Below are 57671 nucleotides of genomic sequence, written 5' to 3' on the forward strand. Positions count from 1 at the left end.
CTGCATGAACTATTGCACTATTTGCTTTTGTAGTACCAGAAGCGACATCACTAGATCTTTCAATTACACATGTATTTAAATTATATTTAGATAGTTCTCTGGCTATGGAACAGCCAATAACACCAGCACCAACAATTGTCACATCATACATTAAGTTACCTCCTAAATGGACAAAAAAAGAGAGAACCTTGACTAATAGGTACAAAATACCTACGCATCAAGGCTCTCTCTTCTCTGCCTTTAATTATTTATTAATTTATTATATTTTAACATAATAAATATGATAATGCAAGAGTTTATTAAAACGATTTCATAAATTATATAAATATAAAATAACAAAATATTGTCGTCTGACTTAATTGGGGAACTATTTTATGGCGCGGTATAAATTTTTGGTTTATAATCTCTATATAGGTTATAGCTTGAACATCATATTTATTATTAGATAAATAATAAGATTAAAGTCATCTCAAAGATAATAGCAAAGTTAGATACGCTTTTAGACACTAATAACTTCTTGACCCATATAATATTTATGTAAGCTCTGAAAATTTTTAATATTAGCAGAACTTTATTTCAAGCCAAAGGAATTGAAGATTAATGCTTAAATAAGGAGATTATTATGAGAAAAATTGCAATAATATCAGATATACATGGAAACATGCCCGCATTAAAAGCTGTACTTGAGGATATCAAGAATAGAGACATAGAAACCATATTTTGTCTTGGAGATTTGGCTGGGAAAGGTCCTAGTTCCGCAGAAGTAGTAGATAAAATAAGGCAAAATTGTGAAGTTGTAATTAAAGGTAATTGGGATTATTATATGACAGAAATTGAGGGTAATAAAGCTTTAATGTGGCATCAGAAAAAATTAGGTGCTGAAAGGCTAACGTACATGAAGGGGTTACCTATATATATAGAATTTTATATAAGTGGAAATTTATTAAGACTATGTCACGCATCTCCAAACGATCTTTTTCATAGAATCTATCCTTCAACAGTAAAAAATGAACGAATGAAATTATTTGAAGCAACACCTACTCTTAATATAGAAGCTGATGTAATTGGATATGGGGATATACATAGTGCCCACATAGATAATTTCGATGGAAAAACCATTTTTAATGTTGGGAGTGTTGGTAATCCTCTTGACATAACTCAATCATCCTATGCGATAATTGAAGGGGACCTTAATAATAAAGAAAAGACATCGTTTACAATTTCTCTTGTTAGGGTGCCTTATGATATAGACTTAGCTATTAATGATGCTGAATTATCAGATATGCCAGAAAAAAACGAATTTATTAACGAATTAAAAACTGCAATATACAGAGGTCACAAATCCTAAAAAATTAAAACAGGGAAGACTATACTTGATTTAAACTGTGGCTTTGGTGAAAAAGGATGAAACCAAAAAAACTTTACATTATAATCTATCTAATTATATGGAGAGTGGTGAGCGCTGCGTAAAATGGTTTGTAGATGGAGTAATAAAATACCATAGACCATTTTCAGAGATAATAAATACACTTATTGAGAATGATTTTAAAATCGAGAAAATTCTTGAACCATTACCAGATGAAAAAACTTTGCTACTTATCCCAAAAATGAAGAGAGATATTCATAAACCAAATTTTTTATTAATTAAATCTACTAAAATAAAATTATAAAGAGATGACAGTATTGAGCGAAGAAAAAATAAAGAATGTTGAGTTTCTTATAATAAAAACTGGATGGAGCAAGTACCGGGGTGATAAAAAATATTATCAAGACTTTTTAATAAAAGGAAGAAAACAGGAAAAGAGAAGGGGACTAAAAATGATAAGAACAGCTACCAAAAAAGATTTACCATATATTTTAGAAATTTATAATGATGCTATATTACATACAACAGCCATCTATGATTATAATGCTCACACGATTGAAGATCGGATACAATGGTATGAAAACAAAATAAAAGATGGATATCCAATACTCGTGGCAGAAGAAAATAATACGGTTGTTGGCTTTGCCACATTTGGTTCATTTAGACCATGGCCGGCATTTAAATACTCTATTGAACATTCTATTTATGTTCATGAAAAATACAACAACAAAGGTACAGGAACACTATTACTTAAATCACTAATACAAATTTCTAATGAAAGTGGATTTGCAACAATGGTAGCAGGTATAGATGGTTCAAATGAAAAAAGTATTAGAATGCATGAAAAGTTAGGCTTCAAGTATTCAGGTACGATAAGTAAAGCTGGATTTAAATTTGGAAAGTGGCTTAATCTTGTTTTTTATCAACTAGAGCTTGGTGGTCCTAAAAACCCAATAGAAAATTAAGATTTACAATTAACTAATAAATATAATGTGAAGGGTGACTTTTATGTCGATAATTTTGAATAAACGATTAGAGGAAATGAATGGTGATGAGCTAGGAAAGAGTTTGGAAACGATATTAATTATAATAATAAAGTGAGGCTATAAAAATGAGCTACCCATTTGATTGTATAAGTGATTTAATTTTTGTAAAAACGCAAGTGCAGTCCGCAGACATAATTTTAGTACCAGGAAGTAGCGAACCACAATCAATGGAGATGGCTGCAAGATTATTTAAACAAAATCTCGCACCACTTATATTACCAAGTGGTTCATATAATCATAGAATACCTGAGTATAGCTCAGAATGGGAATTTTTAAAATTACTAGGGGTTAAATTGGGAATTCCAGAAAATAGAATACTGAAAGAATATCAAGCAAGAAATACATTTGAAAATGCCAAATTTTCATGGGGCGTAATAAAAGAAAATAATATAACCGTAAAGAAGGCTATATTGGTTTGTAAGGCGTATCATTCAAGGCGTGCACTATTAACATATCAATCCATATTTCCAAAAGGTGTAGAATTCTTTGTTGTGTCAATTCCAGGTAAAATTAACCTATGCAAAGATAATTGGTTTTTAGATGAAGCCAAAATAAAGATCGTAATGGGAGAGGTAATGAAAATAGGGGACTATTTTAAATTCCTCATAAATAATTTGCATGAGAAGTAAGCTTTATATATTAGTTAAGTATAAAGATATATAAAAGGTGGTTATGTCGGACTATATTCGACATAACCACCTTTTGTTTTATTAAATCGATCATTTACACCTCATGTCTGTTTGTTTAGAGTACATAACAAAACAACAACAGGCAAATTATTAAAAACTGTTTGTTTGAAATCATCAACAACTCAAGCAAACACTTGTTGAAACTAGTATACTTTAAACGGAAAATATGTTAATATATAGTAAATAACATTGTTTAGAAGGAGTTGCTTAAATGAATATTGCTTATACTCGAGTTATTTCAGATCAAGAAAGCGACGAAAAACAATTTGAAGAGCTTAAAAAGTGCAACATAGAAAAATGGTTTAATGATAAAATATGTCCAAAGGGTACTAGAGCTCAACTAAACGCAATGATGGATTTTGTAAGACGTGATGATAAAATTTATGTGTTTGATTTTAGTAGACTAGCACGATCAACAGATGAATTAATTAATATAGGTGACAACTTAGATAAAAAAGGAATCAATTTAATAAGTATTAAAGAGAATCTTGACACAAGCAATGCCACTGGAAAACTAATGTTTACAATGATTACTTCACTTAAAGAGTTTCAGAGATTAAATTTATTAGAAAGGCAAAGAAGTGGTATTGCAATTGCAAAAGCAAATGGGATGTATAAAGGACGTAAAAAAATAAGTTATCCTTTAAATTGGAAAGAAATATATACTAAGTATAAAAATAGAGAATTAACAGGCACTGATGCAATGGAGTTATTAAAACTTAAAAGGAATACTTTTTACAAATTAGTAGATGAATACAAGTTTAAAAAATAAATACTTTTTAAATTATCAAGAACTACTTTATTTAAACTTGATAAATAACCTAAAATAATTCGTGAAATAATTGGGAAATTATAAACTATAATCTTTTAATCTATATTTAATTGCACATAGTTGTTTATTATAGGGAGGGGTTAAAAATGGAACCGTTTACTCAAAGAGTTATTGAAATTATTAAAGAAATACCTGAAGGGAAAGTAATGACATATGGACAAATTGCATCGCAGGCTGGAAACCATAAGGGGGCAAGGCAGGTTGCTAGATTTCTCCATACATTAAGTACTAGATATGAACTTCCTTGGCACAGAGTTATTAATTCAAAAGGGGAGATCAGCATACAGGATTTTGAGTCCAGCAATTTACAAAAGCTATTACTTGAGAATGAAGGTGTAAAATTCACAAAAAGAAACACGATATCACTTAATGAATTTCAATATCATAAGCAAATTACATTCAAAGAGTTCGACTTAATCTAATAACTGATTAATTTTAAACAATCAAAAATACTCCATAAACTCTATGAAGTATTTTTCCTGTGAATATTATGTTATTTAAGATAATATTATATAGAAGTAGGATTTAATCTTTCTTACTCCTAAATATAAATATAATAATATTAACAGCTGATACTCCTACTAAAATATATATTACTCTAGCAAGTAATGGAACTGACCCAAATATTGCGCTAACAAGATTAAAATTAAGTAAACCTAAAAGGCCCCAATTAAGCGCACCAATCAATACACATATAAATGAAATTTTGTCTATCATATTAAGCTTATACATAATTACCTCCAAACTAATATAATTATTCTGTTGTATAAAATATATTAAAAATATAAAAAATTAGAACTATATAATGTCTTTTTTTAAATTTATATATAATTATTTTACGTATAAAATGTATTCCAAGAAGTTCAATAATATATGCGAACATTTCCGTGTATATTAATGATATTGTATGTTATAATATGAATGAAATTTGTTTTATAATATAATATGTACGTGTGGAGGCAAAATATGAGAAATACTTATAATACACCGTTAAATAGTAGATACGCTTCAAAAGAGATGAGTTATTTATTTTCAGATGATATGAAATTTAAAACTTGGAGGAAACTATGGGTTGCCTTAGCTGAAGGTGAAAAGTTATTAGGACTTAATATTACTCAAGACCAAATTGATGAACTTAAATTTTATGTAGATAATGTAAATTATGAAGTGGCTGAAAAAAAAGAAAAAGAGATACGTCACGATGTAATGAGTCATGTATATGCCTATGGGGTCCAATGTCCTAAAGCAAAGGGAATCATCCATTTGGGTGCTACTAGTTGCTATGTAGGTGATAATACAGATCTTATAATTATGAAAAAAGCATTATTATTAATAAAAAAGAAATTAGTTAATGTAATTAGTAAATCTTCAGATTTTGCATTAAAATATAAAGATGTTCCTACCTTAGGTTTTACTCATTTGCAACCAGCTCAATTAACTACTGTAGGTAAACGAGCTACTCTATGGATTCAGGAATTAATAATGGATCTTGAAAATTTGGACTTCGTAGTAGATAAGATGAAATTAAGAGGTGTTAAGGGAACAACAGGGACTCAGGCTAGTTTTATGAATTTATTTGAAAATGATGAGAAAAAAGTAAAAGACTTAGATAAATACGTAGCAAAAATGATGAATTTTGAAGATACATATCCTGTTACTGGTCAAACTTATTCTAGAAAAGTCGACTCTATAGTATTAAATACATTATCTGAAATAGCTCAAAGTGCATATAAATTCAGTAATGACCTAAGACTCCTTCAAAACATGAAGGAAGTAGAAGAGCCTTTTGAAAAAAATCAAATTGGCTCTTCTGCAATGGCATATAAAAGAAATCCTATGCGCTCTGAGAGAATTAGTGCCTTATCAAGATATATTATAGTAAACTCATTAAATCCTGCTATAACAGCTGCAACCCAGTGGTTTGAAAGAACTTTGGATGACTCAGCTAACAAGAGAATATCAGTAGCGGAAGCATTTTTAGCTCTTGATGGAGTATTAAATTTGTACATGAATATAGCTGGGAATATGGTTGTATATGAAAAAGTAATTACTACTCATGTAAATAATGAACTTCCATTTATGGCAACAGAAAATATCCTTATGGAAGCTGTTAAAAGGGGCGGGGACAGACAAGAACTTCATGAGAACATTAGAGTTCATTCAATGTCTGCAGCTAAACGCGTTAAAGAAGAAGGCTTAAACAATGATCTTATAGAAAGAATTATAAACGACAAGAGTTTTCTAATGTCAAAAGAAGAGATTTTAGCTATAATTGACCCAATTAAGTTTGTTGGAAGAGCACCAGGTCAAGTTGTAGAATTTATAGATGAATATGTGAAACCAATACTCGCAGCTAATAAAGATTCAATTGGTGTAGAAACTACCATAAACGTATAATATTTAAATAATATATATAACTTAAAAATCTCCTGCATTTTCACAAATGCGGGAGATTTAATATTCTAAAATATTATTATATTATAAAATTAAATTAATTATTTTTAAAATAAACGTGATTTTGCCCCCCTCTTGTAGTATAATAATGTCGTGAAATGTAAGTTTCACGACATTATTATGTATTTTGGAGGTGCCCATGAAATCTAATATAGAAAATATTTATAACAATGATGTTCCAAACTTTCTTAATGATTATTTTAATTACCTTGCTACAATTAAAGGTTCTTCTATTAATACTATTGTTGCTTACACTGCTGATTTATCATTACTATTAAAATTTATAAAAGTATATAAGGGCTTAGATCCCTCAGATAAATTACTTTCTCTTGAGAAAGTAATTATTAGCGACCTAACCTTAGATACATTAAAAACCCTTACATTACAAGATTTATATGCATTTGTCTCCTATCTTGGCAAGCAAAGAGCTAATGGAAACTATGCTAAGGCAAGGAAAATTGCAGCAATAAAGTCCCTATTCAAGTATTTAACTACTAAAGCTAAAGTATTAACTCAAGATCCAACTATTGATCTTGAGTCACCAAAACTTAGTAAAAGAAGTCCAGTCTTCTTAAATTTGCTTGAAAGCAAAGATTTACTACAAGCTACAATTTCTAGAGATAAGCATTCTATTCGCGATCATAGTATAATTACCTTATTCTTAAATTGTGGACTTAGATTGTCAGAGCTTTGCAGTATAAATATGTCTGCTATAAAAAATGATACTTTATCTATTGTTGGCAAAGGAAATAAAGAACGAACAATATATTTAAATAAGGCATCACTTATAGCAATACATAAGTATCTACCTGTTAGAAATGAGAAAATTGATAAAATCCATGATGAAGATAAGGATGCCCTCTTTATAAGTGGCAAATTTGGAAGAATTAATAAAAGAACTGTAGAAAGAATTGTTAAAAAGCATATAGGAAATGCAGGCCTTAATAAAAACAAATATACCCCTCATAAATTGAGGCATACCTCTGCAACCCTTATGGTGCGTCCGTACGGATTTTATAGAAATATTGCGTAATATATGCGTATATTACAAAGCAATTAACTGAGATGACCAGTTATCATCATCCAACTTATCTCAACAGGAAACTAATGAGGGAGTGTAGCATGTTGGAAAAGGCATAAGTCAACGAAATCACCAAGTTGCAACTGAATGTCAAGATGAATATATTGAGGAAGGATAAAAGTCATACTACTTAAACTCTAGAACAAGGGCAATAGTTGGGTGCGGTCCCCTACGGTGATTATTAGGAGACATCAAGGTTTAGAAATTGCACTACGTGAGGGCAATTTCAATAAAAGATACAAATTACGTTAAGTTGTATCTTAGTCATTTTTAACCTTGACCATACACAATATGTGTAAAAATTCGGAAGGAGTATCCTCCCCTCAATCACATGTTCTATAAATTGCTAAACGGAGATTGCCTAAGTCAGAATGCCAAAGTTTTGGCTATAGTACTTTGGTACTTGAATATTTGATATGGTAACGGAGTTCTCGTAGTAGTCGGAGGTAGGGAAAGCCTGCTACATGGCGAAGGAGAACAGGTTATTCACTCTGATAAAACAAAAGGAGATGGCAGAGCCATGAGAAATCCTCAAGTAATATTAGACATTCTAAAAGAGAAAACCGTTAAAGAAGACTTCAAATTCGATAGAATCTTTAGATTGTTATGTAATCCAGAGTTATATATGTTAGCTTATAATAAGTTGAAATCAGTTGAAGGAAATATGACCAAGGGTGTTGATAATAAAACTATAGATGGGTTTTGTATAGATGATATTGATGAAATCATTAAGAAATTGAAAGATGAATCATACCAGCCAAACCCTGTAAAAAGAAGATATATAGAGAAAAAAAATGGTAAACTAAGACCTTTAGGTATCCCTTCCTTCAGGGATAAACTTATACAAGAAGTTGTTAAAAATATTCTCGAGTCAATTTATGAACCAACATTCAATGATTCATCACATGGGTTTAGGCCCAACAGGAGTTGCCACACTGCCCTTGCTTACACAAAAAACTATTTTTCAGGAACAATTTGGTGGATTGAGGGAGATATAAAATCATTCTTTGATAATATTGACCATAGTATATTAATAAGAATCTTGGGAAAGAAAATAATTGATACCAAATTTCTAAGATTGATATACAAATTTCTGAGAGCAGGATATATGGAGGATTGGGTTTACCATAAAACTTTCAGTGGTACACCTCAAGGCGGAATAATTAGTCCTCTTCTTGCTAATATATACCTGAATGAATTTGATAGTTTTGTTGTTAGATTAAAACAGGAAGTGGATAGTGGAGAAAAAAGGGCAATAAATGGAGATTGGAACAAAGTAAATAAGAAAATATATAGAAGAAGAATTAAATTTAAGTCCCCTTCTCTCACAACAGAACAGAGAACTCAACTAAGTAGAGAAATTAAGGATTTAGAATTACAGAGGTCTTCTACTCCTAGTCGGGACCCTTTCGATAATTCATTTAGAAGAATAAAATTCGTCAGATATGCTGATGATTGGTTAATTGGAGTTATAGGTTCTAAATCAGATGCACAGGATATAAAAAATAAAGTTGCTAATTTCCTTCTTGAGGAACTTCATTTGGAACTATCCGCAGAAAAAACTCTTATTACACACAACGCAAATCCTGTACGGTTTTTAGGTTATGATTTATCCGTTCAAGAAGGGTTCAGAAAAGAGTGCAGGGATGGCAATATTAAAAAAGTCCATTCAGGTAATATCTCTTTCTTTTTACCATATGAATGTATGAGAGAATTTCTCATGAAAAATAAGTTTATTAAAATTGAAGAAAATAACAACTGGAAAGCAGTTCATAAAGCTACATTAGTTAATCTAGATGATTTAGAAATAATTTCATACTATAATGCTAGTGTTAGAGGATACTACAACTATTACAAATATGCAAACAATATTTACAAATTTGCAAGTGCTAGGTACCTAGCTAGATTAAGTTGGGGAAGAACAATGGCAAACAAATACAAAACTAGTGTTATTAAGATATTTAATAAGTATAGCAAAGATGGAGTTATAGGAGTTACTTATCAGACTAAAGATGGAACTAAATTCAGACCGTTTCATAATAATAGTATTGAAAAAGTACCCCTAACTAAGTTTATTGCACATACCGAAGATATTAACCCTAACCTACAGATGTATTTAGCTAGAACATCTACTCTTGCTAGACTCCTGGCTAAAGAATGTGAATATTGTGGTAAAAAAATCGGGAAATTTGAAGTACATCACATAAGAAAGCTTAAAGACTTAAAAGGTAAAGCTTTTTGGGAGCAACTAATGATATCTAGACATAGAAAACAATTAGTTTTATGTCATGAATGTCATGTGAAACTTCACAACGGTACACTTTAAAATGAGTTGAATTTCTGGCGAGCCGTATACATGGAAACATGTACGTACGGTTCTGGGGAGGGTTGAACAAAACCTACTATGGTAACATAGCAAGGCGTGGGCTTCCTATCCTACTATAAGTATGGTAATGTTGATATAAGAAGTTTACAAGATATTTTGGGTCATGAGAATATATCCACCACTCAAATATACACACATGTAGACAATGAAAAACTAAGAAATGCGGTTAAATCAAATCCTCTTTCTGATGACTAAAAGAAAGTATATATTCACTGTAATTTACAGTGAATATATACTTTCTTGATGATATTAACAATTTTTTTACTGCAATTACTTTTTACTTTTAAGTCTCATAAGCCCTGGAAATTCCTCTTGAAGGAGTTCTGAATTTTCTTCCTCATTTTCTAGGATCTCGCTTACCCCTTCTATGTCCTCTATAAGTTCCCAAACTTCATTGTTTTCTGGAATAAAACCATCCTTATCTACTTTTGACAGTTCTTCCGCTGCTAAGAATGACTCATAGTCTTCAATTTTAGGCAATTCATCAACTTCATTGTTATTTTCCTTGTCATTTTTATCTAAATCAATCTTAACTTCTTCATAAGTATTAACTTCTTCATAAGTATTATCTTCTTTTTCTTGTAACTCTATTGAATCTGCTTCATTTACTTCATTCTCAAAAACCTCATCAATTTTTATAGCTTTTACATCATAACCTTCTAGTTCTAAACATTTTCCACAATTATCACATTTCTTATTTGAATTTAATTCGCAGACTTCACATTCTCCACAATTATCACAAATTTTCTTAACATTAAATATACAATTTTTGGACATAATACACCCCACTACATTTATTTCAAATACATTCATAATAGACTATTATAACAAATAAGATTTAATTAATCAAACACATATAATTATCAAAGGTCACTTACATACATATACCATTTGTTTCCTTCTGAAATATCGTTAAAACAGAACATAAGTTTGATGTTTTCACTCTAGTATGGTATAATTTTAAGATGAATGAGAGGTGTTTCTATGTTAACTCAAAAACGAGATAAACGAAGTGAAATATATAACTTTATAAAAGACCAGGTTCAAACAAAGGGGTATCCACCCTCTGTAAGAGAAATTTGTGCCGCTGTTGGATTAAAATCTACATCAACTGTTCATGGCCATTTAGAAAAACTAGAGGAAAAAGGATATATTCGTAGAGACCCTACTAAACCTCGTGCAATCGAATTATTAAAGGATTCTGTTACAAGAAAAGAACTGATAGATATACCTATCATAGGAAAAATAACTGCTGGAATACCAATACTTGCGGTTGAAAATGTTGAAGATACCTTTACTATTCCTTTAAATTTCACTAAAACTAACAATGAACTATTTATGCTTAAAGTTTCTGGTAGTAGCATGATTGACGCTGGAATTTTAGATGGTGACCTTGCTATAATTGAAAAGGTTAATACTGCTAATAATGGCGATATTGTTGTAGCTCTTATTGATAATGAGGCTACTATTAAAAGATTTTTCAAGGAGAAAGGTCATATACGCCTTCAACCTGAAAATTCTACTATGTCCCCTATCATATTAGATGACTGTTCAATTTTAGGTATACTTGTGGGCATTTATAGAAAATATTAAATAGCCACTTGATAATATTTAATACGAAAAAGCCTTCAATGTTAATCATTGTAGGCTTTTCGATTTCTCATTAACTTATAAAAGTATATGTTTCATAAAATTTATTTACAACAATATTTACAATAAGTCTTAAATAACTCTGGAAAGTGCTATTAGTATCCCAATTTTAGCATGATCAAATGTTAATCCACCCTGTAAATATGCTATGTAAGGTTCTCTAATTGGAGCATCTGCAGATAATTCTATAGATGAACCTTGAATAAATGCTCCAGCAGCCATTATAACCTTATCTTCATATCCAGGCATATCCCATGGTTCACATTCAACAAATGAATCTATTGGAGAACCTGATTGTATCCCCTTGATAAAGTCAATTAGCATTTCCTTATTATTAAACTTAATAGCCTGTATTATATCACTTCTTTTATCGGTATAATTCGGAAGGACCTCAAATCCTGCAAGTTCCATAATCCTTGCGCAGAAAATAGCACCCTTTAGGGCTTCCATGGTTACATGTGGTGCTAGGAATAGTCCTTGAAATAAAGACCTCATTACTCCAAAAGTTGACCCACACTCCCCTCCTATACCTGGTATTGTTAGTCGATATGACGCTTGCACTACGTATTCCTCTTTACCAGCGATATATCCTCCAGTTGGTGCAATTCCGCCACCTATATTTTTTATTAGTGAACCCGCAACTAAGTCTGCACCAACATCTGTAGGTTCTGTAGTCTCAATAAATTCTCCATAACAATTATCTACAAAACAAATTACATTTGGATTTATAACTTTTGCAGCTTTTATAATCTCTTTTATCTCACAAATTAATAAAGCTTTTCTCCAACCATATCCAGTAGATCTTTGAATATGAACGAGCTTTATTGACTTATCGCTAATCATTGTTTTTTTCATTAGCTCTACATCCACTTTAGAATTTTTTAATTCTAATTGCTTATATTTTACACCGAAATCTTTTAATGAACCTATATCTTTCTTATTAGTTATACCTATTATGTTATGAAGTGTGTCATAAGGAGTTCCACATACGGAAAGCATAGTATCATTAGGTCTTAAATTGCCAAACAATGCTGCCCCAATGGCATGCGTACCATTTACAAAATGTGGTCTAACTAGTGCACTCTCACAATTAAAAATTCTTGCATAAACTTTATCTAATGAATCACGGCCTATGTCGCCATAACCATATCCAGATGAATTTGTAAAATGCGACTCACTTATTCTTTCATCTTGCAATGCCGTCAAAACCTTAAGTTGGTTAAACTCACGTACCTCATCAAGTATTTCAAACTCTCCTTGTACATCTTTTATTGCTATATCATATAGTCCCAAAGTTTTTGGACTTATCTTATACTTCTTTTGAAGGTATTCTTTTGTTATATCTAACATGTTTTTAGGTCTCCTTTGTATTATGTATTCTAATTACCTCATTAATAATAACATACATAATACCTATGTAGAATAGTTTTTTAAATCAATTGTAACTTTTTCAATAATCTCCCCAATGGTTTCCTTTAATTCGTCACCTGTTTTCCTATATTCAATTTCAAATTTTTCATCTTGATTTTTCATAAAATACATTAAAGCATAATATGTAGGTCTAAATTTATCCTTTAGTTTAAATTCATTTTCATTAAATAGTTTAAATAACGAGTTGTATTGTTTTTTAGCCATTAGAAATATAAAATATTCATTAATAGACTTATTATATTTATCTGTAGTACTTGCTACTTTTAAAAACAAATCGGCTTTTTTAAGTGATTCTTCTATTTCATCATTTGAAAGTAATGTTTTTGCTAATAAATAGCTAGTGTTAAAATCGCTATTTTCACTTTTATTAATTAGATCTTCTTTACTACACCAGCTTTCAGTAAAATCTACAAGCCATAACACCTGGTGTTTTTCTTTTTCTGCGCCGAATCTCATTAAATACCATATATTAAAGAAACGTTCTTTGATTTGGTACATATAATTTTTCTTATTTATAGGTATTTTATTTATAACTCCGTTTTTTTCTAATTGATTTAGCTGAGCAGATACTTCTTTGCTTTGCATTCTAATTTTATCTGATATTTCTTTTGTGGTTATTGCATCCAATCTAAGGGCTATGACATCAACAATTTCTTGTTGCACTGGAGATAAGCTATCCATTGTGTATTTATAAATAGGTGTTACTTTATCTAACAATATATCAAATTCTTTATATGCTAGTCCATTGTAGTCAGTAAAAATTTCAAAAATCAATGCCATGATTCTTGGCACACCCCCAGTTAATCTCCTAAAAGCTTCTATTTTCCCTCCGTTACTTATAAGTATCTCATTCGTGTCCTTTTTATTATAAATTTCATTTAATTTGTGAAAAAACAATTTATTTTCATCTGAGTTTAAGCCTTCCAATTTTATAATCTTAAAGAAGTCATAAAAAGGCTTATTGTAATCAAAAGTAAATTCAGCAATCTCTGCAGACGCCCCTATAATTCTTATTTCAGCAGAAGTTAATAGAATTTCCCTGAATTTTTGTTGCTCTGATACTTTGAATTTCTTTAGAATAGATTCTATATTATCTATTAAGAGTATTAACTTTTTATTATTTTGTTTAAGTTTTCGCTCAATGATTTTAAAGGATATTTCTTCATAATCTTCTTGCATTAAATATTTATCTATTTCAGCATAAAGCCCTATAAATTCATCGTTTTCAAGTTCAAGATGCTGAGCAGTTATTTCCCAAAGTGTAAATAGTCTACGTATGTTATATTTTTCATGAGGGAGTATAACAGGAATAAGATTTGCTTTTAACTGCTTATCTCCTTTTATTTCAAAATATAATCTTTTGAGCAAGGTTGTTTTCCCATACCCTCTTTTAGCATCTATCATATAATGCTGCTCTGGATATTTCATATCAGAATTTTTTATATCATTAAAAATCTTTTGAAATTCTTTTTTTCTTAATACAAATCTATCAACTAATTCTTGCTTCGTTAAATCATTAGGATTATAAAAACTTGAACAATTAGTTTGCATTTTTTTTACACCACCACATTCTTAATATTGGTGAAGTAAATGTATATGTTTTTTCCTCTTCGTCATTATTTAAATATCCATCATCTATTAGGGTATTTAATAGATCTTTATAGCTTTCGTAAATATTATATTTTACTGCGATATCATATATTTCATTATAAGTTATCATCTTACCATCTGTTATAGATATTGTGTTTAATACCTCTATAATGAACCTATATTCATTATTTTTGTATACATTAAGCCTCTCATGCCAACTACTAAATTTATTGTTTTCCTCTATCATACTCTTAATCGCTATATCAACTGATTTATCATTTATAACGCATACTTGCTTTTCATCATAAATATCCTGAATTTTATCCATCGCAAGTTGAATATAAAAAGGAATTAACCACTTAATTTCGTTAAGCATGTGACTAACAGTATCATTATCCATAGTAAAATTAAGCCCTTCAAGTAATTTATTTATAAGACTTATACCTTCTAATTCGCTTAGCGGAGTTACTTTCACTATATCCAGATCATTTATGAATTTTGAAGAATCCATTCTTCTTGCAATTCCCTCGAGACTTATTGAACCTGTATATATAAATTGAAATTTATTATTTATATCACTATTCTGTCTTAAAGCCCTATTACTTTGAAGAAGATGAACTGCATAAGTGGTGCCTTCCTTTCGTTGAATGTTTTCTATTGTTTGAGCAAATTCATCTATCATTATAATCAATTTGTGTCCTTCTAAATCAATAGATCTCATTATTTCTATAAATTTTTCATAATAATCTAGTTCAATATTTTTCGTAAACTTAATGGAGTCTATTCCTACTTCGTCTATGCTTTTAAAAATATTTTTAGCTAAATCTTTGATTGAATTTAATACTTTATCTCTTTTCTTTATTGAATTACAATTCAAAATAGCCTTTACAATTTCCTTATAATATTTGTTTTCGTCATATACAGACTCTGTAATTACATAAACTATGTAGTATTTATCCTTTGGATTATCTTCTATATATCTCATTAAAGATGTTTTCCCAACTCTTCTTGGTGCAGATATTATAATACTACTATCTGATTCTATTTTCCTCCATAATTTATTTATTAAAATAGGTCTATTAAAAAAATTTTCTCCTCGTGCAGCTTGCCCCGTTGTAATTTTCATAATTAGTACCTCCAAATGTTCCTTATATTTACAATATTACTTGACAAAAGTTATTTTGTCAAGCGTTTTAACAAAATAACTTTTGTCAGACAATAATACGAAACATATATTGGACCACCTCTACTCAAAATTAAAGATGATAACTTTCCATAAGATACCTGTCCATATGATTTATCTTTATCTAATAGAAAGCTTTTCTATTAGATTTTTGATATACACTAAATGGAATTGAGGAATTATTATTACTACCCACACCTAGCTCTATTTCAGGGCTATTTTTACAATGAAAATCTGTTCCTCCAAGGAACCAAATTATATCTATTAATTAAATAAATCAACTTTATATTCTATTGAATCTCCTCCAAAATAATATAATAATTATTTGTAAAAGCCAGCTAGGAGTATATATCTCCTGACTGGCTTTCTTAATATTATTCAATACCTCTTTAAAATCAAATAAATTCTACTAATAAGCAACAACTGGAGTACCTACCTCTATATTATTAAATATTATTTTTGCTACCTCATATGGTGAATTTACACATCCATGGGATCCACCTGTCTTATACAGCTCTCCCCCAAAATTAGTTCTCCAGCTTGCATCATGAATTCCTATCCCTTTGTTAAAAGGCATCCAGAAGTTCACAGGAGAAGCGTAGTTTTCACCTACAAGAGTTGCATTTGTTTCTTTATAATTTATCTTATAAATGCCACCTGGTGTTCTAGTCTTATCAGATCCATCATTACCTGTGACAACATCCCCTTGTGTTATTAATGTTCCGTTTTTATAAAACCATAAGTGTTGCCCTGTAAGATCTAATTCTACATAGGTATTTCCAATATCATCATTACCATGAGCAAATGCGGTTTGATAATATGCTGGTTCTTTTTGGATAGATTTCCCTTCCTTTATAAATGAAATTATATCTTGGGTTTCTTTAACCTTATTAATGGCCCAACCATAACTACCACCACTAATATTAATTGTCTTTCCTGATGATGCAACAAAATTTCTCGTCTTAGCAACTGTATTATATTCACTAGCAAGTACGTCGATATAGATTTCAACTTGTTTTTTATTAAATGTTACTTCACTATTTTCATCAACTGTAATCCACTTATTTATTGTAGACCCATCTAAAATTTCTTTATCTTCCCCAAAAGTGTAAGTAATCTTTGAAGATACATATTTGTTAAGCATGTCCCTTGTTTCAACTACCTTTTTAGATTTTGAAGTATATTCTGGCTTAACATAGTAATCAATTGACTCCAAATCTATTATTGTTTCACCCTTGCTCACTACATCTATCATCTTATCATATAAGATGTCTTTTTTACCCTTGTTTCCAATGACTTCATCGACAATAACATAACCCTTATCTGTATACTTATAGCTAGCATTTTTAGGTTCAATTATATTACTGCTATCAAAACAAGAGAGCTCGTCCACTCTTGTTTTTACTAACTCCTTATCAAAATTAATTCCTTCTATCATTTTAGAATCTTTTGTATTAAACACCGCTATAATCCATTTATAAGGATTCTGTTTATCTTTAAACGCCTTAAATTCTCCATCTGATGCATACTCTAACCCAATTTCATCACCAGTGATTTGCTCAGTTTTTCCACCTCGCTCTTTTATGTTCAACTGATATGCTTGAATCTCAGTTGCCATTTGTTTATTTACATCCTCTACACTGTTACCTGAAACACTAATGCTATTTATTTCAGAACCAAAATAAAAATGATTCATGAAATATATTGATATCCCAAAATATATAATAAGCAAAATACATATAGAAATTATAATACCTAAAACAATTTTCTTACGCTTTTTTATTGGCTTTGATGTTGACTCTGCTACCTCTGTTTCCATAATTGCAACCCCTTTTATCCAGTTCCCTTAATAATTCTCATTTGTTTCTATTCTGTTTATTTTAATAATTTAATTATGCTAATTCTTCTTATTAAATTTACTTTATTTGATACTAATGCTACCCCATTAAATAAATTATGTAATTTTAAAAACATCACGCCATACTTATTATAACATTTAGGCTGGAGATAATAAAGTACCTTTTCATCACAGACAGGCTTTGATATTATAAACCCTCCTTAACTAAATTTCACTTTACTACAATTTACAATTATAGATTGTTATTTGTATTACTCAATAAACTTATCAGAAATTAATTTCTTATTCATTATTTTTTACTCCTTCATCTGTAATATTTTACAACTTAGACAAGTTACTTGTTACCACATATTAGAATATTGCATATTCAGTCTACTATAGATTTTACGATCCTATAGAGGTTTTTTTCTTAATATCCTATCGTAAAACCACTTTAAACATACTTAAAGTTGAAGATATAAATGAAAATTGTTAGATATCATCTGTATCAATTCCATAATAACTTACATATGAATTATACCATTATATACAATAGCTTACTATCTGTTAAAATATATAAATGCCTAATAAAATAAGGCTTCCAAGTTGAATGGTAGCCTTTAAAAAGTACCTAATTTAAATTTTATGCCATCGTTTAATATGCTGCCAGTATATTTTAAAACTAAAGCAGTATCATTTATAGGTTGCTCAAAAACTATAGTCCCCATAATTTCTCTCTTAGAATCTAAACTAGAACAGGGCAATTGAGTATCACTACCTATAGATGTAATTGCTTCATCTGTAATTTGTCCTTTACTATTGTGTATTTTAAAATCAAAAGGACTATATGTTATTACACCAGTTCCAGTATTTTTAATTAAAACCGTTACCACAACAAAAACCATCCCTGATTTTGGTTTGTCGTAATCCCCACTATTTAGTTTTTTAACTTTCATAACTTTTATTGTTGTATTATCTAATTTAACAGCTTCATTAATTCCGTAAATAGGCTTTTCTACTGATGCTTTTACCACTTGTGATGATGTTGCAACACTAGTATTATTATTTGTAACTATTGTATTTGTGCTGTTTCCAGTACCACCATTGGTTCCGATTAATTCAAATATTAAAAGTCCTGTTATTACTTTATGTTGTATAAAATAGTTCCTTTGGTCATGACCACAACTAGGACATTTCTTGACACCCTTTCCTAATTCTCTTTTACACACCTTACACTTCGTTAATTTACTAGTTTCATTCCTCATGTCTACATTTCTCCCTTAAAATTCTATCCATTTAAATTATGACCTAATTATATGTTTTAAAACAGAGAGAGAGATCTTTATAACACATAATTTTTCAACCAACATGGATTAATCTTAGTGATATAACAAAAGACTGTACTATTTTAAGTACAGTCTTAATCTCCCAATATAAGAAAGTGTAAACTAATCATTATGTGATTATACTCTTATATAAGAGTAACCTAATTTATGTGATTTAACAAAATAACGTTACTATATGTTTCAATATCTCTGACAAGGTAACATTAAGAATTAATATCTACATTATTTGATTGATGCTTCATAAATGGTACCAATTGAATTGGATAACATCAAATTAAATTCTTTGTCTGTTTGTTGTGCTGTCAAACCTTGCGATAAAGCACGCGAAAAACTAGCAATTAGTCTGTGATTGTGCGCAAGTTTTTCATTTGCTTCACTTCGAGTGTAACCTCCTGATAAAGCCACAACTCGTACAACATGAGAATTATCCATTAAATCGTTATAAAAGTTATCTTCTGTTGGTATTGAAAGTTTAAGCATTATTTTTACATCTTTTCCAAGCATAGATAATTGATTTAAAATTTCAAATTTTAATAGTTTTTCTGATTTTTCCTTATCAACACTATGGATATCAATCTCTGGTTCAATAATTGGAACCAATCCAACTTCAGCTATTTTTTTACCGATATTGAACTGTTGCTCAACTATTTTTCGAATTCCTTTTGAATTGGCCTCTTTAATGACTGAACGCATTTTTGTCCCAAAAATATTTTTTTCAATCGCCCGTTTTAAGAGTTCTTTCAAATTAGGAATCAGTTTCATGAGTTGAACACCGTTTTCAAGTTCAGAGAGACCTTTATCAATTTTTAAAAAAGGTACTACGCCTTTGTTCTCCCAAAGAAAATCCGAGGTAAATTTATCCCCAATCTTACGATCCATAGTGTTTTCAAACAAAATGGCACCTAAAATATGCTCTGAATTAAATGTAGGGTTGATGATAATACGTGTTCTCATATCGTGTACCAAATTGAACATTTCTTCGTCATTTGAATAACAGTCTGCTGAAATTCCATATTGCAAAAGCGCAGTAGGTGTACTGCCCCCACTCTGGTCCAACGCAGCGATAAAACCTTTTCCAGCATGGATTTGATCCATTTGTTCCTGATTCATATAATTATCTCCTTCCATTTATATTAACTGAATAATATCTTTAATTTTATTATAGCACTTTTTACAATATTTGTGTGAAAAGCCCACTCGTTGATATGTGAAATATTCTGGTAAAGATATAATTCCTGTGTTTTTTCACTACAATTTTCTAATTCAATTGTACAGTTGTAATTTCATTACTTTTATTACCTAGGTTTAAAGACAAAACATTTTTCAGACAATTATTAATTAAGTATACTTTTCCACCTTCTGATTATAGATATTAGTCGCACTTCATATTCATAACTAACTTTAAGAATACTCTACTTTCATAATTCAATATTATACTAAGATTATCATTCTATATTTGCAAAACAATGTATTAATAGGCCTCACGAGATTAATAGAGCAGCAAATAACTACTCTTATATTTATTTTTTTATTGAAAAGAATACAAGTAACATAACTAAGGAAACTAATCCAAATGTTAAATAGTATCCAAATATATTAATAAATACCCCACCTGCCAGTGGAAGCAAGACTACCAGTATATTCAGACTTCCCCTAATCCCAAGGTAGATCGTTCGTTTTTCATTTGGTGCAATGTCAAGAAGATAGGGTTCAAATCCTATATTTCTACCACTTGTAATAAAGCCTAGGATTAGAAACACTATGATATACCATATGGGTCCAAGTGGGTTAATAAGTAAGGCTATAACAGGAAGCACAGCTCCCATAAAAACGCAAAGTTTTACTACTGACTTTGAACCATACTTTTTAGAAACATAAGCCCAAAGTAAATTTGAAGTTATGCTACCCACTACTTGTGCAATTACAAATACACCTAGATAATTCATGTAATTTGAAAAAGAATTTTTTATGAATACCATGTAGAATGGTAAAATCATTAAGCTAAAGCTAGTTGTATTTTCTATCAATATAAATTTTAAGAAAGCTTTATCACCCTTAAGTATGTCTACTATATTACCTACAAAATTATTTTTAATAACCAAATCCTCTTTTTGCATTTCTGAAGCAGGTTCCTTAAGCCTCCAAAATCCCATAGATGCAATTACCAAACCAATGGCCCCTATTATAAAACCAAGGGCATAATTTAATGGAAATGTTAAATTCCCTGGTTTGAAAACCCAAGCAACAAATAAGCCTCCAAGTAATGCAGCAATTCCACTAAAAAATTGTTTTGCCGCATAAAGCCCTCCTCGTTTATCTGAAGGAAGAACCTTACCAACAATATCTGAATAAGCAATTGACGCAAACCCTCCACTAATAGAAAAAAGAAAAATTAAAAAATATAAACTTACTAAGGCAACTAATGGATTACTCTTTGCAAAGATAAAAGTAACAACAGCCATGCCAATAAAACTAACACTTCTCACATATATACCTAATATTAGAAATTTTCTCTTTGAAGGAAATTTTTGAAGAAAACCACTGAAAATTATATTAAAAACTAAAGGTGCCCCGAGCATAATCGAGTACATACCACCAAAGGCAACAGTATTACTAGTTAAGTTAGAAATTAAGGCTGGAAGCACTGTGTTCATTTCTATCATCGACATGGTTAGTGCAAGAAAAAAACTATGCCATATAAAAGGGATATATATGTTTTTAAAATCTTTATTGCTAGCATAATTTTTAAAAAAGTTTACTAGTTGCATTAGTGTTGCCTCCTTATTTATAAAGCATTATAAATATCATTTTGATACGTCTCTCTAATTAAATATCCCAAATAAAATATATTAAAAATTATAAATTTATATATTGTATTTTATTAATATTAATGTTATTATATACCCACAGGGGGTATAAAACAACTAATGATTCTTTAAAATTTAAAAAAGATATACAAAATAAAATAAGATGAGTTATGGAAGTAACCTTTATTTTTTACATAAAAAAGAGTGAATTTATCATTCAGATGGCGAAGTTACAGTTATAATATCGCAAAGATATATAATTACAAATAAACATTAAAATATAAAATTAAAAGGAGAAAAACTATGAATAGTAATAATTTATTTACCATATTAGCTGTTGTTCTACTAGGATACATGCTTTATCCTAAAATTATGATTAAATTTAATAAGAATGTAAAAAATGTTTCTGGGGATGAAGCGACTTCGCTTATAAAAGCTACAAAAGACCTTGTTATTATCGATGTAAGAAGTAAGGGTGAGTATCAATTAGGGCATATAAATGGATCTAAGCTAATGCCTGCTGGTGAAATGCCTTCAAGAATCAATGAATTAGAAAAATTCCGTGGCAGACCAATTTTAGTTCACTGTGCATCGGGTGGAAGAAGTCCTAAAGCAGTTAATGTATTATTGAAAAATAAATTTGGTCCCATATATCATATGAATCATGGGTTGTCAGGCTTCAACGGAAATTTGAAAAAATAATAAAAGGAGCACTCACGTGCTCCTTTTATTATTTCAATATTAACTTCATAAAATTAAAACTACTTTTAATTTTATACTGCATCATTAATAGATTTATCCATCTTTTCTTCATATAAAATACCCTTTCATTTATACAAACTCTGAAAATCTGTGAATTTTTTCTTCTAATTCTAGAAAATTAATAAATCTAGTTTGATTCAATATTTCTTTACCTTCCAAAAATATCATAATAGTTGGAATAGTAAAGACACTAAAAATGCTTGCTACTGATGGTAAGTTTTGAACCTCAACATGCCCACTCACAACTTTAGAATGTTTTTTAAGCATTTCTTCAAGCCTAGGTAAAATATTCTCGCAGACATTGCAACCATCCGATGAAAAATATACCATTACAAACTTATTTTTTTTTATAAAATCTTTTATATCATCAATAGACTTTAATTTATTCATATTTTTTACTCCTCTTGAAATTTAATTTTTCAAAGCAAAACTATATAGTGAATTTACGACCATTTTTATATGTTTGCGCATATTAATCATATACCCCGCCATGTTATGTGAGGTATTAAAATGAATAATCAAAAAAGTGGTCAAGATACTAAAAAAGACCTCCTTAAGCGCTTAAATAAAAAATAAAGCAGCTTTGACTATGCAAAGCTACTTTAATCATTTTCTCTATATCATTGTATCTGCATTTTGTATCCAAGTTCTAAATTGATAATTTAGCGATTTTTAAAACACTCTCCAAGCTTTTAGCTGATGCTATAAAACCTGCTTTGTGACAAAATATAGCATCATTTATATCAACTATAGAATTTATTTCTTCGCTTGATTTGCCTCTAATTGATTCTAATATATCTCTTCTTGCTTCAAAAGTGCCTGCTGTTTTCTTTACAGTCTGAATCTTATACTCTTCGCTCGTATCGCCAGGTGAGATTACAAACAATATTTCACTATTTAAATCTATTTTAAGTAACTGATGAAGCCAAGGACAACCCTTTTTTAGAACTATTATTTCTCTTACAGTTCTACTATTAAAGGCTTCATCAACTATAATTCTTGCATTTATAGCAGATACTTGTCTACTTATCATCCTTTTCACAACCTGAGTAGCATATCCTACAGCTTCATCAAATGCATCATCTTTTGAGTCATTAGAATCCCATGTTGGGTTAAATAATTGAACAATATCACTTATTGTAGTTAGTTTAATTTCTGTTTTTATATCTATGCCATTATCTGTAGCATCAATTCCTTGAACTAGATTTTTATCTATATATTCAAAAATTGAGTTTACATCATCTTCATTAAACTCTGGATTATACTTTTGTATTATTCTCTCTCCAAACTCTCTCCAGACTAACCCAGAAGCAGCATATGGAATATCATTTTCTCTTACTTCTTTATCTAACTGGTGATGGTCAAATTCTCCTAGGCATATATCATAAACAAAGTCTAAGTTATTAAGTATTTCCTCATTCCTTGTTCTTGTAAGCTTTATATCTCCAAGGAGTAGCCTAAGCATTGATGTTGCAATAACATCATCCGCATGGAATTTACCGCTGTGAGTTCCTATAGTTTTTATATTCTTTTCATCAATCATTATTTACCTCTTTCATATTTATACTTTAACGACATTTCAGCTCCGCAGGAGATGATTCAGCTCTGCAGGAGATGATTAATCTTCTGAACTACTTAATGATATTGGTTTTATTGGAGTTATGGTAGAAATAGCATGTTTGTATACCATCATTTGTTTCCCATCACTGTCAAGTACCACCGTAAAACTATCAAATCCTGTTACAATACCTTTTAATTGGAACCCATTTACTAAATATAAAATAACGGGTATTTTATTTTTTCTTGCTCCATTTAAAAATATATCCTGTAGATTATTTATAGATTTATTCATTAATGAACCTCCACCATTCGTATTTATTTTCATTAAATTAATAGCAATTTATAATCTTAAAAATCCGATAACTTGCCTGCAATATATTGTACAATTTCATCATCGCAGCTAAAATCATCTTTGTTAATCCAATTTACCCTTTGGTCTTTTCTAAACCAAGTAAGCTGCCGTTTAGCATAATTTCTGCTACCTTGTTTAATCATCTCTACAGCTTCACTTAAAGATATTTCATCATTCAAATAATATAATATCTCTTTATAACCTATCCCTTTCATTGACTGCATATCTGAATTATAGCCCATTTTTTTTAATCCTATAACCTCATCGACTAAATTATTTTCCATCATTATATCTACTCGTTTATTTATTCTACCATATAATTCTTGTCTGTCCATATTTAATACAAAATAATGTACATTATAAGGTATATCTAGGATGTTTTGCTCTGCTGCCAATGAACTCATAGGTTTCCCGCTAACTTTGTACACTTCTAAAGCTCTAATAACTCTTTTTAAATCATTAGGATATAATTTGTTATATGATGCCTCATCAATATCTTTAAGCATATCATGAACATGTTCATTGCCTTTTTCGGCTGCAATCTTTGTAAGCTGGTCTCTATATAACTCATCTTTATTTGCAGATGCAAAACTATAGTTATATATTAATGAATTTATATAAAATCCAGTTCCACCAACTATCATTGGAAGTTTATTTTTACTGGTTATTTCATCAATAGCAATTTCTGCTCTTTCTTTAAAATCAGCAACACTAAACTCTTCACTAGGTTTCACTATATCTACTATATGATGAGGGATACCCTTCATCTCAAGTTCTGAAATTTTAGCGCTGCCAACGTCCATATATTTGTATATTTGCATTGAATCAGCTGATATTATTTCTCCATTTAGCTTACGTGCAAGTTTTATTGATATTTCTGTTTTGCCTACAGCTGTTGGTCCTGCTAAAACAAATAAATCTTTCATTTTTCCACCTTTTTCTATTGAATTCTTTTAAATTTCTTTTCTAGTTCGTTAAGTGTCATTTTTATTATTGTAGGTCTTCCATGGGGACACGTAAATGGCTCATCTAAATATCTTAAATCGTTAATCAATTTGCTCATTTCCATTTCTGTTAGCTGATTATTAGCTTTTACAGCTGCTTTGCATGCAAGAGATGCAATACGAGTATACTTAATTTCTACGGTTTCTCCGCTTCCCATATTTTTAAGATTATCTAAAATCTCGTTAAAGAGATTCTTAACATCTGGTTTTCCAAGTAGTATAGGAACTTCTTTTATACTTATTGTATTTTCTCCAAATTCAATAATATCAAACCCAGTATTCGTAAACACTTCATCATTTTCAACGTAACATGAATAATCATCTAAACTCAGTTCTATTACAGTTGGTACAATCAAAAATTGAGATACAACCGCAGAATTTTTAATTTCTTTCTTAAATTTCTCAAATAAAACTTTTTCATGGGCTGCGTGTTGATCAATTAAGTAAAGCTCATTATAAACTTCCCCTATTATATAAGTTTTATTAAATTGTCCAATAATCCTAAGTCCTGGAAATTTTGAAGGTTTAGATATTTCATCAGAGCTTTCGTTATAACTAGGTGGTATGCTTCCACCTGCCTGCGTTTTTCCACTGTTATTATAATTAGTAGCATCATCTTCTTTAACATTTAGAGGCTCCGCTAAGCTTTGCATCCCATTATCAGTTTGCGTGCCTTTGATACTTGTATCTCTTGGAGTTGTCTCATCACTCTGTCTATAAGGTGACTGCTCAAAGTTATGTCTTTCCTTGCTAATTGAATTATACTTAAAATCTATTGGGATTTGAACATTTTTTTCTAGTTCCTTTTTAGTTTTTTCATCTATAACTATCTTGTTGAAATCATAAACTTCTTTTTTTAATGAGTATTTATCATTTTCTTTGTCGCTATCATTTATATTTTCTACATTATTTCCTTCTGGTATATCAAAATTGCCTCTTAAACTATCAGCAATCGCTGAGTGCACTGCATCAAAAACAATCTTAAATACAGCTTTATCCTGCTCAAACTTAATTTCAGTTTTTTGTGGATGAACATTTATATCTATAAATTCAGGAAAAATGTCTAAAAATATTACAAAGAAAGGAAACTTATTAATGGTTAAAAATGATTTAAATGCATTTTCCACAGCAGCGGTAATTAGGCCGCTTTTAATGTACCTTTTATTGACAAAAATACTTTGCCTGTTACGGCTTCCACGACTTATTTCTGCTTTTCCGATATATCCGTGAACTGACATTATATCATTGAATTTTTCAAAACTTATAATATTGTCTACTACCTCTTTACCATATATGTATCTAATAGTATCCGCGAGGTTTGTTGAACTATATGTTGCAAAAACCTTTTTATTATTGTTTACTAATTTAAAAGATACTTCGTTGTTTGCAAGTGCCAGTCTACCTAAAATATCCGATATTAAAGCTGATTCTCTTTGAGGTGATTTTAAAAATTTTTGCCTTGCTGGTACATTAAAGAATAAATCCTTAACTTCTATTGTTGTACCAACATTACATCCTGTTTCTTTAACATAAAGCACGTCACCTGAAGACTGAGATATCTCCTTTCCAACTGATGAGTCCTTAGTCCTACTACCAAGCGTAGTTCGAGATACTGAAGCTATACTTGCCAGTGCCTCCCCTCTAAACCCTAAAGTATGTATTTTATATATATCTTCAACATTTTTTATTTTACTAGTTGCATGGGGCATAAATGCCTTTTCTATATCATCTATATGTATTCCGGATCCATCATCTATTATCTTTATATTTTTTTGACCGCCCTCAAAAATCTCTACACTAATGTTTTTAGCACCAGCGTCTATGCTATTTTCAACTAATTCCTTTACTACAGAAGAAGGCCTTTCCACAACCTCACCTGCAGCAATTTTATTGGAAGTTTCAACTTCCAATATATTAATTCTCATGATACCTCACATCCTCCGCTATCATAAATAGCCGATCTATATATTAAAAGCAACGTCATTATAGAGATCGTCGAACCTTTATAGCACTATAACAATTTAGCTCTATTAACAATTTCATATAGCTTATTAAACCCATCCATAGGTGTTAAGTTAAGAATATTTATATTTTTAATTTCCTTTAATATATTATCCTTTTCTATATCGGTAAAACTTATTTGAGTAACTTCATCCTTTTCATCTTTAAGTACATAATCAGTAGCTACTTCTTTTTGCACAATATTTTCATTAGTTTTTAATTTCTTTTTATCTATTAAATCAATTTCTGTGGCACTGTTATCATTCTCAAGGGATTCCAATATCTCATTTGCCCTGTTTATTACATCCTTTGGTATGCCTGCAAGTTTCGCAACCTCTATTCCATAGGATTCATCAGCTCCACCAGGTACAATTTTTCGAAGAAAAACAATTTCATTTTCAATTTTCTTTACAGCCACAGAATAATTTTTAACTCCATTAATCATACCTTCAAGTTTTGTTAATTCGTGATAATGGGTAGCAAATAAGGTTTTACATTTTAAATTAGAATTCTTACAAATATACTCAATAACTGACCAAGCAATACTTAATCCATCATAAGTACTTGTTCCACGACCAACCTCATCGAGTAAAACTAAACTTCTATTTGTAGCATTTTCTAATATATTTGATACTTCCCACATCTCTACCATAAAGGTACTTTTACCAGCAGCAAGATCGTCTGAAGCTCCAATTCTAGTAAATATTTTATCGCAAATAGATATGTCTGCATCCACGCATGGAACAAAACTTCCCATTTGAGCCATAATAGTTATTAATGCTACTTGCCTCATGTAGGTTGATTTACCTGCCATATTAGGCCCCGTTATTAATAACATTTGGTTGCTAGCGAGATCCATATAAGTATCATTGTCAATGAAAGCATTCGTAGGCATCATTTTCTCAACTACTGGGTGTCTTCCCCCTTTTATGTTCATAATACCTATTGTATTTATTTTAGGTTTAGTATAATCATTTTCTAAAGCAACTGTGCTTAATGAACTTAGACAATCAATTTCGGATATAAGTTTTGCAGTATTTTTCATTCTTTCTATATGCTTTTCTATGTTTTCTCTAATCCCTGTAAATATTTCATACTCAATACTTACTAATTTCTCCTGCGCCCCTAATATCTTCTCTTCCATTTCCTTAAGTTCAGGAGTAATGTATCTCTCAGCGTTTGACAACGTTTGTTTTCTTATATATCTGCCCTCAGGAATTAAAGGAATATTTAACTTGGTTACTTCAATATAATAACCAAAGACTCTGTTATACCCAACCTTTAATGATTTTATCCCAGTTATGCTTTTTTCTTCACTTTCTAAAGTGGCAATCCATTCCTTGCCATGTGTTTTAGCCAGCCTTAACTCATCTACTTCGGTATTAAAACCTTCCTTAATAATATTTCCTTCTTTAATTGAGATTGCTGGGTTTTCAATTATGGAGTTATCTAAGGTACTATATAGATCTTGTAAATCGTCTAGTTCCAAATATACAGCTTTCATTAATTCACTATTTAAATTAGCTAAAATAGATTTAACCTTTGGAATCTTTTCTATAGAGTTTTTAAGTGAAATAAGTTCCTTCGCATTAACATTTTTCGAAGAAATTTTCCCTACAAGTCTTTCAATATCATAAATATCCACTAGAACATCTCTTAAATCTTCATGTGAGCTTGCATTATCTTTGAGTTCGCAAACCGCCTCTAATCGCTCGTCTATTAGATTTTTATTTATCAGTGGTTGATCTAACCATTTCCGTAGTCTTCTAGCTCCCATGGCAGTATTAGTCCTATCTAGCACCCATAGCAATGATCCCTTCTTTGTTTTATCTCTCAAAGTTTCAGTGAGTTCCAAATTCCTTCTTGAATTTGTATCTAAACTTACATGATCTAAGATATCATAGTATTCTATAGTGTCTATGTGAGATAGCGAACTTTTTTGTGTATCTATAATATAATTAAGTAGTCCACATATGCTACGCGATAAGGTTTGCGTAAATGCAAACTCACTAAAATTATGAAACTGATTTTTAATTATATTATCATCGGGAGCTATAAAATAGTCTCTAGAATATGCTGAGTACAAAACATTAAATTTTTCTTTTATTGCCTTTAGAATACCTACTGGCATGTCCTCACATATAATAATTTCTTTTGGCGAGAACTTTGAAATTTCATCGAGTATTGTGATCAGGTTAAGTTTAGACTCAGTGCAACTAAACTCTCCTGTTGATACATCGCAAAAACACAATCCACAGAAATTACTTTTTACATCAATATAAATGCTCATAATATAATTGTTTTTAGATTCTTCTAAAAAAGATGAATCAGTATAAGTGCCCGGCGTTATTATCTTAATAATATCTCTTTTAACAATTCCTTTTGCAGTTGCAGGGTCTTCTACTTGTTCGCATATAGCAACCTTAAATCCCTTTTCAATTAGCTTGCGAACATATGTATTTGCAGCATGATAAGGGATTCCACACATAGGAGCTCTTTTTTCAAGTCCACAATCACGCCCTGTAAGAACCAGCTCTAATTCTTTTGCTGCAACCTGTGCATCAGTAAAAAACATCTCATAAAAGTCTCCTAACCTAAAAAATAATATACAATCCTTGCAGGTTTCTTTAATTTCAAAATATTGTATCATCATTGGAGTTAATGCCATTGTTATTCCACCTTGCTTTTCTTTGCGAATATATAATAAATACAAATTACTATATACCCATAAAAATTTATATTTATTTATATTTAGATCTAAATTTCTTCACCAATAAGTGAAAATGAGTGTGCATCGGTTATAAGAACTGATACAAGATCTCCAATAGCTTTATGGTTACCTTCAAAATTTACTAATTTTCCATTCCTAGTTCTTCCGGATAATCTACTTTTATCATTTTTACTATAACCTTCTATAAGAACTTCTACAATTTTACCTACGCATTCCTTGTTTCTTTGCGCACAGTTTCTATTAACAACTTCAACTAATCTGTTAAATCTTTCATGTTTTACATCCTCAGGTACTTGTTCAAGCATTTCATCTGCTGGTGTTCCTTTCCTTTTAGAGTAAAGATACGTAAATGCTAAATTAAATCTTACCTCTTCCATAAGGCTTAATGTCTGAGCAAAATCTTCTTCAGTTTCTCCTGGAAATCCAACAATAATATCTGTACTTAATCCTACATTAGGAATTGTATCTCTTATTTTTTTAACGAGCTGCAAATATTTCTCCCGATCATAATGCCTATTCATTGTGCCAAGAAGATTTGATGAACCTGATTGCACTGGTAAATGAATTTGCTCGCAAAGTTTATCACTGTGCGCAATTACCTCTATTACATCATCAGATAAATCCTTTGGATGAGATGTCATAAATCTAATTCTCTCTAAATTTTCAATAGTGTTAATTCTTCTAAGCAGCTCTGCAAAATTTATTTTAGGACTTAATCCCTTTCCATAAGAGTTAACATTTTGCCCAAGTAAGGTTATTTCTTTATATCCTTGCTTTACCATTGTTGTTATTTCATTTATAATATCTTCTGGATTACGGCTTCTCTCTCTACCTCTTACATAAGGTACTATACAATAAGTACAAAAATTGTTGCAGCCATACATAATTGTAACAAAACCTTTTATACTGCTTTGTCTATCTATTGGTATTCCTTCTATTATTTTTTCTTCTTTATCCCAAATTTCAATGATAGATGATTCACCGTTTTGTATTCTTTTTAAATACTCTGGGAATTTATGAGAATTATGCGTCCCAATGATAATATCTACAAATGGGAATTTAGTAATTATATGTTTTGCCATACCATCTTGTTGCATCATACATCCAACAACTGCAATTACAAGATTTGGATTTTCTTTCTTCATTGTCTTTAAAGCCCCTATATTCCCATCAGCCTTTTGCTCTGCATTTTCTCTAACACAACAGGTGTTAAAAATAATTATGTCAGCAATTGTCTTATCTGTAGTTCTTTTGTATCCTGAGGGTATTAACATACCAGACAATTTTTCGGAGTCTTCCTCATTCATTTGACAACCCCATGTTTCTATATAGTATTTAAGCATTTTATTCATTAGTGTATTCTCCTTTATAAAAAAAATATTACTACTATCATTATATATAATTTCATGACTTTTTTAAAGTCATTTTTAATAATTGAGGATATTTATTCAAATATTTATTCAATAAAGTAATTTACTTGGACTAAAGTCTTAAATTAGTTTATAATGTTAGTAATTGTTTTTCTAATGTAATTTAGAAAATAATATGAATATAAACATGTTTTTTTATTTATGAATTAACTTTAACATATATTTTTGCTTTATAAATTAAATTCGACTTTTAGGAAATACTACCTAAAAGAGGTGATTTAATATGTATGATGCAAAAAAAGATGAAAGCGCTCGTGATAAAAAAATACGATTTGATTGTATAGGTGACAGATGTTATTACTCTAAGTGTAACTATAGCAATATGGTTGACATGAAAGTATCCTGCGCGCCTGTTGAAATCATAATAAAAGAATTTAGTTAATTAAAACTTATGATGGGGGGAAATATTATGAAATTATCTAACCGAATTGAAGCAATGCAATTTTCACCAATTCGTAAACTAGTTCCTTTTGCTAAAGAGGCTAAAAAAAGGGGAGTTAGTGTATATCATCTTAACATAGGTCAACCTGATATACGTACTCCTAATACATTCATTCTAGGAATAAACCAATACAATGCCAAAGTACTTGAATACGGTAATTCTCAAGGAAAAGATAAATTACTTAAGAGTTTTTTAAAATATTACAAAGAATGGGGTATTAATTTTGTTAAAGCTGACATTATGATAACTAATGGAGGATCAGAAGCCATAATGTTTGCGCTTATGGCTATTTGTGATCTTGGTGATGAAATTATAATTCCTGAACCTTTTTACACAAATTATACTGGATTTGCTGATATGGCATCCGTTAAAATTGTTCCATTTATTACAAAAGCGGAAGAAGGTTTTCACTTACCTTCTAAAGATATAATTACAAGTAAAATTACAAGTAAAACTAGAGCAATAATGGTATCAAATCCTGGTAACCCTACAGGAGTTGTATATACTCAAGAGGAAATAAGAATGCTGGCCGATATTGCAAAAGAAAATAATATCTTCTTAATTGCTGATGAAGTATATAGAGAATTTGTTTATGATAACTTAAAATACACTTCGGCTTTGTATATGACGGATGCTCTACAAAACATAATATTAATTGATAGTATATCTAAACGTTATAGTGCCTGTGGTGCTAGGATTGGTCTAGTTGCATCAAAAAATAAGAGCCTCATGCATCAGATTCTTAAGTTAGGACAGACCAGGTTATGTGTACCTACTATAGAACAACTTGCCGCGGCTAATTTAATCAACACCCCGAAATCATATTTTGTAGAAGTAAAAAAAGAATACGAAGAAAGAAGAAATATTCTATATAAATACTTATCCGAAATACCAGGAGTTGTTTGTCAAAAACCAACCGGTGCATTTTATGTGGTAGCAAAGCTTCCAATAGAAAATGCTGACGAGTTTGCTAAATGGTTATTAACAGATTTTGAACATAATAATAAAACAATAATGGTTGCTCCTGCAGAAGGTTTTTATTCAACGCAGGGTTTAGGAATAAATGAGATCAGGTTATCATACTGCTTAAATAGAACTGCATTAAAAGATGCTATGGAGATTTTAGGTATAGCTATTGCAGAATACATTTCTATAAAAAATTAGATTGTTAAAAAAGCAAACAACACTCAAAAGGGGGGAGATGCATTATCATCTTCCCCCTTTTATATTATTCAACTTTAGTTTTTGCCAAGTATAAAATTCTTTTTTAACCCTAAATCCCAACGAAATATACAATTTTAGAGCGATAATATTATCACAATCCACTCTTAATGAGACTCTAGAAAAATCATTATCCATAGCTAAATTCAGCAAATACCTTAAAAACACTTTTCCATATCCATTTTTTCTGCACTTTTCTATTATGCCAAAATTCACAATACTTGCTACCTCATTTTCAATTATAATTTGCCCATATCCAATGGGTATGTTATCAGACTTAATAAATATCGCACCTTCATCGAAATAATATTCCTGTGCTTCGTCATAATAAATATCTTCTACATTAATTGGAATTCTATCATTGTTCTTAAATATTTCATTTTGTAATAAACATCGTGCTTTTTCATCCTTATCTTTTTTCACTACCGAAAAAGTAATCTTATCAGTAACAAAGGTATTAAGATATCCTATACATTCTTTTTCCAATTCAATAAAACCTTTTTTTCTCTCAAACCCCAACTTGTTTAAAATATCCATATTTACCTGATTATCTTCACATTCATAAGTTATTAAATTACCACTTACCACTGAATTAATTAAAGTTTTATATAAACAAATTAAATTATTATCCTCTATTACATTAATTGAATTAATGACACTTTGATATTTGTTATGTTTTTCAAACCATATATAACCTATAAAATTGTTTTTTTCTAATAATAAGTTTACATTTTTTCTTAAGAACAATCTTTGAATAATATTACTATTATCATATAACTCAAAGAAATTTTTATTTGATAGACTAAAATTAGTATTAAATTGATTAAGCTTTCTAAAATCATCAATATTTTTTAAACTCAAGTTTATTAACTTATGCATTTAGCTTTACTCCATTAATTTATTTTAATGACATTTCAAAAGGAAAGTTTCCCACTTCTATAAGTGTGAATTACATCCCCTAACAAATAGAAAACTTCAGGGGATGTATAAATCTCCTTCTGAAGTCGTTAATGCATCTTCTATGAAGATGTTGCAGCTCCGTAGGAGATGATTTAATCGAATTATACCACTTATAAAATTATAATACTTTTCTTATTATAAATCCATTACTAATATTTTTACAAGGAACTTATTTTTGTTTAAAATAATGATAGTGTTATTAAATTATATTAAATAACTTAGTTTAATATTCAATAATTTAAAAAATCGCAGTTATAAAATTAATAATGCTCTTGTATAAAATAGAATTCATTTATTTCATCACTGATAAATGATTTAAATTATAAAAACGTGTATACATAATCTTATGCTACACGTTTTTGCCTAACTCATTTTTAAAATCGCCTCATCAATAATCCAATCGGGGGTTGAGGCTCCCGCTGTAACTCCTATAACCTTAATATTTTTATCCTTTATAAATTCATCAGGAATTCCATGAACGTTCTCTACATATAAAGTATTTTCGCAATTTCTTTTACATATCTCATAAAGTTTTGTAGTATTAGAACTATTAAACCCACCAATAACAAGCATCGCATCTACTTTTTTTGAAAGCTGCTCTGCAGATTTTTGGCGTACTTCTGTTGCGCTACAAATAGTATTAAATGCAATTATCTCCTTACTTATTTTTATAACTTTAGCTAATACATTCTCAAAAGTAGTTTGTGTTTCAGTTGTCTGAGAAACTACACATACCTTATTTGATATTGGCCCAGATTCTACGTCTCCCCTAAGTATTGTTGCGCAGTTATTACACCATCCATTAATTCCAATTACTTCAGGATGAGTTTTATCACCTACAATAATTATATGATATCCTAAGTCATAATATTTTTTCACTTTTTTATGGATATTTGCAACGTAAGGGCATGTTGCATCTATTATATTAAGATTAGTTCTCTTTAGTATATTTAATGTTTCCTCAGATACTCCATGTGATCTTATTATTAATGTATCATTTCCTTCTAATCTATCAATATTTTCAAGCTCTATAGGATTTATTAAATTTTCTTTTAGAAAACTTACAACATCATTATTATGTATAAGTGGTCCTAGTGTATATATTCTATTATTATACTTTTTTTTCATGTTTATAGCTGTATCCACTGCTCGTTTTACACCAAAACAAAAACCAGCAGAATCTGCAAGTATTATTTCTCTCATTCTGCCATCTCCTTAAATCATTTTCTGCGGAGCTGAAATGTCGTTAAATCATCTTTTTATAATCGCTCAATTAATTGTTTTTATTCTTTGAATTCATTTGTAATTCTATCGCCTTAACTACTCCATTTATATCTAAAGCAGTAGAATCTATTTCTACAGCATCTATAGCTTTTCTAAGTGGATTAACTGCTCTGTGGGTATCAATATAATCTCTTTTAATAATATCATCTAAAATAGTATTATAATCAACTTTTAACCCCTTAACAATTAATTCTTCATATCTTCTATTTGCCCTTTTTTCACAGGACGCCGTTAAATAAAATTTAAAAGTTGCATCCACAAGCACTACAGTACCGATATCTCTTCCATCCATAATAACACTATATTTTTTAGCTATATTTTGTTGCAAATTAACAAGAATTTCGCGAATTTCGGGAACTGCAGCGTACTTAGAAACATTATTGCTTATAATCGGCATGTTTATCATATCCGTCAAATCTTCATTATTAACTATAATGTGGTTCTCTTCAAAATGCATCTCTAAAGATTCAACAAGTTTTGTTAAATCTCCTACATTATCTTCTGAAATATTTGCATTCATAGCTTTTAAAGCAACTGCTCTATACATTGCGCCTGTGTTAACATACATAAGATTGAATTTTTCACCTATTATTTTAGCTATGGTACTTTTCCCTGCACCTGCAGGCCCATCTATTGCAACAGATAATCCCATTATATTTCACTCCCCGTTTACTTAACTAATTATTTAACACTAATTTACTCTAACCCTACATTAGTACCAGCTAATGCTCCTGTAGATAATGCTATTTGAAGATTATAGCCACCGGTATATGCATCTACATCTATCATTTCACCTGCAAAATATAAATTATCAATTTTCTTTGATTTCATGGTAGACGCATCTATTTCTAAAGTATCAACCCCTCCACTGGTAATGATAGCTTCTTCTATTGGGCGAAGACCTTTAACATTAAGCTGTAGATTTTGAAGTAAATTTACTAAAGTTTTTCTTTCTTGCTTAGTAATAGAATTAACCTTCTTTTCTTCATCAATATTAGACAATTGAATTATCGTGTTAATTAGCTTACTAGGAAGTAGATCATTTAATGCGTTCTTAAAATCTTTGTTTGCATATTTTAAGAAATCACTTTGAATTCTTTTATCAAGCTGAACTTCACTTAATGCTGGCTTTAAATTTATTGAAATCTTTAATTTTTCTTCTTCTTTCACAAAACTACTTGCACTCAAAACGATAGGTCCTGAAATTCCATAATGAGTGAAAATCATCTCTCCAAATTCTTTATATATATTCTTATTCTTACTATTTATAATCCTTAATTCTACATTTTTTAGTGAAAGACCCTGTAAATCCTTAATCCATAACTCATCTACCTCTATTGGTACAAGTGATGGTCTAGGCTTAATTATATTATGTCCTAAAAAACGAGCATAATTTAAACCTTCACCAGATGAACCTGTTTTGGGATATGATAAACCACCAGTACATAATATGAAATAATCCCCATATACACTACTTCCATCACCAAGTTCTACTCCAATAATCTTCTTATTATCTCTGATTAGCTTTTTCACTTTTAAGTTTAATAATACCTCAACATTTTTATTTTGTAGTTCATTATTAAACGCTTTTATAATATCTGACGATTTATCTGATTCAGGAAACACTCTATCTCCTCTTTCAACCTTAAGGTTAACCCCTAGCTGCTTAAAAAAATTCATTGTATCCTCGTTTGTAAAAGAATATAAAGAACTATACAGGAAATTAGGATTACATGGTATATTCTCAAAAAAATCACCAATATCCTTGGCATTTGTAATGTTACATCTACCTTTACCTGTTATATAAAGCTTTCTTCCTAATTTATCATTTTTTTCAATAAGTACCACCTTATGTTTTGATGCAGCTGTAGCAGCCGCCATCATACCTGCTGGTCCGCCTCCAATAATAATTACCTTTGACATCCAATCACTCCTTTATTTTTCATCCTATTTTTTATATAATCCAAATTACAAAAAATCAAAAGAAAACCCCTGTAAAAGGATTATCATCAGACGTTCTCCAAGAACTTTCTATTGTAGATTAACTATCTTTCCTCTTTATCTCTAAAAGAATAAACTTGATATTCTTCCCATATACCTTCTAAAGCCGAAAATGTAGTTGATATTTTTTCTTTTTCTCTTAATCCAACAGCAATAATTAATGCATTTATTACACTAAGAGGCGCCACTAAAGAATCAACAAATGAGGCCATATTACTTTGTGCTATCAATGTATAGTCAGCTTTAGCTGCTATTGGAGATAGTAAGCTATCAGTTATTGCTACAACATTAGCATTTTTACTTTTAGCAAAAGCTAAAGCTTCAATTGTTCTTGTGGTATACCTAGGAAATCCTATTCCAATTACAACATCTTCGCCTGTAACATTAAGCATTTGTTCGAATATATCACTTACTCCATATGCAACAACCTTAACATTATCTAAAATAAGATTTAAATAAAATGCTAAAAATTCTGCCAGTGCTGCTGAACTTCTAAGCCCAATTATATATATTTTTTTAGCTTCAAACAATGAATTTACTATATCATCAAATGTTTTGTGATTAATCTTATCAAGTGTAGCTCTAATATTTTCCATATCAGCCTTCAATACACCTTTTAGTGCATTTTCTTGAGTAATAAAATCATTAGATAACTCAATCCTCTGTACAGTTGTTAATTTGTTTTTAATTAATTCTTGAAGCGATTTCTGTAGTTTTGGGTACCCACTAAACCCTAACTCATTTGCAAATCTTACTACTGTAGATTCACTTACTCCAACACTAATACCTAATTTAGCTGCTGTCATAAACGCGGCCTTATCATAGTGCTTTAAAATATATTCAGCTATTAATTTCTGCCCCTTGCTTAATCGTGGAAACTTGATTTGAATTTCCCGCATCAAATCCTGTTTGTTATTTTCCATACTAAACTCAATCCTTTCTATTAAAACTCAATCTAATGAAATAAAAATTTCAATAACTAATAAAATGAATTTTTTTATTTCATTTTATCATCTATTGAACATACATTCAATAATTTATTCATTGATATAATGTTTTTTCTGTTATTCTTTATATATAGATGAAAAATTCTGTCATGTTTCTCATTTTTTGAAATTTTAAATTATAAATTCTTCAAATAATTTATTTCATCTTCAGTTAAGTTTCTCCATGATCCTTTTTCCATATCTCCAATTTTTATGTTTCCAACGGAAATTCTCTTGAGAGCAATAACTGGATGATCTATTGCTTCACACATTTTTCTAATTTGACGATTCTTTCCTTCGTGTATAGTAATAGTAGCCCTGCAGTTAAATCCTACCCGCTTAGTTATTTCAAAACTTGCTTTCGCTGTAATGTACCCGTCAATATCTATCCCATTACAAAACTTGTCTATTTCTTCTTGATTTGGACATCCCTCGAGTATTGCTATGTAAACTTTGTTAATTCCTTGTCTTGGGTGAATCACCTTGTTGTAGATATCCCCATCGTTAGTCAATATAATTAGACCACTTGTATCATAATCTAAACGTCCTATTGGATATATTCTTTCCTCTACCTTAACTAAATCTAGAATAGTTTTTCTATCTTTTTCATCTTTAACAGTAGATACAATACCTTCAGGTTTATTTAGCGCAATATAAACTTTATTTTCTTCAATAGTAATAATTTTATTATCTACATGAACAATATCTGTTTCAGGATCAATTTTATGTCCTAGTTCTGTAATTTCTAAATTATTTACTTTTACTCTCCCAGATGTAATTATTTTCTCGCATTTTCTTCGCGAAGCAACACCACATCTTGCCATAAATTTTTGCAAACGTTCTTCCACTATACCACTTCCTAATATTATTTTAGTTACTATATAAATATAATTCTTCTATTATAAAATTATCGTAAACGAAATTACCATTAATAAATGCTTAATACGCATTTGTATTTATTTTCGCTAAGTAATTTTAATCAAATTTTACAATCTGTCGTTAAATAAAACATGATTCAAAATTAAAATTAAATATATATAAATAAGTCTTCATGTAGAATTATATAAGTATTTGGACAAAAAATCAATTATTCATTTTAATATCTTTAATTGATTAGTTTATAATATATTTCGAATATCATTTATATTAATGTTACTAATGTTATAATAAATAAAATGATTATTATAAAAGGAGGCCCTATTATGGATTTTATTAATTACCACATGCCAACTAAAATATTACTTGATGAAGAAGTAGTATTAAAAAACAGCACTTTATTTTCAACCTATGGAAATAAAGCTTTAATAGTAACAGGTAAAATTTCTTCAATTAAAAATGGCTCATTAAAAGATGTTATAGGTGCACTAAAAAATGAAGGAATTACATATGATGTTTATAATAATGTAGAAGAAAATCCCTCTTTAGAAACTGTAGATAATATAGCAAAGCTTGGAAGAACACAAAAATCAGATTTTATTATTGGTATTGGAGGAGGCTCTCCCATCGATGCGGCAAAAGCAGCTGGCATACTACTAATGAACCCCACTGCTTCAAGTTTTGATTTGTTTAATAGTCCAAATTTAAATTCTGTGCCGATTATTGCTGTACCAACAACTGCTGGCACTGGATCTGAAACAACTCCCTATTCAATACTTACTGATAATCAGCTTCAAACAAAACATGGTATATGTCAAAAAGTATTTCCAGAAATTGCTCTCCTGGATGTAAAATATCTAATGTTTTTACCTGAGAGAGTAACTGTTAATACTTCAATAGATGCATTAACTCATTTAGTCGAAGGTTATTTATCTTCAAAATCAAATATAGTAAGTGATGCCTTGGCTGAAAAAGGTTTGAAATTGTTTGGTGAATGTTTAAATATGATAAAAGAAAAAGATTTTACATGTGTTGTTAGGAAAAAATTAATGTTAGCTTCTACCATAGCTGGGATGGTAATAGCACAAACGGCTACGTCACTTCCACACGCAATGGGATATGCGCTTACATATTTTCATAATATGCCACATGGAAAAGCAAATGGAGTACTTTTAAAATCGTATTTAGAATTTTGTGATGATGAAAATAAAGTAAGAAAAATTTTATATTTATTAACTTTAGAAAATTTAGATGAACTTGGTGTGTTTTTAAATGATATGCTTGGATGCGTAGATAACGTAAGTTATGAAGATATATGTTCTTACTCAAGCAAGATCATAGCAAACAAGGACAAATTAAAAAATCATCCAGCACCTGTTAGTGTAGATGATATAATAACAATATATAAAAACTCACTTAACTTATAATTACTTTTAATTAATATAAAATTGTTCAATAAAATGATAAAAAAAAGGAAGTGAAATTTCACTTCCTTTTTTTTATTATATTGATTTAAATATCATCTAAATTAATATGACAATAGCCTGCTGGATTTTTTTGTAGATACTTTTGATGATAATCTTCAGCATCATAAAAACAAGAAACAGGTAATATCTCTGTTACTAATTTCTTATTATATTTTAATTGAACTTCATCCTTTGTTTTTAATATAACATCCAAATCTGACTCATCGAAATAATAAATAGCACTTCGATATTGGCTCCCTATATCTGGACCTTGTCTATTTGAAACAGTAGGATCTATTATTCGCCAAAACTTATTTAAAATTTTCTCGAGGGTTATGACGTTCTCATCATAATTTATCAAACATGATTCAGCATGCCCAGTAGTTCCAAGACAAACTTCATTGTAAGTAGGACTTTTTTTTGTACCATTAGCATATCCAACCTTTGTTTCAATAATACCATCTATTTTCGACATGTAAGCTTCTACACCCCAAAAGCATCCTCCAGCTACAATAATACTTTTCATTAAATCATCTCACCTTTTTGTTATTACTGATTTCTAAATTATACCACAGCAATAATCTTATGAACACTATACTATCTGTTGTTTATTATCTAGGAATTTAAAATCTTCTGCTACAACTTCTGTACTATATTTTTTTATTCCATCTTTATCTGTGTAACTACTGCTAGAGAGCCTACCCGTTATTCCAATTTGACTTCCTTTTTTCAAATGTTTACACATGCTTTCTGCCGCGCCATTCCAAGCCACGATATTTATAAAATCAGCTTCTGGTTGCAAATCCTTATGTGATACTCTATTAATTGCCAATGTAAATCTAGTATAGAATCCTTTACCCTCGTTAAAACTCCTAAGTTCTAAATCTCTTGTTATTCTACCAATTATTGAAACTGTATTCATATATTATCTCTCCTTTTTATTTAATTTTCTAAATTATTGACAATAACAATGGATTTTATACAAACTGATTTTGTTTACTATAATTATTTCGAGGGCATTAGTTAAAATTTTTTAGTTTACATTTTTATATAGGTTTACATAATTCTAATTATGTAATTTAATCTATTTGTTTTATTTCTGTATAATTAATATATATGTTTGATTGAAAAAATTTTACAAAAAAATAAACCATATAATCACATATAGTTTATTGAATCTAGTTTTTTTATATTAATAGTTAAAGTAATAGGATTCAAGCATGTATTTCGAATTATATCTTATACATAACTTTTTCAAATAGAGCTTAACCTTATCCTTGCGCGATATATCTAAAAGAAGTTTTTCAAAATGGTTCTTTTCATTTTGCGAAACTTTCTTTTTAACATATCCCCACACATGCTCGCATGTATTTATAAAAGCCCCATCATCCACATCAAGATTTATTATTTCATCTGTATATTCATAAAATTCTTGAATACTACAATTATCTTTTATAAGTTTACTACAAGCTTTATAATATTTATAATTTCTTTCCATTAACACGTATTTATATTTCGCCCACTGCTTCTCAATTATCGTACCTTTAACTTTTTTGTCCATGTTATTAACTATAAGATTACATTTTATAGCCGAGATATCCTTGTCTTTTACTTCAAGCATAATATCAAGTTTAAACTCTTTAACCTGATTGTAATATTCTAAAAACTTCTTAACTACTATGGTCCTTGAATGTGCCCCTATTTGCTTAACAGAATTTTGCTGACTATAGTGCACTTTTATATTACCATCTTTTTCTTTCCATGTTTTAGCTACCTTCTCCATTATTTCTTTTATAGATATATCTATTTCGTGATTACATAAATGATGTAAATTATCAAAAATTACTGGTATATTAATTTTCATACTTACAAAAAGTACATCCTGGATGTTAAATATTTTATCATCATTTTCTATTACAAGTCTACTCTTAACTGAATTTGACAATCTTTTAAAGTTATCAATAAATCTACTCATAGCTGCATTTTTATCTCCATATCCTCCGCCAATATGAAGTATAATTTTATTACTTGAGTCCACCCCTAGTGAATCAAGAAACAAGCAGTGATACTCTAAATCTTTAATAGCCCTTGTTACTATCTCTTCTTTTTGGGCATTTAGCACTGTATATTGACCTGGATGCATAGAAACTCTCATGCTACTTTTTTTTATATATTCACCTATTTCATTTAATTCATTTTTGAAGTATTCATTCCACTTAATATCATTAATACTATGACTTCCCAGTGGGACTATATCTGAACTTATTCTAAATAAATTTATGTTACTCTCTTTATTATTCTGCAATATTGTCTTTAAATCCATTAAATTTTCTGCAACTACTTCTAGAAGCAACTTCTGCGAAAACTTTTTAATTGTTAATCTTCTACTTGTTCTTGCATTTGTTGTTAGTGGAACACATGCATATCCTATTTTCATAATTTACCCCAGTTCATATTTTATTATTTGCTGATAATGTTCTTCAACTTATTTATAAACATTATTAATTAATATTTTACAACTAAGCACCATCTTTATTTCCATTACACTATATAACAGCTTATATTGCTGCTTAATGCTATCAAGAACTGCCAAAAGGTTCACTATTATGCCCTGGTTTTTGTTTATGGCTATGAGCATATTTCTCATTATATTTAATTACTAGTTTAACACCTAAAGCAAATCAATTAAATCCCCTGCATTGTTTTTTAATTTATCTACTGAGTGAATATACCTATTAGTAGTTGCCAAATTTTTGTGAGCTGCAAAATCCCTAACTTTCTCTACAGTAGCCCCCGCTAAAATTGCTAATGTGATTGCTGTATGCCTAGTAGAATGAACGCGTATATTTTTATCAATACCTGCATTTTTACACACTTTCTTTATCATGTAATTTAACGTGCTTGAATTTAACTTTTCTTTATTTTTCCCATTAGTTGAATGACCTGTAAATAAATATTCATCATAATTTGACACTTTATTTCGATTAGTTAACGTAATATATTCATTTATCATGGTAAGAACGCTCCATTGTAGTTTTACTATGTCCTCCTTACCACCTTTTCTCAAAACCTTCACTACATCATAACCAGTATGCGTAGTAATATCTTCAATCTTAATGTTTATAATTTCAGATTTTCTAAGAGCTGTAGTAAATGCAAGTACTAATATCGTTTTATTCCTATGTCCAAGTATTGTAGATGTATCAATACTTTCTAATAAAGTTTTACACTCTTCTTTTGTTAAAAACTCTGTTTCCTTATTATTTATTACTGGTTTTTCTTCTTTTAAATTTCCAAAAGGATTATATTTAATTATTTGAATACCTGTTGAATTATCTTGATATTTAAGTATCCATTTATAAAGTGCACTTAATGATGATATTTTTCTATTTATAGTAGCCGAGGACATATTTTTATCCATTAATTTCATTATAAAACTTTGTGTATGTAATATAGATACTTTTTTGATGTCTTCTATTGAAATATCAGAAGTAGATGCTACGCAAAAAAAATCCTTTATATCACGTTCATAACTTTTGGAAGTATAAATACTTTTCCTCGCTTTAATTTCAAGAAAATATGATATAAAGTGTTTGCTGCCTATTGTTACATCTTCATTCCAATTGAATTCTATGATATTGTTTAACATTTATATTCTCCTTTAATATTTTGTAAATTTCTATACATTTTAAAAAGCTGCAAACAGTTAGTTAGCAGCTTTTTAAAATATACAGACTATAATTATTCTTCTAAAGATTTTATTAATGTTACTATTTCTTCTAAAGCTAATTTTTCATCAAGACCATTTACTATAACGTTTACAGTTGTATTTGGACCAACGCCTAAAGATAAAATACCTATTAAACTTTTAATATTAGCTTTTTTACCCATATATTCTATACCTATATCTGATTTGAAAGAAGCTGCCTTTCTTACCAATAATGTAGCTGGTCTAGCATGTAATCCCCTAGAATTATTAACTAAAACTTCTTTTGTTACCAATTCACTTCACCCCAATATTTTAATAGTAGCATGAGTCACAATTACCCATGCTACTATAATATCATTAAAATGTATGTAAATCAATTTTAAATATTACTAACAAATATTGTTAGCAAACCTTGCTATCCTATCAAGTCCATTTTTTATATTTTCCATTGAAGTTGCATATGATAACCTAATAAAATTATCTGCTCCAAATGCTATACCAGGTACAACTGCAACTTTTTCTTCTTCAAGTAAAAAATCAGAAAAATCAATTGAATTCTTTATAACCCTTCCGTTGACTGATTTATTTAATACATCACTTATGTTTAGCATAACATAAAAAGCACCTTCAGGTCTTAAACATGATAAATTATGAATACTATTTATTTTTTCTACCATATAATCTCGTCTTAACTTAAATTGTACTATCATTTCGCTTATATCTTTTTGCTCTCCATTTAAGGCTTCAACTGATGCATATTGAGCAATTGAATTAGGATTAGATGTAGTATGACTTTGAATATTAGACATTAACGATATGATTTGTGCGCACCCTGCAGCATATCCTATTCTCCATCCTGTCATAGCATAAGCCTTAGAAACACCATTAATTACAATAGTTCTTACGTATGCATCTTCTGAAAGACTTGCTATACTAATATGAGTAGTGCTTCCATATAATAATTTTTCATAAATTTCATCTGATATTATAATTAAGTCATTTATCCTTGCAAAATCAGCAATTTTTATAAGTTCTTCCCTTGAATATACTGTTCCTGTTGGATTATTGGGACTATTTAATACTATTACTTTAGAACTAGAAGTTATTGCTCTATTAAGACCCTCAACTGTTAATTTAAATTGGTTATCCTCTCGCGATTCTACATATACAGGTTTTCCATCTGCGAGTTTTACTAATTCCGGATAACTAACCCAATATGGAGATCCAATCAAAACTTCGTCTCCTGGATTTAAAATAGCTTGAAAAACATTAGCTAAACATTGTTTTGCTCCATTTGAAACTATAATTTGAGATGGTACATAGGTTAAATTATTATCTTTCTCTAATTTTTTAATTATTGACTGTTTTAGTTCAATAATACCTGATGTAACAGTATATTTGGTCATTCCGCCATTAATTGCTTTTATTGCTGCTTCTGTAATATTTTTGGGTGTATTAAAATCAGGTTCACCAGCACCAAATCCTATTACATCTATACCTTCTGCTTTCATTTTTTTCACTTTTGCAGTTATATCTAAAGTTAATGATGCAGATATTTGCTTAGCTTTTTTAGATAATACCATTTTACTTACCCCCAATACCCATATTATAGGTATATTTTCAAATTAATTTAATAATTAATTTCATTTCAAAATAAAAAACAACATAATTCATACTTTACTAATATATCATTTTTTATTTATGATGTAAATGGAACAGAGTTAATTTTTCATACAAATGTAATTATATCATCTCCTGTTGAGCTGCAAGATCTTCATAGATGATGCCGCTCCGCAGGAGATGAATTGACGACTTCAGAAGGAAAGTTGTTGAACAAAAAAATCCCCCTTAGATTTAAAAAATTTAAAATCTTAGGGGGATATAACATTATATATGTTTATTTTGCATAATCAATAGCACGTGTTTCGCGAATTACATTAACTTTGATTTGACCTGGATATTCTAGTTCATTTTCAATTCTTTTCACTAGATTTCTTGCCATTTCAACTGCACCAGCATCATCAATTACATCTGGTTTAATCATAATTCGTACTTCTCTTCCAGCTTGAATCGCATATGATTTTTCTACACCTTCATAAGAGTTTGCAATTTCTTCTAATTTCTCTAACCTTTTAATATAAGCTTCTAACGTTTCTCTTCTTGCACCTGGTCTTGCAGCTGATATAGCATCTGCCGCTTGAACTAGTATTGCTTCAAGTGATTGTAACTCAACGTCACCATGATGCGCTGCAATAGCATTTACTACAATAGGTAATTCATGGTGTTTTTTAGCTATTTCTGAACCTATAAGTGCATGTGGTCCTTCAACCTCATGATCTACTGCTTTACCTATATCGTGAAGCAATCCACACCTTTTAGCCATGGTTGGATCAATTCCAAGTTCAGATGCCATAAGTCCAGCTAAGTATGATACTTCTATAGAATGTTTTAATACATTTTGACCATAACTAGTCCTATATTTAAGTCTTCCTAGTAACCTAATAATTTCAGAGTGAAGTCCATGAACTCCTGTTTCAAAAGTTGCTTGTTCTCCTTCTTCTCTTATATCACTCTCTACCTCTTTTTTAGCTTTTTCCACCATTTCTTCAATTCTTGCAGGATGAATTCTTCCATCCACTATTAGCTTTTCAAGTGCTATTCTAGCAACTTCACGTCTTATCGGATCAAATGCTGAAAGAATTACTGCTTCAGGTGTATCATCTATTATTAAATCAACGCCTGTTAGTGTTTCTAGAGTTCGAATATTTCTACCCTCTCTACCTATTATTCTTCCTTTCATCTCATCATTAGGAAGCGAAACCACATGAACTGTTGTTTCTGCAACATGATCAGCTGCACATCTTTGAATAGCATAAGTAATAATCTCTCTTGCTTTTTTATCTGCTTCTTCTTTTGCTTTATTTTCAATTTCTTTAATCATAATTGCAGCATCGTGCTTAATTTCTTTTTTAATTTCATCTAGCAGAACTTGTTTTGCTTCATCAGCCGTTAATCCTGATAATCTTTCCAGTTCGCCTCTTTGTTTTGCGTATAAATCTTGTACACTTGCTTCTAACATTTCAATTTGCTGTTGTTTTTTATTAAGATTTTCTTCTTTTCTCTCTAGCACATCACTTTTTTTATCTAAAGATTCTTCCCTTTGGATGTTTCTTCTTTCTAACCTTTGAACCTCATTACGTCTTTCTCTTGATTCTTTTTCTAAATCAGTTCTAAGTCTGTGAACTTCTTCTTTGGCTTCTAAAATAGCTTCTTTCTTTTTTGATTCAGCTTCTCTTACACTATCATCAAGAATTTTTTTAGCTTCTTTTTCGGCCATAGAAATATTGGCTTGAGATTTATTTTTTCTAGAATAAATTACAACAAAAATACATAAAGAAACAACAACCAAAATAGCACAACCTACCAAGATCATTGTAATACTATTATTACCCATTGATTATCAACACCTCCTATGCCTATTTTCAAATCTATTTAAGAGTAAATATGAAAAATAGAAAAGGTGCTATATTTATTAAATTCGTAATAATACAAATACCCTAAACCAGTATTTGTATTTATTTTATATTATATTTCTGTTAATGTCAAGATTATAACATCTAAATTAGTTATTTAACTTTTTCTAATATATAATTATTATTAACTAAAGAAAAAAAGCAAGTAAAAGCTTGCTTTTATGCTTCTTTTTTATTAAGTTCTTTTTTGGAAACTTCTTTTTTAGGAGCTTCAGGGTTTTTATATAATGGTAAATCATATTTTGTTCTAATTTTATTTTCTATTTCCAGCATAACCAAAGGATTTTCTTTAAAATATTGTTTCGAATTCTCTCTTCCCTGTCCAAGTCGTATATCCCCATATGAGAACCATGCTCCACTTTTTTGTACAATTTCTTCTGTAACTCCTATATCTAAAACATCTCCCGCTCTTGATATGCCGTGACCATACATAATATCAAATTCAGTTTTCTTAAATGGAGGAGATACTTTATTTTTAACTATTTTTATTCTCGTTCTATTACCCATAAATTCGTCACCTTGTTTAATTGTATCTATTTTTCTAATATCTATTCTAACAGATGCATAAAATTTAAGTGCTCTACCACCGGGGGTTACTTCTGGGCTACCAAACATTACTCCTACTTTTTCTCTTAATTGATTTATAAACACAAGCACACATTGAGATTTATTTATAGACCCAGCAAGTTTTCTTAAAGCTTGAGACATAAGTCTTGCTTGAAGCCCTATATGAGAGTCTCCCATTTCTCCTTCAATTTCAGCTTTAGGAACTAGTGCTGCTACTGAATCTACAACAATAACGTCAATTGCTCCAGAACGAACTAAAGCCTCTGTAATCTCTAGTGCTTGCTCACCAGTGTCTGGTTGAGATACTATTAGATTTTCTATATCTATTCCCAGCGCTTTAGCATATTCAGGGTCTAAAGCATTCTCTACATCTATAAACGCAGCAGAGCCTCCATTTTTTTGAGCTTCTGCAGCTATATGAAGAGCTAGTGTAGTTTTACCTGAAGATTCTGGTCCAAAAATTTCTATTATCCTTCCTCTAGGTACACCACCTATGCCAAGTCCTATATCAAGTCCTAAACACCCAGTAGAAATAGCCTCTATATTTAATTTACTGTTTTCTCCAAGTTTCATTACTGCGCCCTTACCGAATTGTTTTTCTATTTGACCCATAGCTACTTCTAGTGCTTTTAATTTTTCATTATTCATAAATTTCCCTTACGGGTTCACCATCCTTTATTTGACGAACGTTTGTTCTAAACTAAGTATACACTATTTATTTTATATGGTCAACATACAAAATAAATATTTCCATTATAACCTTCCTTGTAATTCATAATAAAGAAGGCCTCTTATTGTATTATTAACAAACTTTTAGAATTTAATCACTTATCAACTCTAATTGTCCCTTTGTTTTTAACAAAATAGTCAACACCTGATATTATTGTAATAATTACTGCAGCAATCATGAAAACATTAGTTAATGTACTTAAAATTGTAGTAAAGCTTGCATTTTGGTTCAATAGTTTTATTAATGCTGTAATTATAGCGACTATTTGAATTACTGTTTTTAATTGTCCCCACTTACTAGCTGCAATTATTTTACCTTCAGCTGCAGCTATCGTCCTAAGTCCTGTAACTGCGAATTCTCTAGCAATAATAATCATAGCTACCCAGCCAGGAATCATTTGAAGTTCCACTAATGAAACAAGCGCTGCAGTTACTAATAATTTATCTGCTAGTGGGTCCATAAATTTACCGAAATTAGTTATTTGATTTCGACTTCTAGCTATATACCCATCCAATTTATCCGTAAGAGCTGCCACTATAAAAATGATAGTAGCTAGTTCTTTTCCATAAGGTATATCTCTAACTGCCATAAACAGTAAAAATAAAGGTACTAAAAAAATTCGTATCATTGTAAGTTTATTCGCAAGATTCATTGCACACAACTCCTATTAAATCATATTCTAAGGCTTTAATAACCCTAACCTTTATAAATTGTCCCTTATTATAAACTTTATTAGATTCAAAGAAAATAGTTCCATCAATCTCTGGTGCCATTTCATAAGTTCTACCAGTGTAAGTTTTATCATTAACACCTTCTACCAAAACCTTATAAATTTCATCTATTTTAGTCTTATTTAATTCTTTAGATATACCTTGTTGCAATATCATTAATTCTTCTTCACGTTCTATTTTTATTTCTTCTGGAATTTGATTTTCCATAAGTGCAGCTACAGTACCGTCTTCCATTGAATACTTAAACACTCCCAATTTATCAAATTTCATTTCCTTAATAAATTCTTTTAGTTCTTGAAAATCTTCCTTAGTCTCACCTGGAAACCCAACTATTAAAGTAGTCCTGAGAATTAACCCCTTTATACTTTTACGCATCTTAAATATGTTTTCTGTTATAATCTTCTTTCTTCCTTTCCTTTTCATGGATTTAAGAATATCATCACTTATATGTTGAATTGGTATATCTACATATTTACAAACCTTGTCATTTAAAGCTATCTCTTTAATAATTTCATCCGTCATTTCTTCCGCATAACAGTACAGTATTCTAATCCACTGAACCCCACTAATTTTAGAAATTTTATTAATCAAAGTATGTAATTTTTTTTCACCATATAAATCAATTCCATATCTAGTAGTATCTTGAGCAACTAAAATAATTTCCTTGCAGCCATGTTCACTTAGCTCCTTGACTTCTTGTAATATATTTGCCATATTTCTACTTCTATATTTACCGCGAATTTTAGGTATAGCGCAATAAGTACAAGCATTATCACAGCCCTCAGAAATTCTAACATATGCAGTGTATGTTCCTGTAGTTAATACTCTTTGTCCTTCATTAATATTATCATCACTATAATTAAAATGTTGCACTTTAATTCTTTTTGAAAGTACCTCTTCTATACTACTTAGTAACTTGTTATAATCGTTAACTCCAAGCATTATATCAAGTTCAGGCATTAGTTCAAGTAGCTCTGCACCATACCTCTGAATAAGGCATCCTGTTGCAATAAGTACTTTGCATTCATATTTCTTTTTGTATTCTGACATTTCTAAAATAGTGTCTATTGATTCTTGTTTTGACGATTCTATGAACCCACAAGTATTAACTAAAATTATATTTGCCAGTTTAGGATCATTTGTTATATCATATTTCCCACTTAAACTGCTTATTACAATCTCACTATCAATTCTATTTTTATCACAGCCTAAATTTATAACTCCAACCTTTAATTTTTCCACCAGTCATCCTCCTTGTTAGTCGACCTAAGAAAATCATATTTACCAACTATTATTCTCATTACTTTAATCAAAACAAAAACAATAACTAATAATTATTATCTTCCTAAATTAGTACACATAAATTATTGTAAATGTGATTAACAAATTAAACAAGTATATTTACAATTTTTCTTTGGTATTTTATTTTATTACTCCTTTAACTCACTAACACTTAATAATATTTCTCTAGGTTTACTTCCATTTCTACCTGAAATAATTCTACGTTCCTCCATTTGTTCTATAATTCTTGCTGCTCTATTATAACCTATTTTAAGCTTACGTTGCAATAAAGAAGTGGAGGCTTGACCATTTTCTACTACTATTCTAATTGCTTCATTTAATAATTCATCAATATCATTATCATCATCCTTATTACTTGTACTACTTTCTATTTCATCTATAATCTCTTTTTCATAGCTTACCTCTGCAATTTGATCCTTTATAAAATTAACAACTCGCTCAACTTCTTCTTCTGATACAAAAGCTCCTTGTATCCTAATTGGTTTAGGCTCTCCCACTGGATAAAAAAGCATATCTCCTTTACCAAGTAATTTTTCTGCACCAGATGAGTCCAAAATTGTTCTTGAATCTATCTGACTTGAAACTGCAAAAGATATTCTTGAAGGTATATTGGCCTTTATAACGCCTGTAATAACATCAACTGATGGTCTCTGAGTCGCTATTACTAAATGCATCCCCGCCGCTCTTGCCATCTGTGCTAGTCTTCCAATGTATTCTTCTACATCATTTGCACAAACCGTCATTAGGTCAGCTAACTCATCAATTATAATAACAATCCAAGGTAATTTACTTTCAACAATCCCTTTACTTGCAAGTTCATTATATCCTTCAATACTTCTAACATTATTTTCTGCAAAACTTTTATATCTTCTTGTCATTTCATTTACAGCCCAATTTAAAGCACCTGCCGATTTTTTGGGGTCTGTCACAACTGGTATTAATAGATGAGGTATTCCATTATATATATTTAATTCAACAACTTTTGGATCAATTAGTAATAATTTAACATCCTCAGGTGAGTATTTATAAAGTAAACTTATTATCAATGAATTTATACAAACACTTTTACCTGAACCTGTTGCCCCTGCTACTAATAAATGCGGCATTTTTGTTAAATCCGATACAACGCAATTACCTCCTATGTCTTTACCGAGACTAAAAGATAAATTTTTGTTAGTTGCTGTAAACTCATTGGACACTATAACTTCTCTTAAGTATACAGCGCTTAGTTCTTTGTTTGGAACCTCTATACCCACTGCTGCCTTACCTGGTATTGGTGCTTCAATCCTTACTCCAGATGAAGCTAGATTGAGTGCAATATCATCTGCTAAATGAACAATTTTACTCACCTTAACACCAGCATTTGGTTGAAGCTCAAATCTAGTCACTGATGGTCCTTTTGTAACTTGAATAACCTTAGCTTCAACCCCGAAACTACTTAACGTCTCTTGTAACTTGTTTGCACTATTAAGCAATTCTTTTTTATCATTTTTATTCATAACAGATGTAGTATTTTCATTTAATAAATCTATGGTTGGATATTCATATTTATAATTTTGATTTGTGCTTGAATTATTTAATTGAATTTCTTTCTCTAACTCTTGTTTAATAGAATTATCAACGTGACCTTCTTTTGATCTTCGCGTATTACTTGTTTTACTATTATTAGTAGTTTCATCTTTATTAGCGACGTTATCATCAGACGCAATTTCATTTGATTTTACAAAATCGATTATCTTAATCTTATTGCTTATATTTTTGATGAATTTATTTTTCTCATCACTAGAAACTGCTAATTCTTCTTGCTTGTCATTGTTTTCAATATATAACTCTTTACTTGCATTTTCCTTATTAGCTTTACTTGACATAAATTTATTCTTTAGGTTAAAGAAAGTGTCTTGTAATGATATATTTAATATTATAATTAAACATATCACATAAATCGCAATAAAAATTATGCAGCTTCCAACAACACCAAATAATGTCTTCATAGTCACATCAATTGAATAACTAATAATACCACCATGTATAACACTTTTTGAATTGTATATTTTATTTATTCCCAGCAAAAAATTTCCTTTATCATAATACTTATCTAAAGTTATCATTTGTATAAATAACAATGTATTAATTAAACAAAGTACTATTCCGTAAAATTTCTTACTAAAATTTATCTTACCTTTCTTACTAATGTAGCAAACACCAATAAATATTATAAGAAACGGTGAAAGATATGCACCAACTCCTAGTATTGCAAAAAGTATATTGTTAATAAAATTGCCAATCATTCCAGTTGCAGATCCTGAACTTGAAAATATAGTTGAGAATATACTTAATAAAATTAATATTCCTATTGTAATTAATATAATTCCAATAATTTCACTATTAGCATTTACACTGCTCGCAACTTTAGATTTAGTTTTTTTCCTAGCCAAAGTATCACCTCCATCCTTATTAGTCCTATTCTTATTATTTCTACAAAATTTAGAAATCTCCTTTAACTGTCTTTATAATTATAAATGATTTTTAAATTAATTCAATAGGAACAGTTTTAACTCCATTATAATTTGAGTAATATAACCCAATAAAAATAGATATAAATAGGCCATATCGACCTATTTATATCCATCTTTATCCTTTATCTATCATCTCATTTAATTTTGCTAATGCTTCACTAATGCCACCAACTGCATCTATTAAACCATTATCAACTGCTTGTTTCCCAATTAGTATAGTCCCCATATCATTTAAAAGCTCATTAGTTTGAATCATTAGCTTGTTTACAGTTTCCTTATCAATTTTAGAAGTTCTAATGATAAACTCAGTTATTCTTTCTTGCATCTTGTTGAAATACTCAAAAGTTTGAGGCACCCCAATTATTAAACCATTCATTCTTATTGGATGAATTATCATGGTTGCTGATGGAGAAATGAATGAGTACTTAGCCGCCGTTGCTAGTGGTATACCTATTGAATGGCCGCCTCCCACCACTAGTGATACAGTAGGTTTACTTACGCTTCTTATCATCTCAGCTATAGCAAGACCCGCCTCTACGTCCCCTCCTACTGTATTTAGAACTATAAGAATACCTTCTACTTTTTCATCTCTCTCCATAGCAATAAGTTCTGGAATAACATGTTCATATTTAGTAGCTTTAGTTTGTGGAGATAACATTATGTGTCCCTCTATTTGACCTATAATAGTTAAAACTTGAATTTTATCATCCTGAGTTGGAACATTAGTTATCCCTAGTTCCTTAACATTTTCCAGCTGTTCATTGGAATCACTTTTGTTTGTTTCAGTTTTTAACATTTGCATTCCTCCTAATCCATTTTATTTTGTGCATTAAGAGAAACTATATACATTTTTTATCCTAATTTAAATTCCTTATGCAAAGCATTAATTGCTTTTTCAACATATCCTGTTTCTACAAGGCACCATATAGTCATATGGGAATCTGCCGTTTGAAGTATTTCGATATTTTCCCTAGTTAATGCTTTAAGTATTCTAGCCATAACACCAGGTATTCCTCTCATTTTCGAACCTATAATTGAGAGTTTACTACAATTCTTCATAAAAGAATATGACATATTAAGTTCTTTTATTAAATGAGCGAATTTTATAAAGTCTTTTTCGTCAATAGTAAATATTTTTTCCTTAGGAAAAACATTTATTAAATCTATGCTTATAAGATTTTGAGCTAAAATATCAAAAAGGTCATCGTAACTATAACCTGAGCTTTTATTTATTTTTATTTGTACTCTATTGTTCATATGTGTAATACCTGTAATTATATTTTCTAAGGATTCACTGTCCATATTGCTTATTATCGTTCCATCACAATCGTTCATAGTATTTTTTATTACCATTGGTATATTATATTTTTTAGATATCTCAACTGCTCTTGGGTGAATAACTTTGGCCCCTTGATCTGCAAATTGAAATATTTCATCATAACTTATTTGTTTTATTAAAGTTGCATCAGAAACTATTCTAGGATCAGCCGTCATAATCCCATCTACATCAGTGTATATTTGAGTCTCTAAGGCGTTAAGAGCTGCCCCTAGCATTGCAGCCGTAACATCGCTCCCACCTCTCCCAATAGTCGTGACATAGCCTTTATCATCCATGCCTTGAAATCCTGCTACTACAGGAGTTTTCCCTTTTTCTAAAATATCCAATATCCTCTTCGAGTCAACATTAAGTATTGCGGCATTTGTATAATTACCATCAGTAATTATGCCTGCTTGTCCTCCTGTTAAAGGCACTGCATCAATTTTATTTTTATTTAATTCATTACACATTATTACACAACTTATAGTTTCACCACAACTCATTAAAAGATCTACTGCTAATGGATTCGTAACTTTTAAGTTGTCATCAACCAATGACAAAAGCGTGTCTGTAGCATAAGGTTCACCTTTTCTTCCCATTGCAGATACAACAACTACTGGATAATATCCTTGAGCTTTTGCATTTAACACTTTACATGCTACAAGCCTTCTTTTTTCCTCGGTAGAAACAGATGTACCTCCAAATTTTTGAACTAATATCTTCATTTCTATCCTCCAAAATTAGATATGAGATTTTTTTAAAAATTCATTATCAACATCAATTATTATAGTCCTAGATCCAATTTTTTTTACATAATCCCAAGGCACCTCAATGACATCATTATTGCGAAAGAAACTAAATTTTGAACTACCTCCATTTATAATTAAAAATTTTAGAAGTCCATTTTCATCAATAACCACATCATTACTACCTAAATTGCTATATTTATCACCATCATTAATATTGATAATTTCATATCTTTCCATTTCACTATATAACTTTATATTATCTTCCATGCATTCATCCCCTTAATAACATTCATAAAATAATTCTCATAAAATGATATGAAAGATATTAAGGATTTATGCATTATTTTTATATTTTATAAATATATTTATTTATCTAAAGAAATAATATTACCTTTAAAAACCTCTTTAAGCATTCCTTTTTCTTTTCCTACATACGCCGAATTTATTATACCTTTTTTAAATGTCTTTTCCATTACAGAGTATACTCTTGCCATATCTATTTCATCTATCTTTCGTAATACGTCTTCTGGTGTATTGATTTTATTCAAAAACATTACAGATCTACCATTACTAAACATTCTACTGCTTGTGCTTTCAAGCCCTAGGATGTAGCTACCCTTTAACTGTTCTTTAGCTTTACTTAATCTTACTTCATCAATTCCATGTTCAGCAAAATTACTAACTTCTTGCTTTATTGCATCTATAGCAACTTTCGCATTAATTGGACTTAGCCCTGCGTAAATATTTACAATCCCAGTATTTTTAAACGCAGATATATAACAATAAATTGAATAACACAAGCCTAGCTCTTCACGTATTTTTTGAAATAATAGTGAGGATGCTCCCCCACCTAGTATATTACTTAATAAAATTAATGTATATGTATCATCATTATCAAGTTCTATACCAGCAATTCCTAGGCTTACATGAAGTTGTTCAATATCTTTTTTTCTAAAATAATGTTTACTTAATATTTCTGGGCTGCTATACTCTGTTATCTTTTTATCTGTGCAAAGCCATTTACCAAAATATTTTTCCACAAGGGTTTCTATGTTTTCCATATCAAATTTACCAGAAATAGATATAACTGAATTCTCTGGTATATAGTATGAATCTATATAATCTAGAATAGTTTTTCTACTAAAAGATTTTACAGTCTCCATTGTTCCTAAAATAGGTAACGATATAGAATCTGTATCCCAAATTGCTTTTGTGTGTAAATCGGATAAAACATCTTCTGGGGAATCTTCACTCATATTTATTTCTTCAACAATTACACCTTTTTCTTTTTCAATATCTTCTTCTAAGAAATTACTATTAAAAAGCATATCTGACAAAATATCTAATGATAATTCTAAATGTGTATCTAATGCTTTTATATAAAAACACGTAGCTTCCCTACCTGTAAATGCATTTATTTGACCACCTACGTCTTCTATATCTTCCGCAATTTGTTTTGCCGATCTTGCATCCGTTCCTTTAAAAAGCATATGTTCAATGAAATGTGATATTCCACTGTTAGTTATATTTTCATTTCTTGACCCATTCTCAACCCATAAGCCTACACTTACAGAATTTACATATTCTATATTTTCAACTACAACTCTTAACCCGTTATCTAACTTGAATAAATTATACATATGCGATCTCCTTAATGAGGTTTTATATTTATTATGTGCATATTAACGTAATATTATTAAAAAAAATAAAAAGGCATCTAAGCCCTTCTATTATTACTCATC

Annotated in this window: 52 protein-coding genes and 2 pseudogenes (1 of these 54 running past the window's edge); 15 read left to right on the forward strand and 39 right to left on the reverse strand. The window is 29.8% G+C overall.

From position 1 onward, the window contains the following. A partial coding sequence (locus ACREVX_RS15620) for an FAD-dependent oxidoreductase (protein WP_431542608.1) occupies positions 1–151 on the reverse strand: 151 nt, incomplete at its 3' end. Between the two features lie 471 nt (positions 152–622). Between ACREVX_RS15620 and ACREVX_RS15625 the strand changes: the two genes are divergently transcribed. The 6 genes from ACREVX_RS15625 (at position 623) to ACREVX_RS15650 (ending at position 4355) form a co-directional block, all read left to right on the forward strand. Next, positions 623–1348, forward strand: coding sequence for a metallophosphoesterase family protein (locus ACREVX_RS15625; protein ID WP_431545145.1), 726 nt, complete (start codon positions 623–625; stop codon positions 1346–1348). A 46-nt stretch (positions 1349–1394) separates the two neighbouring features. Beyond that, positions 1395–1670 carry a hypothetical protein gene (locus ACREVX_RS15630; RefSeq protein ID WP_431545146.1) on the forward strand — a complete coding sequence of 92 codons (276 nt, stop codon included), beginning with the start codon at positions 1395–1397 and terminating at the stop codon, positions 1668–1670. Between the two features lie 13 nt (positions 1671–1683). Then, positions 1684–2331: a GNAT family N-acetyltransferase gene (locus ACREVX_RS15635; RefSeq protein WP_431545147.1), complete on the forward strand. Its 648-nt coding sequence runs from the start codon at positions 1684–1686 to the stop codon at positions 2329–2331. Between the two features lie 146 nt (positions 2332–2477). Continuing rightward, on the forward strand, positions 2478–3041 hold the full coding sequence (locus tag ACREVX_RS15640) for a YdcF family protein (protein WP_431545148.1): 564 nt from the start codon (positions 2478–2480) through the stop codon (positions 3039–3041). A gap of 271 nt (positions 3042–3312) precedes the next feature. Next, positions 3313–3873 (forward strand): recombinase family protein, encoded by a 561-nt coding sequence (locus tag ACREVX_RS15645; RefSeq protein ID WP_431545149.1) that lies wholly within the window; start codon positions 3313–3315, stop codon positions 3871–3873. Between the two features lie 146 nt (positions 3874–4019). After that, positions 4020–4355 (forward strand): MGMT family protein, encoded by a 336-nt coding sequence (locus tag ACREVX_RS15650; RefSeq protein ID WP_431545150.1) that lies wholly within the window; start codon positions 4020–4022, stop codon positions 4353–4355. A 103-nt stretch (positions 4356–4458) separates the two neighbouring features. Here the strand turns inward: ACREVX_RS15650 and ACREVX_RS15655 are convergent, their stop codons facing one another. Beyond that, positions 4459–4665, reverse strand: coding sequence for a DUF378 domain-containing protein (locus ACREVX_RS15655; protein WP_431545151.1), 207 nt, complete (start codon positions 4663–4665; stop codon positions 4459–4461). A 234-nt stretch (positions 4666–4899) separates the two neighbouring features. On the opposite strand from ACREVX_RS15655, the gene purB reads away from it, so the two are divergent. From purB to ACREVX_RS15675, 4 genes and pseudogenes are all read left to right on the forward strand, one after another. Then, the gene (purB, locus tag ACREVX_RS15660) at positions 4900–6330 is read left to right on the forward strand and encodes an adenylosuccinate lyase (protein ID WP_431545152.1); all 1431 of its coding nucleotides are present in this window, start codon (positions 4900–4902) and stop codon (positions 6328–6330) included. Between the two features lie 196 nt (positions 6331–6526). Beyond that, positions 6527–7420 carry a tyrosine-type recombinase/integrase gene (locus ACREVX_RS15665; RefSeq protein ID WP_431545153.1) on the forward strand — a complete coding sequence of 298 codons (894 nt, stop codon included), beginning with the start codon at positions 6527–6529 and terminating at the stop codon, positions 7418–7420. 568 nt (positions 7421–7988) lie between these two features. Continuing rightward, the gene (locus tag ACREVX_RS15670; protein ID WP_431545154.1) at positions 7989–9794 is read left to right on the forward strand and encodes a reverse transcriptase domain-containing protein; all 1806 of its coding nucleotides are present in this window, start codon (positions 7989–7991) and stop codon (positions 9792–9794) included. A 114-nt stretch (positions 9795–9908) separates the two neighbouring features. Further along, positions 9909–10049, forward strand: a pseudogene (locus ACREVX_RS15675) (tyrosine-type recombinase/integrase); the annotation flags it as partial. A gap of 75 nt (positions 10050–10124) precedes the next feature. Here ACREVX_RS15675 and ACREVX_RS15680 read toward each other — a convergent pair. Next, a complete protein-coding gene (locus ACREVX_RS15680) occupies positions 10125–10631 on the reverse strand; it encodes a hypothetical protein (RefSeq protein WP_431545155.1) in 507 nt (168 codons plus the stop codon). 207 nt (positions 10632–10838) lie between these two features. Between ACREVX_RS15680 and lexA the strand changes: the two genes are divergently transcribed. Next, the gene (lexA, locus tag ACREVX_RS15685) at positions 10839–11447 is read left to right on the forward strand and encodes a transcriptional repressor LexA (RefSeq protein ID WP_431545156.1); all 609 of its coding nucleotides are present in this window, start codon (positions 10839–10841) and stop codon (positions 11445–11447) included. Positions 11448–11576: 129 nt separating this feature from the next. On the opposite strand, the gene ACREVX_RS15690 is transcribed toward lexA, so the two are convergent. From ACREVX_RS15690 to ACREVX_RS15720, 7 genes are all read right to left on the reverse strand, one after another. Next, the gene (locus tag ACREVX_RS15690) at positions 11577–12854 is read right to left on the reverse strand and encodes a methionine gamma-lyase family protein (RefSeq protein ID WP_431545157.1); all 1278 of its coding nucleotides are present in this window, start codon (positions 12852–12854) and stop codon (positions 11577–11579) included. Between the two features lie 63 nt (positions 12855–12917). Further along, positions 12918–14486: an ATP-binding protein gene (locus ACREVX_RS15695; RefSeq protein ID WP_431545158.1), complete on the reverse strand. Its 1569-nt coding sequence runs from the start codon at positions 14484–14486 to the stop codon at positions 12918–12920. Further along, positions 14476–15651: an ATP-binding protein gene (locus ACREVX_RS15700; protein ID WP_431545159.1), complete on the reverse strand. Its 1176-nt coding sequence runs from the start codon at positions 15649–15651 to the stop codon at positions 14476–14478. The genes ACREVX_RS15695 and ACREVX_RS15700 overlap by 11 nt, the downstream gene beginning before the upstream one ends. Positions 15652–16117: 466 nt before the next feature. Then, positions 16118–17527 carry a L,D-transpeptidase family protein gene (locus ACREVX_RS15705; RefSeq protein WP_431545160.1) on the reverse strand — a complete coding sequence of 470 codons (1410 nt, stop codon included), beginning with the start codon at positions 17525–17527 and terminating at the stop codon, positions 16118–16120. A 638-nt stretch (positions 17528–18165) separates the two neighbouring features. Beyond that, positions 18166–18810 (reverse strand): DUF4352 domain-containing protein, encoded by a 645-nt coding sequence (locus tag ACREVX_RS15710; protein WP_431545161.1) that lies wholly within the window; start codon positions 18808–18810, stop codon positions 18166–18168. A 303-nt stretch (positions 18811–19113) separates the two neighbouring features. Then, positions 19114–20001, reverse strand: a complete 888-nt coding sequence (locus ACREVX_RS15715) for a fructose bisphosphate aldolase (RefSeq protein ID WP_431545162.1) — start codon at positions 19999–20001, stop codon at positions 19114–19116. A 410-nt stretch (positions 20002–20411) separates the two neighbouring features. Beyond that, positions 20412–21659, reverse strand: coding sequence for an MFS transporter (locus ACREVX_RS15720; protein ID WP_431545163.1), 1248 nt, complete (start codon positions 21657–21659; stop codon positions 20412–20414). 342 nt (positions 21660–22001) lie between these two features. Here ACREVX_RS15720 and ACREVX_RS15725 point away from each other — a divergent pair, with 342 nt between their 5' ends. Beyond that, positions 22002–22400: a rhodanese-like domain-containing protein gene (locus ACREVX_RS15725; RefSeq protein WP_431545164.1), complete on the forward strand. Its 399-nt coding sequence runs from the start codon at positions 22002–22004 to the stop codon at positions 22398–22400. 129 nt (positions 22401–22529) lie between these two features. Here the strand turns inward: ACREVX_RS15725 and ACREVX_RS15730 are convergent, their stop codons facing one another. From ACREVX_RS15730 to miaB, 7 genes are all read right to left on the reverse strand, one after another. After that, the gene (locus ACREVX_RS15730; RefSeq protein ID WP_431545165.1) at positions 22530–22850 is read right to left on the reverse strand and encodes a thioredoxin family protein; all 321 of its coding nucleotides are present in this window, start codon (positions 22848–22850) and stop codon (positions 22530–22532) included. A gap of 259 nt (positions 22851–23109) precedes the next feature. After that, a complete protein-coding gene (locus ACREVX_RS15735; protein WP_431545166.1) occupies positions 23110–24003 on the reverse strand; it encodes an MYG1 family protein in 894 nt (297 codons plus the stop codon). Positions 24004–24078: 75 nt separating this feature from the next. Next, positions 24079–24312, reverse strand: a complete 234-nt coding sequence (gene hfq, locus ACREVX_RS15740; RefSeq protein WP_431545167.1) for an RNA chaperone Hfq — start codon at positions 24310–24312, stop codon at positions 24079–24081. A 56-nt stretch (positions 24313–24368) separates the two neighbouring features. Beyond that, positions 24369–25298 carry a tRNA (adenosine(37)-N6)-dimethylallyltransferase MiaA gene (gene miaA, locus ACREVX_RS15745; RefSeq protein ID WP_431545168.1) on the reverse strand — a complete coding sequence of 310 codons (930 nt, stop codon included), beginning with the start codon at positions 25296–25298 and terminating at the stop codon, positions 24369–24371. Between the two features lie 14 nt (positions 25299–25312). Then, complete coding sequence (mutL, locus tag ACREVX_RS15750) at positions 25313–27301, reverse strand: DNA mismatch repair endonuclease MutL (RefSeq protein ID WP_431545169.1); 1989 nt, start codon at positions 27299–27301, stop codon at positions 25313–25315. Positions 27302–27387: 86 nt separating this feature from the next. Next, positions 27388–30045, reverse strand: a complete 2658-nt coding sequence (mutS, locus tag ACREVX_RS15755) for a DNA mismatch repair protein MutS (protein ID WP_431545170.1) — start codon at positions 30043–30045, stop codon at positions 27388–27390. 89 nt (positions 30046–30134) lie between these two features. After that, entirely contained in the window at positions 30135–31460 is a 1326-nt protein-coding gene (gene miaB / locus ACREVX_RS15760) for a tRNA (N6-isopentenyl adenosine(37)-C2)-methylthiotransferase MiaB (RefSeq protein ID WP_431545171.1), read from the reverse strand. A gap of 301 nt (positions 31461–31761) precedes the next feature. Here miaB and ACREVX_RS15765 point away from each other — a divergent pair, with 301 nt between their 5' ends. Beyond that, a complete protein-coding gene (locus ACREVX_RS15765; RefSeq protein WP_431545172.1) occupies positions 31762–31920 on the forward strand; it encodes a hypothetical protein in 159 nt (52 codons plus the stop codon). Positions 31921–31947: 27 nt separating this feature from the next. Continuing rightward, positions 31948–33144 (forward strand): pyridoxal phosphate-dependent aminotransferase, encoded by a 1197-nt coding sequence (locus tag ACREVX_RS15770; RefSeq protein ID WP_431545173.1) that lies wholly within the window; start codon positions 31948–31950, stop codon positions 33142–33144. Positions 33145–33189: 45 nt separating this feature from the next. Here the strand turns inward: ACREVX_RS15770 and ACREVX_RS15775 are convergent, their stop codons facing one another. The 6 genes and pseudogenes from ACREVX_RS15775 to ACREVX_RS15800 form a co-directional block, all read right to left on the reverse strand. Further along, complete coding sequence (locus ACREVX_RS15775; RefSeq protein WP_431545174.1) at positions 33190–34080, reverse strand: GNAT family N-acetyltransferase; 891 nt, start codon at positions 34078–34080, stop codon at positions 33190–33192. Positions 34081–34527: 447 nt separating this feature from the next. Then, positions 34528–35364 (reverse strand): annotated as a pseudogene (locus tag ACREVX_RS15780) (4-hydroxy-3-methylbut-2-enyl diphosphate reductase); the annotation flags it as partial. A gap of 70 nt (positions 35365–35434) precedes the next feature. Next, positions 35435–36097, reverse strand: coding sequence for a (d)CMP kinase (gene cmk, locus ACREVX_RS15785; RefSeq protein WP_431545175.1), 663 nt, complete (start codon positions 36095–36097; stop codon positions 35435–35437). Positions 36098–36141: 44 nt separating this feature from the next. Beyond that, entirely contained in the window at positions 36142–37368 is a 1227-nt protein-coding gene (locus ACREVX_RS15790; RefSeq protein WP_431545176.1) for a BaiN/RdsA family NAD(P)/FAD-dependent oxidoreductase, read from the reverse strand. Between the two features lie 122 nt (positions 37369–37490). After that, the gene (locus ACREVX_RS15795; protein WP_431545177.1) at positions 37491–38369 is read right to left on the reverse strand and encodes a MurR/RpiR family transcriptional regulator; all 879 of its coding nucleotides are present in this window, start codon (positions 38367–38369) and stop codon (positions 37491–37493) included. A gap of 200 nt (positions 38370–38569) precedes the next feature. Next, positions 38570–39280 carry a pseudouridine synthase gene (locus tag ACREVX_RS15800; RefSeq protein ID WP_431545178.1) on the reverse strand — a complete coding sequence of 237 codons (711 nt, stop codon included), beginning with the start codon at positions 39278–39280 and terminating at the stop codon, positions 38570–38572. Between the two features lie 354 nt (positions 39281–39634). On the opposite strand from ACREVX_RS15800, the gene ACREVX_RS15805 reads away from it, so the two are divergent. Continuing rightward, positions 39635–40735: an iron-containing alcohol dehydrogenase family protein gene (locus ACREVX_RS15805; protein WP_431545179.1), complete on the forward strand. Its 1101-nt coding sequence runs from the start codon at positions 39635–39637 to the stop codon at positions 40733–40735. Between the two features lie 85 nt (positions 40736–40820). Here the strand turns inward: ACREVX_RS15805 and msrA are convergent, their stop codons facing one another. The 16 genes from msrA to ACREVX_RS15885 form a co-directional block, all read right to left on the reverse strand. Then, on the reverse strand, positions 40821–41300 hold the full coding sequence (gene msrA / locus ACREVX_RS15810; protein ID WP_431545180.1) for a peptide-methionine (S)-S-oxide reductase MsrA: 480 nt from the start codon (positions 41298–41300) through the stop codon (positions 40821–40823). 66 nt (positions 41301–41366) lie between these two features. Continuing rightward, on the reverse strand, positions 41367–41696 hold the full coding sequence (locus tag ACREVX_RS15815; RefSeq protein ID WP_431545181.1) for a single-stranded DNA-binding protein: 330 nt from the start codon (positions 41694–41696) through the stop codon (positions 41367–41369). A 270-nt stretch (positions 41697–41966) separates the two neighbouring features. Beyond that, complete coding sequence (gene uvsE, locus ACREVX_RS15820) at positions 41967–43211, reverse strand: UV DNA damage repair endonuclease UvsE (protein WP_431545182.1); 1245 nt, start codon at positions 43209–43211, stop codon at positions 41967–41969. Positions 43212–43445: 234 nt separating this feature from the next. Further along, positions 43446–44423, reverse strand: coding sequence for a tyrosine-type recombinase/integrase (locus tag ACREVX_RS15825; protein ID WP_431545183.1), 978 nt, complete (start codon positions 44421–44423; stop codon positions 43446–43448). 92 nt (positions 44424–44515) lie between these two features. Next, positions 44516–44776, reverse strand: a complete 261-nt coding sequence (locus ACREVX_RS15830) for an HPr family phosphocarrier protein (protein WP_431545184.1) — start codon at positions 44774–44776, stop codon at positions 44516–44518. A gap of 96 nt (positions 44777–44872) precedes the next feature. Then, positions 44873–46066, reverse strand: a complete 1194-nt coding sequence (locus ACREVX_RS15835; protein WP_431545185.1) for a pyridoxal phosphate-dependent aminotransferase — start codon at positions 46064–46066, stop codon at positions 44873–44875. A 314-nt stretch (positions 46067–46380) separates the two neighbouring features. Then, positions 46381–47916 (reverse strand): ribonuclease Y, encoded by a 1536-nt coding sequence (gene rny, locus ACREVX_RS15840; RefSeq protein ID WP_431545212.1) that lies wholly within the window; start codon positions 47914–47916, stop codon positions 46381–46383. A gap of 259 nt (positions 47917–48175) precedes the next feature. Then, on the reverse strand, positions 48176–49231 hold the full coding sequence (gene recA / locus ACREVX_RS15845; RefSeq protein WP_431545186.1) for a recombinase RecA: 1056 nt from the start codon (positions 49229–49231) through the stop codon (positions 48176–48178). Positions 49232–49407: 176 nt separating this feature from the next. After that, entirely contained in the window at positions 49408–49965 is a 558-nt protein-coding gene (gene pgsA / locus ACREVX_RS15850; protein WP_431545187.1) for a CDP-diacylglycerol--glycerol-3-phosphate 3-phosphatidyltransferase, read from the reverse strand. Next, a complete protein-coding gene (rimO, locus tag ACREVX_RS15855) occupies positions 49949–51286 on the reverse strand; it encodes a 30S ribosomal protein S12 methylthiotransferase RimO (protein WP_431545188.1) in 1338 nt (445 codons plus the stop codon). Before rimO ends, pgsA begins: the two co-directional genes overlap by 17 nt. Positions 51287–51474: 188 nt before the next feature. Then, positions 51475–53781, reverse strand: a complete 2307-nt coding sequence (locus ACREVX_RS15860; RefSeq protein ID WP_431545189.1) for a DNA translocase FtsK 4TM domain-containing protein — start codon at positions 53779–53781, stop codon at positions 51475–51477. A gap of 196 nt (positions 53782–53977) precedes the next feature. Beyond that, positions 53978–54658, reverse strand: coding sequence for a ClpP family protease (locus tag ACREVX_RS15865; RefSeq protein WP_431545190.1), 681 nt, complete (start codon positions 54656–54658; stop codon positions 53978–53980). Between the two features lie 56 nt (positions 54659–54714). Further along, positions 54715–55905 (reverse strand): aspartate kinase, encoded by a 1191-nt coding sequence (gene dapG, locus ACREVX_RS15870; RefSeq protein ID WP_431545191.1) that lies wholly within the window; start codon positions 55903–55905, stop codon positions 54715–54717. Between the two features lie 15 nt (positions 55906–55920). Further along, complete coding sequence (locus ACREVX_RS15875) at positions 55921–56196, reverse strand: YlmC/YmxH family sporulation protein (protein ID WP_431545192.1); 276 nt, start codon at positions 56194–56196, stop codon at positions 55921–55923. A 98-nt stretch (positions 56197–56294) separates the two neighbouring features. After that, a complete protein-coding gene (locus ACREVX_RS15880; RefSeq protein ID WP_431545193.1) occupies positions 56295–57569 on the reverse strand; it encodes a M16 family metallopeptidase in 1275 nt (424 codons plus the stop codon). 93 nt (positions 57570–57662) lie between these two features. Beyond that, positions 57663–57671, reverse strand: the final stretch of a protein-coding gene (locus tag ACREVX_RS15885; RefSeq protein ID WP_431545194.1) for a polyribonucleotide nucleotidyltransferase. 2103 nt of this gene lie beyond the right edge of the window; the window shows 9 of its 2112 coding nt (coding positions 2104–2112); its start codon lies beyond the right edge, outside the window; its stop codon occupies positions 57663–57665.

The organism is Clostridium sp. (genome assembly GCF_050717545.1).
GTDB lineage: Bacteria > Bacillota > Clostridia > Clostridiales > Clostridiaceae > Clostridium_AD.

Excerpts from the sequence above, each read along its gene's own strand:
- ACREVX_RS15875 (WP_431545192.1), bottom strand. The coding sequence starts at position 56,196 with ATGGAAGATAATATAAAGTTATATAGTGAAATGGAAAGATATGAAATT.
- miaB (WP_431545171.1), bottom strand. The coding sequence starts at position 31,460 with ATGAATAAAATGCTTAAATACTATATAGAAACATGGGGTTGTCAAATG.
- cmk (WP_431545175.1), bottom strand. The coding sequence starts at position 36,097 with ATGGGATTATCTGTTGCAATAGATGGGCCTGCAGGTGCAGGGAAAAGT.
- recA (WP_431545186.1), bottom strand. The coding sequence starts at position 49,231 with ATGAATAATGAAAAATTAAAAGCACTAGAAGTAGCTATGGGTCAAATA.
- ACREVX_RS15725 (WP_431545164.1), top strand. The coding sequence starts at position 22,002 with ATGAATAGTAATAATTTATTTACCATATTAGCTGTTGTTCTACTAGGA.
- ACREVX_RS15880 (WP_431545193.1), bottom strand. The coding sequence starts at position 57,569 with ATGTATAATTTATTCAAGTTAGATAACGGGTTAAGAGTTGTAGTTGAA.
- lexA (WP_431545156.1), top strand. The coding sequence starts at position 10,839 with ATGTTAACTCAAAAACGAGATAAACGAAGTGAAATATATAACTTTATA.
- ACREVX_RS15815 (WP_431545181.1), bottom strand. The coding sequence starts at position 41,696 with ATGAATACAGTTTCAATAATTGGTAGAATAACAAGAGATTTAGAACTT.
- rny (WP_431545212.1), bottom strand. The coding sequence starts at position 47,916 with ATGATCTTGGTAGGTTGTGCTATTTTGGTTGTTGTTTCTTTATGTATT.
- ACREVX_RS15865 (WP_431545190.1), bottom strand. The coding sequence starts at position 54,658 with ATGTTAAAAACTGAAACAAACAAAAGTGATTCCAATGAACAGCTGGAA.
- ACREVX_RS15795 (WP_431545177.1), bottom strand. The coding sequence starts at position 38,369 with ATGGAAAATAACAAACAGGATTTGATGCGGGAAATTCAAATCAAGTTT.
- hfq (WP_431545167.1), bottom strand. The coding sequence starts at position 24,312 with ATGAATAAATCTATAAATAATCTACAGGATATATTTTTAAATGGAGCA.
- ACREVX_RS15770 (WP_431545173.1), top strand. The coding sequence starts at position 31,948 with ATGAAATTATCTAACCGAATTGAAGCAATGCAATTTTCACCAATTCGT.
- ACREVX_RS15775 (WP_431545174.1), bottom strand. The coding sequence starts at position 34,080 with ATGCATAAGTTAATAAACTTGAGTTTAAAAAATATTGATGATTTTAGA.
- ACREVX_RS15710 (WP_431545161.1), bottom strand. The coding sequence starts at position 18,810 with ATGAGGAATGAAACTAGTAAATTAACGAAGTGTAAGGTGTGTAAAAGA.
- miaA (WP_431545168.1), bottom strand. The coding sequence starts at position 25,298 with ATGAAAGATTTATTTGTTTTAGCAGGACCAACAGCTGTAGGCAAAACA.
- ACREVX_RS15625 (WP_431545145.1), top strand. The coding sequence starts at position 623 with ATGAGAAAAATTGCAATAATATCAGATATACATGGAAACATGCCCGCA.
- ACREVX_RS15805 (WP_431545179.1), top strand. The coding sequence starts at position 39,635 with ATGGATTTTATTAATTACCACATGCCAACTAAAATATTACTTGATGAA.
- mutL (WP_431545169.1), bottom strand. The coding sequence starts at position 27,301 with ATGAGAATTAATATATTGGAAGTTGAAACTTCCAATAAAATTGCTGCA.
- ACREVX_RS15705 (WP_431545160.1), bottom strand. The coding sequence starts at position 17,527 with ATGGAAACAGAGGTAGCAGAGTCAACATCAAAGCCAATAAAAAAGCGT.
- ACREVX_RS15715 (WP_431545162.1), bottom strand. The coding sequence starts at position 20,001 with ATGAATCAGGAACAAATGGATCAAATCCATGCTGGAAAAGGTTTTATC.
- ACREVX_RS15720 (WP_431545163.1), bottom strand. The coding sequence starts at position 21,659 with ATGCAACTAGTAAACTTTTTTAAAAATTATGCTAGCAATAAAGATTTT.
- ACREVX_RS15680 (WP_431545155.1), bottom strand. The coding sequence starts at position 10,631 with ATGTCCAAAAATTGTATATTTAATGTTAAGAAAATTTGTGATAATTGT.
- ACREVX_RS15825 (WP_431545183.1), bottom strand. The coding sequence starts at position 44,423 with ATGTTAAACAATATCATAGAATTCAATTGGAATGAAGATGTAACAATA.
- ACREVX_RS15690 (WP_431545157.1), bottom strand. The coding sequence starts at position 12,854 with ATGTTAGATATAACAAAAGAATACCTTCAAAAGAAGTATAAGATAAGT.
- ACREVX_RS15670 (WP_431545154.1), top strand. The coding sequence starts at position 7,989 with ATGAGAAATCCTCAAGTAATATTAGACATTCTAAAAGAGAAAACCGTT.
- ACREVX_RS15640 (WP_431545148.1), top strand. The coding sequence starts at position 2,478 with ATGAGCTACCCATTTGATTGTATAAGTGATTTAATTTTTGTAAAAACG.
- dapG (WP_431545191.1), bottom strand. The coding sequence starts at position 55,905 with ATGAAGATATTAGTTCAAAAATTTGGAGGTACATCTGTTTCTACCGAG.
- mutS (WP_431545170.1), bottom strand. The coding sequence starts at position 30,045 with ATGGCATTAACTCCAATGATGATACAATATTTTGAAATTAAAGAAACC.
- msrA (WP_431545180.1), bottom strand. The coding sequence starts at position 41,300 with ATGAAAAGTATTATTGTAGCTGGAGGATGCTTTTGGGGTGTAGAAGCT.
- ACREVX_RS15835 (WP_431545185.1), bottom strand. The coding sequence starts at position 46,066 with ATGGTATTATCTAAAAAAGCTAAGCAAATATCTGCATCATTAACTTTA.
- ACREVX_RS15790 (WP_431545176.1), bottom strand. The coding sequence starts at position 37,368 with ATGTCAAAGGTAATTATTATTGGAGGCGGACCAGCAGGTATGATGGCG.
- purB (WP_431545152.1), top strand. The coding sequence starts at position 4,900 with ATGAGAAATACTTATAATACACCGTTAAATAGTAGATACGCTTCAAAA.
- ACREVX_RS15655 (WP_431545151.1), bottom strand. The coding sequence starts at position 4,665 with ATGTATAAGCTTAATATGATAGACAAAATTTCATTTATATGTGTATTG.
- ACREVX_RS15730 (WP_431545165.1), bottom strand. The coding sequence starts at position 22,850 with ATGAATAAATTAAAGTCTATTGATGATATAAAAGATTTTATAAAAAAA.
- ACREVX_RS15735 (WP_431545166.1), bottom strand. The coding sequence starts at position 24,003 with ATGATTGATGAAAAGAATATAAAAACTATAGGAACTCACAGCGGTAAA.
- uvsE (WP_431545182.1), bottom strand. The coding sequence starts at position 43,211 with ATGAAAATAGGATATGCATGTGTTCCACTAACAACAAATGCAAGAACA.
- ACREVX_RS15765 (WP_431545172.1), top strand. The coding sequence starts at position 31,762 with ATGTATGATGCAAAAAAAGATGAAAGCGCTCGTGATAAAAAAATACGA.
- ACREVX_RS15650 (WP_431545150.1), top strand. The coding sequence starts at position 4,020 with ATGGAACCGTTTACTCAAAGAGTTATTGAAATTATTAAAGAAATACCT.
- ACREVX_RS15695 (WP_431545158.1), bottom strand. The coding sequence starts at position 14,486 with ATGCAAACTAATTGTTCAAGTTTTTATAATCCTAATGATTTAACGAAG.
- ACREVX_RS15700 (WP_431545159.1), bottom strand. The coding sequence starts at position 15,651 with ATGAAAATTACAACGGGGCAAGCTGCACGAGGAGAAAATTTTTTTAAT.
- ACREVX_RS15665 (WP_431545153.1), top strand. The coding sequence starts at position 6,527 with ATGAAATCTAATATAGAAAATATTTATAACAATGATGTTCCAAACTTT.
- ACREVX_RS15645 (WP_431545149.1), top strand. The coding sequence starts at position 3,313 with ATGAATATTGCTTATACTCGAGTTATTTCAGATCAAGAAAGCGACGAA.
- pgsA (WP_431545187.1), bottom strand. The coding sequence starts at position 49,965 with ATGAATCTTGCGAATAAACTTACAATGATACGAATTTTTTTAGTACCT.